At 67.3% G+C, this 57671-nt stretch carries 44 protein-coding genes and 2 pseudogenes (2 of these 46 cut by a window edge); 28 read left to right on the top strand and 18 right to left on the bottom strand.

From position 1 onward, the window contains the following. A protein-coding gene (locus ACFOPO_RS10035; RefSeq protein WP_386703063.1) for a DUF2950 domain-containing protein crosses the window boundary here: on the top strand, positions 1–836 show its 3' portion. It extends 49 nt beyond the left edge of the window; 836 of the gene's 885 nt are visible here — the last part of the coding sequence; the start codon falls outside the window, past its left edge; the stop codon is at positions 834–836. Between the two features lie 119 nt (positions 837–955). Here ACFOPO_RS10035 and ACFOPO_RS10030 read toward each other — a convergent pair whose 3' ends face one another. Beyond that, the gene (locus ACFOPO_RS10030) at positions 956–3352 is read right to left on the bottom strand and encodes a S9 family peptidase (protein ID WP_386703062.1); all 2397 of its coding nucleotides are present in this window, start codon (positions 3350–3352) and stop codon (positions 956–958) included. Between the two features lie 178 nt (positions 3353–3530). On the opposite strand from ACFOPO_RS10030, the gene ACFOPO_RS10025 reads away from it, so the two are divergent. The 4 genes from ACFOPO_RS10025 to ACFOPO_RS10010 all read left to right on the top strand — a co-directional run bounded on the left by ACFOPO_RS10025 (position 3531) and on the right by ACFOPO_RS10010 (position 9689). Then, on the top strand, positions 3531–4934 hold the full coding sequence (locus ACFOPO_RS10025; protein ID WP_386703061.1) for a cytochrome ubiquinol oxidase subunit I: 1404 nt from the start codon (positions 3531–3533) through the stop codon (positions 4932–4934). Further along, entirely contained in the window at positions 4934–5947 is a 1014-nt protein-coding gene (gene cydB, locus ACFOPO_RS10020; protein WP_386703060.1) for a cytochrome d ubiquinol oxidase subunit II, read from the top strand. Before ACFOPO_RS10025 ends, cydB begins: the two co-directional genes overlap by 1 nt. 159 nt (positions 5948–6106) lie before the next feature. Beyond that, positions 6107–6376, top strand: coding sequence for a YcgL domain-containing protein (locus tag ACFOPO_RS10015; protein WP_386703059.1), 270 nt, complete (start codon positions 6107–6109; stop codon positions 6374–6376). Further along, entirely contained in the window at positions 6369–9689 is a 3321-nt protein-coding gene (locus ACFOPO_RS10010) for an ankyrin repeat domain-containing protein (RefSeq protein ID WP_386703058.1), read from the top strand. Before ACFOPO_RS10015 ends, ACFOPO_RS10010 begins: the two co-directional genes overlap by 8 nt. 162 nt (positions 9690–9851) lie before the next feature. Here ACFOPO_RS10010 and ACFOPO_RS10005 read toward each other — a convergent pair whose 3' ends face one another. The 7 genes from ACFOPO_RS10005 to ACFOPO_RS09975 form a co-directional block, all read right to left on the bottom strand. Continuing rightward, positions 9852–11681, bottom strand: a complete 1830-nt coding sequence (locus ACFOPO_RS10005) for a monovalent cation:proton antiporter-2 (CPA2) family protein (RefSeq protein ID WP_386703057.1) — start codon at positions 11679–11681, stop codon at positions 9852–9854. 317 nt (positions 11682–11998) lie between these two features. Continuing rightward, positions 11999–12286, bottom strand: a complete 288-nt coding sequence (locus tag ACFOPO_RS10000) for a hypothetical protein (protein WP_386703056.1) — start codon at positions 12284–12286, stop codon at positions 11999–12001. Next, the gene (locus ACFOPO_RS09995) at positions 12274–12687 is read right to left on the bottom strand and encodes a hypothetical protein (protein ID WP_386703055.1); all 414 of its coding nucleotides are present in this window, start codon (positions 12685–12687) and stop codon (positions 12274–12276) included. Before ACFOPO_RS09995 ends, ACFOPO_RS10000 begins: the two co-directional genes overlap by 13 nt. 1017 nt (positions 12688–13704) lie before the next feature. After that, complete coding sequence (locus tag ACFOPO_RS09990) at positions 13705–14217, bottom strand: hypothetical protein (protein WP_386703054.1); 513 nt, start codon at positions 14215–14217, stop codon at positions 13705–13707. After that, entirely contained in the window at positions 14214–16472 is a 2259-nt protein-coding gene (locus tag ACFOPO_RS09985) for an RHS repeat domain-containing protein (protein ID WP_386703053.1), read from the bottom strand. Before ACFOPO_RS09985 ends, ACFOPO_RS09990 begins: the two co-directional genes overlap by 4 nt. Next, positions 16430–20032, bottom strand: coding sequence for a hypothetical protein (locus ACFOPO_RS09980; RefSeq protein WP_386703051.1), 3603 nt, complete (start codon positions 20030–20032; stop codon positions 16430–16432). The genes ACFOPO_RS09985 and ACFOPO_RS09980 overlap by 43 nt, the downstream gene beginning before the upstream one ends. After that, on the bottom strand, positions 20032–20931 hold the full coding sequence (locus tag ACFOPO_RS09975) for a Fic family protein (protein ID WP_386703050.1): 900 nt from the start codon (positions 20929–20931) through the stop codon (positions 20032–20034). Before ACFOPO_RS09975 ends, ACFOPO_RS09980 begins: the two co-directional genes overlap by 1 nt. Before the next feature lie 461 nt (positions 20932–21392). On the opposite strand from ACFOPO_RS09975, the gene ACFOPO_RS09970 reads away from it, so the two are divergent. Continuing rightward, on the top strand, positions 21393–22238 hold the full coding sequence (locus ACFOPO_RS09970; RefSeq protein ID WP_386703049.1) for an energy transducer TonB: 846 nt from the start codon (positions 21393–21395) through the stop codon (positions 22236–22238). 67 nt (positions 22239–22305) lie between these two features. On the opposite strand, the gene rho is transcribed toward ACFOPO_RS09970, so the two are convergent. Then, positions 22306–24081 carry a transcription termination factor Rho gene (gene rho / locus ACFOPO_RS09965; protein ID WP_386703048.1) on the bottom strand — a complete coding sequence of 592 codons (1776 nt, stop codon included), beginning with the start codon at positions 24079–24081 and terminating at the stop codon, positions 22306–22308. Positions 24082–24348: 267 nt separating this feature from the next. Continuing rightward, positions 24349–24675, bottom strand: a complete 327-nt coding sequence (gene trxA, locus ACFOPO_RS09960; protein WP_200607627.1) for a thioredoxin TrxA — start codon at positions 24673–24675, stop codon at positions 24349–24351. Positions 24676–24961: 286 nt separating this feature from the next. On the opposite strand from trxA, the gene rhlB reads away from it, so the two are divergent. The 7 genes and pseudogenes from rhlB to rpoH all read left to right on the top strand — a co-directional run bounded on the left by rhlB (position 24962) and on the right by rpoH (position 31122). Beyond that, positions 24962–26701 carry an ATP-dependent RNA helicase RhlB gene (gene rhlB, locus ACFOPO_RS09955; RefSeq protein WP_386703047.1) on the top strand — a complete coding sequence of 580 codons (1740 nt, stop codon included), beginning with the start codon at positions 24962–24964 and terminating at the stop codon, positions 26699–26701. Positions 26702–26892: 191 nt separating this feature from the next. Further along, on the top strand, positions 26893–27579 hold the full coding sequence (gene ftsE / locus ACFOPO_RS09950) for a cell division ATP-binding protein FtsE (protein WP_200607623.1): 687 nt from the start codon (positions 26893–26895) through the stop codon (positions 27577–27579). Then, positions 27576–28544, top strand: coding sequence for a permease-like cell division protein FtsX (gene ftsX / locus ACFOPO_RS09945; RefSeq protein WP_386703046.1), 969 nt, complete (start codon positions 27576–27578; stop codon positions 28542–28544). Before ftsE ends, ftsX begins: the two co-directional genes overlap by 4 nt. A gap of 11 nt (positions 28545–28555) precedes the next feature. After that, positions 28556–29063: pseudogene (locus ACFOPO_RS09940) on the top strand (response regulator); the annotation flags it as partial. Next, positions 29042–29398 (top strand): annotated as a pseudogene (locus ACFOPO_RS09935) (response regulator); the annotation flags it as partial. The pseudogenes ACFOPO_RS09940 and ACFOPO_RS09935, both read left to right, overlap by 22 nt. Continuing rightward, on the top strand, positions 29395–30117 hold the full coding sequence (gene ung / locus ACFOPO_RS09930) for a uracil-DNA glycosylase (protein ID WP_386703045.1): 723 nt from the start codon (positions 29395–29397) through the stop codon (positions 30115–30117). The pseudogene ACFOPO_RS09935 and the gene ung, both read left to right, overlap by 4 nt. A gap of 114 nt (positions 30118–30231) precedes the next feature. Next, positions 30232–31122 carry an RNA polymerase sigma factor RpoH gene (rpoH, locus tag ACFOPO_RS09925; protein WP_386703044.1) on the top strand — a complete coding sequence of 297 codons (891 nt, stop codon included), beginning with the start codon at positions 30232–30234 and terminating at the stop codon, positions 31120–31122. Between the two features lie 190 nt (positions 31123–31312). Here the strand turns inward: rpoH and ACFOPO_RS09920 are convergent, their stop codons facing one another. From ACFOPO_RS09920 to tal, 3 genes are all read right to left on the bottom strand, one after another. Next, entirely contained in the window at positions 31313–32596 is a 1284-nt protein-coding gene (locus ACFOPO_RS09920; RefSeq protein WP_386703042.1) for an NAD(P)/FAD-dependent oxidoreductase, read from the bottom strand. Continuing rightward, positions 32593–33921 (bottom strand): MFS transporter, encoded by a 1329-nt coding sequence (locus ACFOPO_RS09915; protein WP_386703040.1) that lies wholly within the window; start codon positions 33919–33921, stop codon positions 32593–32595. Before ACFOPO_RS09915 ends, ACFOPO_RS09920 begins: the two co-directional genes overlap by 4 nt. Positions 33922–34014: 93 nt before the next feature. Next, positions 34015–34965 carry a transaldolase gene (gene tal, locus ACFOPO_RS09910; RefSeq protein WP_386703039.1) on the bottom strand — a complete coding sequence of 317 codons (951 nt, stop codon included), beginning with the start codon at positions 34963–34965 and terminating at the stop codon, positions 34015–34017. A gap of 146 nt (positions 34966–35111) precedes the next feature. Here tal and ACFOPO_RS09905 point away from each other — a divergent pair, with 146 nt between their 5' ends. From ACFOPO_RS09905 to ACFOPO_RS09895, 3 genes are read left to right on the top strand one after another with little or no spacing between them, the layout of a single operon-like run. Next, positions 35112–35858, top strand: a complete 747-nt coding sequence (locus ACFOPO_RS09905) for an NYN domain-containing protein (RefSeq protein ID WP_386703038.1) — start codon at positions 35112–35114, stop codon at positions 35856–35858. 56 nt (positions 35859–35914) lie between these two features. Further along, the gene (locus tag ACFOPO_RS09900; protein WP_386703037.1) at positions 35915–36655 is read left to right on the top strand and encodes a protein-L-isoaspartate(D-aspartate) O-methyltransferase; all 741 of its coding nucleotides are present in this window, start codon (positions 35915–35917) and stop codon (positions 36653–36655) included. A 5-nt stretch (positions 36656–36660) separates the two neighbouring features. Beyond that, positions 36661–39129 (top strand): spermidine synthase, encoded by a 2469-nt coding sequence (locus ACFOPO_RS09895; protein ID WP_386703036.1) that lies wholly within the window; start codon positions 36661–36663, stop codon positions 39127–39129. On the opposite strand, the gene ACFOPO_RS09890 is transcribed toward ACFOPO_RS09895, so the two are convergent. Beyond that, positions 39123–41306 carry a primosomal protein N' gene (locus ACFOPO_RS09890; protein WP_386703035.1) on the bottom strand — a complete coding sequence of 728 codons (2184 nt, stop codon included), beginning with the start codon at positions 41304–41306 and terminating at the stop codon, positions 39123–39125. The genes ACFOPO_RS09895 and ACFOPO_RS09890 overlap by 7 nt on opposite strands. 460 nt (positions 41307–41766) lie before the next feature. Between ACFOPO_RS09890 and ACFOPO_RS09885 the strand changes: the two genes are divergently transcribed. Both ACFOPO_RS09885 and ACFOPO_RS09880 read left to right on the top strand, forming a co-directional pair. Then, positions 41767–42783: a sigma factor-like helix-turn-helix DNA-binding protein gene (locus tag ACFOPO_RS09885; protein ID WP_386703034.1), complete on the top strand. Its 1017-nt coding sequence runs from the start codon at positions 41767–41769 to the stop codon at positions 42781–42783. Beyond that, the gene (locus ACFOPO_RS09880; protein WP_386703032.1) at positions 42773–43399 is read left to right on the top strand and encodes a DUF3106 domain-containing protein; all 627 of its coding nucleotides are present in this window, start codon (positions 42773–42775) and stop codon (positions 43397–43399) included. The genes ACFOPO_RS09885 and ACFOPO_RS09880 overlap by 11 nt, the downstream gene beginning before the upstream one ends. A gap of 31 nt (positions 43400–43430) precedes the next feature. Here the strand turns inward: ACFOPO_RS09880 and ACFOPO_RS09875 are convergent, their stop codons facing one another. Next, the gene (locus tag ACFOPO_RS09875; protein WP_386703031.1) at positions 43431–44927 is read right to left on the bottom strand and encodes a DUF3667 domain-containing protein; all 1497 of its coding nucleotides are present in this window, start codon (positions 44925–44927) and stop codon (positions 43431–43433) included. Between the two features lie 157 nt (positions 44928–45084). Between ACFOPO_RS09875 and ACFOPO_RS09870 the strand changes: the two genes are divergently transcribed. After that, positions 45085–46467, top strand: a complete 1383-nt coding sequence (locus tag ACFOPO_RS09870; protein ID WP_386703030.1) for an MATE family efflux transporter — start codon at positions 45085–45087, stop codon at positions 46465–46467. A gap of 136 nt (positions 46468–46603) precedes the next feature. Continuing rightward, positions 46604–48487 carry a signal peptide peptidase SppA gene (gene sppA / locus ACFOPO_RS09865; RefSeq protein WP_386703029.1) on the top strand — a complete coding sequence of 628 codons (1884 nt, stop codon included), beginning with the start codon at positions 46604–46606 and terminating at the stop codon, positions 48485–48487. A gap of 67 nt (positions 48488–48554) precedes the next feature. Here the strand turns inward: sppA and ACFOPO_RS09860 are convergent, their stop codons facing one another. Next, complete coding sequence (locus tag ACFOPO_RS09860; RefSeq protein WP_386703028.1) at positions 48555–48782, bottom strand: hypothetical protein; 228 nt, start codon at positions 48780–48782, stop codon at positions 48555–48557. 104 nt (positions 48783–48886) lie between these two features. Here ACFOPO_RS09860 and ACFOPO_RS09855 point away from each other — a divergent pair, with 104 nt between their 5' ends. From ACFOPO_RS09855 to ACFOPO_RS09820, 8 genes are all read left to right on the top strand, one after another. After that, positions 48887–49663: an SDR family oxidoreductase gene (locus ACFOPO_RS09855; RefSeq protein WP_386703027.1), complete on the top strand. Its 777-nt coding sequence runs from the start codon at positions 48887–48889 to the stop codon at positions 49661–49663. Positions 49664–49876: 213 nt separating this feature from the next. Then, complete coding sequence (locus ACFOPO_RS09850) at positions 49877–51991, top strand: TonB-dependent siderophore receptor (RefSeq protein ID WP_386703026.1); 2115 nt, start codon at positions 49877–49879, stop codon at positions 51989–51991. 6 nt (positions 51992–51997) lie between these two features. Beyond that, positions 51998–52279: a hypothetical protein gene (locus tag ACFOPO_RS09845; RefSeq protein ID WP_386703025.1), complete on the top strand. Its 282-nt coding sequence runs from the start codon at positions 51998–52000 to the stop codon at positions 52277–52279. Further along, positions 52279–52542, top strand: a complete 264-nt coding sequence (locus ACFOPO_RS09840) for a hypothetical protein (protein ID WP_386703024.1) — start codon at positions 52279–52281, stop codon at positions 52540–52542. The genes ACFOPO_RS09845 and ACFOPO_RS09840 overlap by 1 nt, the downstream gene beginning before the upstream one ends. A 4-nt stretch (positions 52543–52546) precedes the next feature. Further along, positions 52547–54160, top strand: a complete 1614-nt coding sequence (locus ACFOPO_RS09835; protein ID WP_386703295.1) for a PepSY-associated TM helix domain-containing protein — start codon at positions 52547–52549, stop codon at positions 54158–54160. Between the two features lie 56 nt (positions 54161–54216). Further along, positions 54217–55218, top strand: a complete 1002-nt coding sequence (locus tag ACFOPO_RS09830; RefSeq protein WP_386703023.1) for a cupin-like domain-containing protein — start codon at positions 54217–54219, stop codon at positions 55216–55218. Beyond that, entirely contained in the window at positions 55215–56048 is an 834-nt protein-coding gene (locus tag ACFOPO_RS09825; protein WP_386703022.1) for a CPBP family intramembrane glutamic endopeptidase, read from the top strand. Before ACFOPO_RS09830 ends, ACFOPO_RS09825 begins: the two co-directional genes overlap by 4 nt. Beyond that, the gene (locus tag ACFOPO_RS09820) at positions 56045–56683 is read left to right on the top strand and encodes a glutathione S-transferase family protein (RefSeq protein ID WP_386703021.1); all 639 of its coding nucleotides are present in this window, start codon (positions 56045–56047) and stop codon (positions 56681–56683) included. The genes ACFOPO_RS09825 and ACFOPO_RS09820 overlap by 4 nt, the downstream gene beginning before the upstream one ends. Here the strand turns inward: ACFOPO_RS09820 and ACFOPO_RS09815 are convergent. Continuing rightward, positions 56680–56931, bottom strand: a complete 252-nt coding sequence (locus tag ACFOPO_RS09815; protein WP_386703020.1) for a hypothetical protein — start codon at positions 56929–56931, stop codon at positions 56680–56682. The genes ACFOPO_RS09820 and ACFOPO_RS09815 overlap by 4 nt on opposite strands. Positions 56932–56943: 12 nt before the next feature. Continuing rightward, positions 56944–57671, bottom strand: partial view of a pyridoxal phosphate-dependent decarboxylase family protein gene (locus ACFOPO_RS09810; RefSeq protein WP_386703019.1) — the 3' portion only. It continues 691 nt past the right edge of the window; 728 of the gene's 1419 nt are visible here — the last part of the coding sequence; its start codon lies beyond the right edge, outside the window; the stop codon is at positions 56944–56946.

Genomic DNA, 57671 nt, shown 5'->3' with positions numbered 1-57671 from the left:
AGCAAGCCTTCCCGACCCCCGATGCGGCCGCCGAGGCGTTCGTCGCCGCGCTGGGCACGCAGCGCGCCGACGCGCAGAAGCTCGAGGCCCTGCTCGGCAAGGATTGGCGCGAATACATCCCGATCGAAGGCATCGAGCGCGCCGACGTCGAGGCCTTCCTCAAGGGCTATCGCGAAAAGCACAGCATCCAGACCGCAAAGGACGGCACCGCCCGTCTGGCGGTAGGCAAGGATGCATGGACCCTGCCGATCCCGCTGACCAAGGGCAAGGCCGGCTGGGCCTTCGACACGCATGCGGCGACCGACGAGATCCGCGCGCGCCGCATCGGTCGCAACGAAGACGACACGATCGAGTCGGAGCTGGCCTATCACGACGCGCAGACCGAGTACGCGGAAGTCGATCGCGACGGCGATGGCGTGCTCGAGTACGCGCAGAAGGTGCTCAGCACCGACGGCAAGCACGATGGCCTGTACTGGGCCGATGACGACAGCGGCCAGGTCAGCCCGCTCGGGCCGCTGTTTGCCGATGCAGAGCCGGGCAGCGACTGGCACGGCTACCACTTCAAGATCCTCACCGCGCAGGGGCCGTCGGCACCGGGCGGCGCGTACAACTACATGCTCGGCAACAACATGAGCCGCGGCTTCGCGCTGATCGGCTGGCCGTCGAAGTACGGCGACACCGGCGTGATGAGCTTCATGATCAGCCACGAAGGCGAGGTGTTCGAGAAGGATCTCGGACCCGACAGCGAGAAGCTGGCCAAGGCGATGACGAAGTTCGATCCGGACAGCAGCTGGAAGGAAGTGAAGCCGCCTGCTGCGACGGCTGCGGCGCGCTGAGGCGCGCCGTCCCCTGAACCGTCATCCCCGCGAAGGCGGGGATCCATGGACGTTGCTTCCGCTCAACACACAAAAGCCAACGTCCTTGGGTTCCCGCCTTCGCGGGAACGACGAGCGGATTACTTCAACGTCCGCTCAAACAACTCATAAATCCGGCGGTACTCGTCATACCAGCTGTCCGGATGCGTGAAGCTGTGGCGCTCCATCGGGTACGGCGCGATTTCCCACTTGTCCTTGCGCAGCTCGATCAGCTTCTGGCTGAGCACCACCGAGTCCTTGAAGAACACGTTGTCGTCGATCATGCCGTGGGCGATCAGCAGGTTGTCCTGCAGGCCGTCGGCGAACTCGATCGGTGACGACACCTTGTACGCCTGCGGGTCGAGCTCGGGCGTGTTGAGGATGTTGCTGGTGTACTCGTGGTTGTACTGCGACCAGTCGGCCACCGGCCGCAGCGCGGCGCCAGCCTTGAACGTGCCCGGCGAGCGGAACAGCGCCATGAACGTCATGAAGCCGCCGTAGCTGCCGCCGTAGATGCCGGCGTGGTCCTTGTCGCCGCCCTTGTTGGCGACCAGCCAGTCCAGGCCGTCCAGGTAATCCTCGAGTTCCGGATGGCCCATCTGGCGGTAGATCGCCGTGCGCCAGTCGCGGCCGTAGCCCTCGCTGGCGCGGTAGTCCAGGTCGAGCACGATGTAACCCTGCTGCACCAGCAGGTTGTGGAACATCTGCTCGCGGAAGTAGTTCGGGTAGCGGTCCGACACGTTCTGCAGGTAGCCGGCGCCGTGCACGAACATCACGATCGGGTACTTGCGCGACGGGTCCGGATTCTTCGGGCCGTAGTACTTGCCCCAGACCACGCCGGCGCCGTGCTTGCTCGGCACCTGCACGTACTCGGGCTTGATCCACTCGCGCGCCTTGAACTCGGGCTTGCGCGTGTCGGTCAGCTGCACCAGGCCGTCACCGCTGGTGTTGACGACGGCCAGCTGCGGCGGCGTGTAGCTGTCGGAGTGGCGAACCAGCACCTTCGAACCGTCGGGCGACAGCGAGAAATCCTCGACGCCGTCGAGCGAGGTCACTTCGCGCACGTCGCCGCCGTTGCGGTCTACCGCGCACACTTCGTAGTCGCCCGGCCACTTGCGGTTGCAGACGAAGTAGAAGCTGCGGCCGTCGTTGGACAGCTGCGGCGCCGACACTTCCCACTTGCCCGAGGTCAGCGCGCGCGACTTGCTGCCGCCGTCGTTGACGTACAGGTGCGAGTAACCGCTGCGCTCGGACAGGAACCAGAGCGCGCCGTCGTTGGTCCAGCCGAAGTCATTGAAGCCCCAGTTGATCCAGGCCGCATCGGTGAGGCGGTCGCGCACGGCGAGCTTGGCGTCCGGGCCCGGCGTGATCGAAGCAATCCAGCGGTCCTTGTTGTCGATCGCGCGGATCAGCACCGCGGCCTGGCGGCCGTCGTCGCTCCAGTGGATCGCCGGGCCGGTGCCGTCGCCGTCGGTCTCGATGCGCACGGCGCGATCTCCCTTGAGCGGATCCTTCTTCGCGGCCTTTCGCATCGCCGCGAGCGGGTCGTCCTTGATGCCGGGCAGGGCGTCGAACTTCAGCTCGGTCGCCTTGGCGGCGTTGACGTCCACCAGCCACAGCTTGTGCGCCACCGGTGCGTTGCGGCCGACGCGCACGCGCACGTCCTCGAATTCCTCGTAACCCGACTCGGTCACGTACTTGGGCATCTTGCCGGCCTTGCCTTCGTCGGCGTCCTTGGCCGAGGTCACCACCAGCAACCACTTCGCATCGGGCGACAGCGCGCTGTCGACGATCTTGACGTCGTCGCCCAGGTAGGTCGGCGCGGCGGCGCGGGTCGGATCGGCCTGGCGCCACTGCTCGCTCTGCGCGCGTGCGGCGTCCTTCTGTGCGCGGTCGTTCTTGAGCGTGCTGATCATGTCGAGCTGGCGCGTGCGCAGGTCGTCGGCCTTCGGTGCCGCGGCCGGATCCTTCTCGGCCTTGACGATCGCCGCCTGCGACGTGCCCTGGCCGGCGCGCCACTGGTACCAGTCGTTGCCGCTGCGGAACACGAGGTTGCCGTCGCTGCTCCACTGCGGCGTGGCTTCGTCGTCGTTGCTGCGCGTGACCTGGGTCAGCGCGCCGTTGCGCAGGTCGCGCACGAACACGTCGCCGTTGCGCACGAATGCCATGCGCGCGCGCTGGGCATCGAGCACCGGCTGGGCGGCGTCGAGGTCGGCGCGGGCGGCGCCGTCCAGGCGCGCGGCGGCCATGCCGCCGCCAATGCCCTGCTGCCAGGTGTCGCGGATCGTCGCGCCTTCGCGGCGCAACTGGTACTGCACGCGCTGGCCGTCCCAGGCCCACCAGGCCTGTTCGACCGGCGGCCCGATCCAGTCCGGATCGGCCATGGTCTGGGCCAGGGTCAGCGGGGCGGTCGGCGGGCTGGCAGGCGTCTGCGCGTGGGCGGCGGACAGCAGCAGCGTCGACAGGGTCAGGGCGGTGGCAAGCGGCGTGAGGCGCATCGGGTCGGGACCGGTCGGATGGACAAGGCAGGTGGGCAAAAAACTGCCGCAGCGTAACAGTCCGCGGGTTTGCCGGATCGGGTCATGCGTCATGGGAAACACTGACGTGACCCGGACGAGCGTGACAGCCCCGATGACGCGGCGCACAATCATGTGCAAGAAGTCACGGAGTAACGCCGTGGACGCACTGCTCTTGTCGCGCATCCAGTTCGGCTTTGTCATTTCGTTCCACATCCTGTTCCCGGCGTTCACCATCGGCCTGGCGAGCTGGCTGGCCTTCGTCGAGTGGCGCTGGCTGCGCACCCGCGACACGCTCTGGCGGGACCTGTTTTTCTTCTGGACCAAGATCTTCGCCCTGTCGTTCGGCATGGGCGTGGTGTCCGGCATCGTCATGAGTTTCCAGTTCGGCACCAACTGGGCCACGCTCAGCGAACAGGCCGGCAACATCCTCGGTCCGCTGCTCAGCTACGAAGTGCTGACGGCGTTCTTCCTGGAAGCGACCTTCCTCGGCGTGATGCTGTTCGGCTGGGGGCGCGTCAACGAGCGCATGCATTTCCTGGCGACCTGCATGGTCGCGCTGGGCACGCTGATCTCCACGTTCTGGATCATCTCGGCCAACAGCTGGATGCAGACGCCGACGGGTTATCGCATCGTCGACGGTGTGTTCGAGCCGGTCAGCTGGCTGAAGATCGTCTTCAATCCTTCATTCCCGCTTCGCCTGGCGCACATGGTGCTGGCGGCGTTCATCACCACCTGTTTCGTGATCGGCGGCGTCGGCGCGTCCTACCTGCTGCGCGGCGTCCACGTCGAAGCGGGCAAGCGCATGCTCAAGGCCGCGGTGATCTTCGCCGCGATCACGGTGCCGGCGCAGGTGATCGTCGGCGACCAGCATGGCCTGGTCGCATTGGAGCACCAGCCGATCAAGGTCGCGGCGATGGAAGGCCACTGGGACCACTATCCCAAGGGCGAGGGCGTGCCGCTGGTGCTGTTCGCCGTGCCCAACGAAAAGGCCGAGCGCAACGACTACGAAGTCGCGATCCCGAAGATCGGCAGCGTGATCCTGACCCACACGCTCGACGGCGAGATCCAGCCGCTGAAGTCGGTGCCGGCCAGCGAGCGTCCGCCGGTGAAGCCGGTGTTCTACGCGTTCCGGGTGATGGTGGGCCTGGGCACGCTGATGCTGCTGCTGGCGATGGCATCGCTGTGGATGCTGTGGCGCGGCCGACTGTACGAATCGCGGATCGTGCTGCTGGGCTGGAAGGCGATGATGCTGGCCGGCTTCGTCTGCATCCTCGCCGGCTGGTACGTGGTCGAAATCGGTCGCCAGCCCTACGTCGTGTATGGTCTGTTGCGCACGGCCGATGCGGTCAGCCCGATCCTCGCCGCGGCGAGCGTGATGACCTCGCTGATCGTGTATGCGCTGGTGTACGCCATCGTCTTCGGCGCCGGCATCTGGTACCTGCGCAAGCAGGTGCTCAAGGGCCCGCTGCCGCACGAACCGCCACAGCACACCGAAGGCGGCGACAAGACGCCGGCGCGGCCGCTGTCGGCGGCAGGCGACAACCTGGAGGAGGGTGCGTGATGGATCTTGCGACCGTGCTTCCTGTCGTGTGGTTCGGCGTGATTGGCTTCGGCGTGCTGATGTACGTCGTGCTCGACGGTTTCGTGCTCGGCCTGGGCATCCTCGCGCCGTTCGCCGAAGACGAGCACCAGCTCGACCACATGATGAACACCGCCGCTCCGATCTGGGACGGCAACGAAACCTGGCTGGTGCTCGGCGGCGCCGGCCTGCTGGCGGCATTCCCCAAGGCCTACGCGGTGGTGCTGTCGGCGCTGTACCTGCCGGTGCTGCTGATGCTGATCGCGCTGGTGTTCCGCGGCGTCGCCTTCGAGTTCCGCTTCAAGGCGCATCGCAGCAAGCCGGCCTGGGGCGCGGCGTTCGCACTGGGTTCGATGCTGGCCGCGTTCGCCCAGGGCGTGATCCTCGGCGCGCTCGTCGAAGGCATGCCGCTGCAGGGCGGCAAGTACCTGGGCGGCGTGTTCGGCTGGTTCAGCCCGTTCTCGATGCTGACCGGCGTGGCGGTGCTGTTCGGCTACGCGCTGTTGGGCTCGACCTGGCTGATCCTCAAGACCGAGGGGCGCATGCAGCTGGTCGCGCGCAACCTGACCCGGCCGCTGGTGCTGGTGGTGGTCGCCTTCATGGGGCTGGTCAGCGCGTGGCTGCCGTTCCTCGACTCGCGGATCATGGCGCGCTGGTTCGACGGCCCGAACTTCTGGTGGCTGGCGCCGGTGCCGCTGCTGGCCCTGCTCAACGCCTTCGCCCTGTGGCGCGCGGCCATGCGCCAGGGCCGCGACGCGGCGCCGTTCGTGCTGACCCTGTGCTTCTTCGCGCTCGGCTTCGCCGGGCTGGTGCTGGGCATCTGGCCCAACATCGTGCCGCCGGCCCTGACCATCTGGGATGCGGCCTCGCCGCCGTCTTCGCAGGGTTTCGTGCTGGTCGGGCTGATCGTGCTGCTGCCGGCGATCCTGGGCTACACCTACTGGTCGTACAGCGTGTTCAGGGGCAAGGTCGCGGCCGACGCCGGGTACCACTGAGGTTCGTGGCCCCGGGGGACCGCCGGCCCGGATGCTCAAAACCGGGCGGATGCAGGGCAAAAACATGAACCTGTCGTTGTGCGCGCGCGCCACAACGACAGGTATGCTGTGTCCAACATCACGTTGCGGCCGTATTTGCCGCTGCTTTCGTCCGGACCGATGCAAGCCTACGTCTACAAGAGCCTCCGCAAGGCCGACACCTACTTGTACCTCGCCAAGCGCGACGACTTCGCACGCCTGCCCGAACCGCTGCGCAGCCAACTGGGGTCGCTGCAGTTCGTCCTCGAAGTGGCGCTGACGCCCGAGCGCAAGCTCGCCCGCGAGGACGTGGCCGTGGTCCGCGAGAACCTGTCCGCGCGTGGTTTCCACCTCCAGTTCCCGCCCACCCTGGCAGATCCGATGACGGAGGACTGGGGTACCGATGCCTGAGCACGCGCCGCTGAAACTTCCGTCTTCGACTCTGTCATTGCGCCTGGGCGGCCTGCTCGCTGGCGCGGTCGCGCTGGGCCTGCTCGCCGGCCTCGGCGGCGTCATTGCAGTGATTTCCGGCGTGCTCGCGCAACCGCTCGCCGCACTGGCGGTGCGCGGCTGGCGTGACGGCGCACTGCCGACACGCCCCGAAGCCCTGCGCGAAGCCGGCGTGCTGGCGCTGCTGTGGGCCGCCACCGTGGCCGTGCTGGCGGCGGTCATCGCCTGGCCGCTGTCCTCACTGCTGCAGACCGGTTCGATCACCTCCGTGCTCGGCCTCAGCGCGATGGTTGGCGTGGCCCTGCTCGGCCTGTGGCGGCTATGGCCGCTGTGGCTCGGGATGGAACGCGAGGGCGGTCCGCTGGGCGAGCACTGGCAGTCGCTGGCCGAACTCGAGCTCAGCGCCTGGCGCGGTCTTGGCGTCGCCGCGATCGTGCTGGCGCTGTCGGCCGTGGTGCTGCTGCTGGCCTGGCCGGGCCTGCTGGCGAGTACGGGCGCGCGCTGGTCGATCGCCGTGGCATTCGCCCTGGCCGCACCAGCACTGCATTTCCTGTTGCAACAGATCGATCCGGCCGACCCGCTGCCCGGCTTCGCCTACGCCGATGACGACGAGGAAGAAGACGAACCGGTCGCGCTGGTCGATGGCGAACCGCTGGCGCCCGCGCTGTACGCCGCGGCCCGCAGTGGCCGCGTCGAACGCGCGCTGGAACTGATCGACCTCGGCGCCGACGTCACCGCGCCGCCGCCGTCCGACGAGCGCGACCAGCGCAGCCTGGCGGTGCTGGCCGCCGTGCTGCCGGACCTGCGCCTGCTGCGCACGCTGATCGCCCACGGCATCGACCTCAACGCCACCCATGCCGGCATGAACCCGCTGCTGGCCGCCACCCGCGACAGCTGGCACGGCCGACCCGATGCGGTCATGACCCTGCTCGCCAACGGCGCCGACCCGCGCCTGACCGACGCCGAAGGCAACACCCCGCTGCACCACGCCGCGCGCAGTTCCGACCCGGGCGTGGCGGCGCTGCTGCGCGATGCCGCGGCCGAACTCGATCCGCTCAACCACGACGGCCTGTCGCCGCTCGGCGTCGCCTGCGCCAGCGGCAACTGGCGCCTGGCCAAGTTCCTGCTCGAGCGCGGTGCGCGTCCCGAGCCGGCCGGTGGCCAGCCGGTGCTGCTCGCCGCCGCCGGTGGCGACGAGGACGACGTCGCCGGTGTCGGCCTGCTGCTCAAGCACAAGGCGCGCGTGGATGCGCGTGACCGCCGCGGCCGCAGCGCCCTGCACGAGGCCGCGTTCGCCGGCCATCTCGACATCACCGCGGCGCTGCTCGCGGCCGGTGGCGATGCCGATGCACGCGACCTCGAAGGCCGCAGCCCGTTGCTGGAGGCCGCCCGCGGCGCCCACCTCGAACTGCTCGAACGCCTATTGGCGCAGCTGCCACGCGGCGGCGCCGAGGCCGCGCTTGCCGTTGACGCCCGCGGTCGCAACGCGCTCGTACTGGCCTGCATGGCGGAATCGCCGTCGCCGGCACTGGTGCAACGACTGCTGGACCTCGGCGTGGATGCCGAACAGCGTGACGCCGACGGCAAGCGCGCCATCGATCGCGCCGCCGAAGCCGGGCGCTGGTCGCTGGTGGCCGCGCTGGACCGCGCTTACCCGATGCCGTCGGCGCTCAGCGAAGACGGCGACGACGATGCACCGCTGCCCGACCGCGCCCCGACCGTGCTGCTGCGCGATGGCCTGCGCGACGGCCGTTCCGGCGAACTCGGTGGCCTGGCGCAGCTGCTCAGCGCCAGCGAGCGCGGCGCACTGCTGCACGACGAAGAATCGGCGACCTCGGCGCAACGCGTGCACTGGCTGCTCGACCAGGGCGCCGATGCGGAAGCGCGCAATGCCGCCGGCGACACGCCCATGCACGCCTTGATGGCGCGCGGCCGCGATGCCGTGCCGTCGCTGCGGGTGCTGCTGCAACGCGCTGCGTCGCCTGCCGGCGCCGGTGGCCTGGCGCGCTTCCTCGCCGCCTGCCACGGCAACGATGGCGATGACGCAAGCCTCGAATCGCTGGCGCTGGAACTGATAGACCGCGGTGCCGACCCGTTCGCCCGCTCGCCTGCCGGCGACCCCGCGCTGGCCCTGGCCGTGCGCCTGGGCTGGACGCGCCTAGTCGAGCGCCTGCTCGCGATGGGCATCGACCTCAACGCCCGCGACAGCCATGGCATGAGCGCCTTGCACCTGGCCGCCGCACTGGGCCGCGACGACATGCTCAAGCGCCTGGTGGCGCAGGGCGCCGCCCCCGACCTTCTTGCGGCCGACGGACAGACTCCGCTCGGCGTCGCCCTGGCCTCGGGCCGCCGCGACCTCGCCGACTGGCTCGACTGGCGCGGCTGGCCGTTGCCGCGCCGTCCGCTGCAGCCGCAGGACGTACCCGCCGCCGCGATCATGGGCGATTCCGACGCAGTGCGTCGCCTGCTCGACCTCGGCCTGCCGGTCGATGCGGTCGACGCGCAGGGCTGCACCGCACTGCTGCGCGCCGCCGGTGGCGGTCATCGCGCCGTGGTCGACCTGCTGCTCGCGCGCGGCGCCGATCCCAAGGCCACGGCCAACTCCGGCGCGACGCCGCTGTCGGCCGCGGTGAGCATGCGCCACGCCGAAATCGTCGACCGCCTGATCGCGGCCGGCGCACCGCTGGAACAGCGACTGCCAGGCGAGCTGACCGTGTTGATGGTCGCCTGCGCGCTAGGCCTGACCGACCTGGCCGCGCGCCTGCTCGCCGCCGGCGCCGACGTCCAGGCCTGCGACGCGCAAGGCCGGCAGGCGCTGCATTGCGCGGCGATGTACGGCTTCAACGCACGTGAACGTTCGCGCCTGGTGGCGCTGTTCGACACGCTGCTGCTGGCCGGCGTCGATGCCGACCACCCGGCCGCCGGTGCGACGCCGCTGCTGTTGCTGCTGGGCGCGCGCGCCGAGCCGGGCACCGGTGCCGACGAAGACGTGCTGATCGCCGGCATGCAGCTGCTGATCGACCACGAAGCCGCGCTCGACGCCAAGGACCCGCGTGGCTTCGGCCCGCTGCACCTGGCGGCCCTGCACGGCCTGCTGCGCGTGGTGCAGTTCCTGATGCGCGCCGGTGCCGATCCCGACCTGCGCGACGCACTCAACCGCACCCCGCGCGAGATCGCGGTGATGCGCGGCTTCATCGACATCGCGGCCGAGTTCGCCCCGCCGGCTTCTGGCCAGAACGTGTCGATGGCGCGATTCCTCCGCGAGCCGCGCTGAAGCCGTCGTCCCGGCGAACGCCGGGACCCAGGCACTCACCCCATCCGCCCTATCACCGTCATCCCGGCGAAAGCCGGGACCCATCTTGATCCTGCAGTTGCCGCTCACGAACCAACGTCAAAGTGGATCCCGGCATGCGCCGGGATGACGGCAAGGTCCCACTCACTCCTCGTCCAGCACATTCTCTTCATTGCGCGTCGCATCGGCGATCTTGCCGAGCACGCCCTCGCCGAAGTCGGCGTTGAACAGTTCCTCCAGCTCGCGGCGCGCATCCTGCGTCGACTGCAGCAGCGCATCCTCGTCGTCGCGGATCAGGTACTGCGCACGCAGCAGCCGCTGGTCGTGCTCACGGAATCTTTCGGCATGATCGCGCGCCACGTCTTCGGGCAGGCCCAGCTCGACCAGCACTTTCTCGCCCATGCGCAGGCTGCTGTAGAACGTCTCGCGCAGCGCCCGAGCGCCCAGGTCCATCAACTCCCAGGCATGGCGACGATCGCGTGCCCGCGCGAACACCGTCGCCTCCGGGTACAGGCGGCGGATGGTGCTGACGGTGTGCAGGTTCTCCTCGACGCCGTCGATGGCCACCACGAACACCTTCACGTGGGCCGCACCCGCTGACCGCAACAGCTCGGCCTTGGCCGGATCGCCGTAGTACACCGGGTTGCCGAAGCGGCGCACGAAGTCGACCTGGTCCGCGCTGTGTTCGATGCCGATGAACGGAATCTTCTGCGCGACCAGCAGGCGCGCGACGATCTGCCCGAAGCGGCCGAAGCCGGCGATCAGCACCTGCGGCGCGCCGTCCTCGGGAAGGGTGTCGAACTTGCGTTCCTTGCGCCGTATCGGGTTGGACGCGAGCAGGCGCGAAATCGCGATCAGCAGCAGCGGCGTCAACGCCATCGACACACCGACCGCGGCGGCGAGCCGGTCGCGCATCGGGTCGTCGATCAGGCCCGACTTCACGCCTTCGTTGAACAGCACGAAGGCGAATTCGCCGCCCAGCGCCAGCACGCCGCCCAGTTGCAGCGCCGCGCGTGGATCGAGCCCGCCCGGGCGTCGCCCGATCAGGTAGAGGATGGCGAACTTCACCACCATCAGCACCACCACCAGCCCGGTGATCAACCACGGCTCGGACAACACCCGCTGCAGGTCGATGCTCATGCCGACGGCGATGAAGAACAGGCCCAGCAGCAAGCCCTTGAACGGATCGATCTGCGCTTCGAGTTCGTGGCGGAATTCCGAATCGGCCAGCAGCACGCCGGCGATGAAGGCGCCCAGGCCGGCCGAAAGACCGGCGATCTGCATGATCCAGGCGCTGCCCAGCACGGTCAGCAACGCCGCGCCGGTAAACACCTCCGGCATCTGCGCGCGCGCGACCACGCGGAACACGTGCCGCAGCACGAAGCGACCGCCGATTACCAACGCCAGCACCGCGCCCACGGCCTTGAGCACATCGTCCCAGCCGAACTCGGCGGCGCCGGCGCGACCGAGCAACGGAATGGCAGCCAGCAACGGGATCGCGGCAAGGTCCTGGAACAGCAGCACGCCGAACGCCACGCGGCCGTGGTCGGTGGTCAGCTCCTTGCGCTCGGACAACAACTGCAGCCCGACCGCGGTCGACGACAGCGTCAGGCCAAGGCCGATCAGCAGCGATGCCTGCCAGCTCAGTCCGGCCACCATCGCCAGGCCACCCAGGGCCAGGCCGCACAGCAGCACCTGCAGGCCACCAACCACGAAGACCGGCTTGCGCATCACCCGCAGGCGCGCCGCCGACAGCTCCAGGCCGATCACGAACAGCAGCATCACCACGCCGATCTCGGCGGCTGTGAGCACGCGCTCGGCCTCGGTGACGACACGCAGGCCGTAGGGACCGAGCACCACGCCGGCGGTCAGGTATCCCAGCACCGCGCCCAGGCCGAAGCGACGGAATATCGGGACCGCGATCACGGCCGCCAACAGGAATACCAGAGCCAGTTCCAGACCACCGCTGTGCATGAGCACCTCCTGGTCCGGAGTATAAGTGCCGGCCGTTGCCGGAGACCCGCGGCGCCTTCACTTGGACGTGGCCGGGAGGAGTCCGGCTAGCCAGAAGTGCTCTCGAATCCGCCAGGAAGGCCAATCGTCCTAATGAAACCGCTTCCGGTTGAGGCCACTCTTCAGGCGCAACTCCAGTGATGTGATCCTGGAAATCAGAAAAGCTGCCCGCATCGGCTCTGAGGAGGGGGCGTCGTTCTGCTCCCGTGCCGTCTGCTCGATCTTCAAACGCCGCAAACGGATGCGGGACATCTGCCGCCAGACCTTCGTCCCGAAGCTTAGCGAGCTCTCAGAAGTCGATCGCTCTCAAGAGTGTAGTGCCCCTCTTCAACGTAGCCGACCTGACCGCCGACATCGACCTCAATCAGGTAATCAGTCTTGTCCGGATAGACGATTCTGATGATTGGCATCGGATTGTCGGTTCGCGCGAGGGCACGCTTCGCACTCTCATCCGAATAGACGGAAATATGGTTTTTCGGGACAAGCGTCCGCTGCGGCATATCGGTGCGCCCTGAAACTAGTGCAGGTGCCAAAGCTGGCATCTCAACCCGCTTCAAGAATCGCATCTCACTTCTAGCATAACTACTGGATCGGTGAAGCAAATCACGTCCACTATTTCCTCGCCGATACGCACAATGAAATGTTGTGCATTGGCCATGTCTCTGGTTCCCAGCGCCTCAGCATCAAGCCAAGCAAGGAGTTCGCTGGCGGTGTCCTTCACAATAGACCCGACGATGCCTCCCAGAGCTTGCAATGAGCGTAGTCGCGTACCTTCCTCGGAAATACTCACAGAAAGTGGGTCCTCAAAACGTACTTCGGCAATCACAGAATCGTGTCTATCGCAGCCTGCAATTCGCAATGCGCCGTCGTCGTAGGTAATCCGCGAACTGCAGACTGCTTGAAATGGTGCATGGACAACTTGATATCTAGTTCCCATAACGAATCTTGATCCTTGTTCTGCCGCCATACTGGATCTCGATTGTTGGCCTGCCATCGCTGGAAGGCCGAAACAATTACGGTGCTGCCGCTGCTCGAAGCTGGTTCTGGCCAGATTCTACGCAGCTCTCTTGGGCAACTTTGCTACCAAGCTAAAGATGACGGCGACAACAAGTCCGATAAGGGCTCCAACCGGGATCGTGTGCGTAAGGGGCGGAGGGCGAATGCTCAACTGCCAGTAGCAGGCCCATACGGCAGAGCAAACAACCGTAGCACCGACGCAAACAAACACCCAAGTCAACCTGCCTCTTGAACGAAGCCAGAACAGGTACGGCAGACCAAGCAACAACATGGCACCGTAGGCAATGGGCAGTCCGAACAAGAAAATAAGCAGCATGGTCGCAGGCAAATCCCGAAGCCCCGATAGCCCGGAATTCGATACTGCCTCCCAAGTTGACGCAAGGGTAATTGAAAGCGGTACGCCAATTGGGGCGACAAGTGCCCCTTTCCAAATAGATGACCTGTCTACAGTCATGGCTGGCATGCTGGCGCGCTGCACCATTCCCATCCACCCATGTTGCCAATGACAGGGATATCGCCACCGAAGACGGGCAATGGCCCCCATCCATCCGTAGCGCCGCAGCTGCTAAAGACGGCGTTGTGAAATTCTGAAAGACTCTTAGCGCTCACTATCGCCGTATTCTCTAGCAGACCAATGGGGTCCAATTGCAATGGCGGCCGATAGCGGAATCGTAGTCGCGATGGCCGTTCTGCCAAGACCTGTCAATGTCGTCGCGCCGCGGTCCTCGAAGTTCGTGATTCAAGGTATTCCTCTTAGCCACTCGAAGACGCCGCCTCGTCGTTCATTGAATAGAATCGAACCCTGTCCGCTTCTATGTCGATTAGCTCTTCCACGACTATCGCCTCCTTTCGCATGGGTATACGTTCATGGGTATACGTTTATGCACGCCGCCGCCTGGAGTTTGGACATCCCAGTGCGGCCACCATGAGCGATGTTGCACGGTCCGCATTAGCCCAAACATCAATCCTAGCAGGCATGCTCTGGGTTGAAGCCGCTTCCCAGTCGCCGCTCAAGTAGTGTCACACCTAGATTGAGAATGTCGCCAATGAGTTGGAAATCAACAGGTTCCTCTGACTTGTCAAGCAACCAGCCCGCATTGGTTCTGGAAAAGAGGGCGTCGTACTGCTGTTTTGCCCCGGGCGCTTCGCGCGCGAATGGAAAAACCGGTTCTGCGGTCGACGCGTTTGACAGGTCGGTGAAGAGATTCCACAGCGTGATCAGTTCTTCGTAGTCTGCTGTGCCATTCTCCAAAGATCGCAAAAGCTCATCGACATCCAGTCGCAAGACTTCTTCTGTGGCTGAGACTGGTTTCCAGCCACCCATTCCAATCAGATAGTTCGACAAGCTCCGTTCAGAGTTCGTCCACACCAACGCTCCGTTGGCTTCAACGAACCTGTCGTGCCCGGTCGCATCTGAGTACCAAGCCAGCCAGTGCTCACTGAATCTCAGAGTGAGGCACACGGGATACGTTTCGGTCATATGGAGTCAGGCTCGGGGATTTCAAAGTAGAGTGGACCAAACGGGTCGCCGACTCCAATCATCGGCTTGCCATCAGGAGCAAAATGCGTCTCTGCGTACTTCTTCATCCTGCTGTGGTCAGAACCAGGACCGCGTTTTCCAGAAGGACAAACGCGGTCCGCGAAGTCTTTAGGGGTTTCTCCATTCTTCGGAGACTCCCCTCGGTACTGTGATGGGATGTCATTCTTTGGTTTGCCTCCTCGCGGAGCGATCCGTCGTTGGGGCAACTCATTCCACGGAGTTCTTCCAGCAGAACCGATCTCCGACGGCCCACGCAGCCTTGCTGGCGGCCGGGCGAAAACGCACGCGGGGCATAGACCTGACGGATCGGCAAAGCTGACTGGATTTCCCTCAACGTAGGCATATGTATTAATCCCCCCAACCAAACCGACGGGATCTGATTGCAGGTAGCGACCAATGTCGGAATCGTAGTCGCGATGTCCGTTCTGCCACAGCCCTGTCTCGGAGTCGTAATACTGACCCGGGAATCCGATGTTGAGGCCGCCGATGCTATTGGCGATGACCGTGCGGTTGTATGCGCCATTGTTGGCGCGCCATACCGCCTGCCTGACGCTATTGCTCACGACCTCGGGTCGTCCCAGGTGGTCGTTGTGTACGAACAGCATATTGCTGTCGGGCTTGACCAATCCGACCAGCTCATTGCCGAGCCAGACATAGTTGGTCCAGCCGCCCGGTCCGTGCTCGGCCATGAGCAGGTTCTGGCCGGTGTAAGTGAAACGCGTGGCTCCGCCCGAGCTGGACTTTGCTACGCGCTGATCCAACGCATCGACGGTGTAACTGGTCGCAACACCATTGACGGTTGCTTTGCGTAAACGGTTGAATCCATCGTAGTCATAAACGGCGGACACGTCCGGTGCCGATTCGCTGGTGCGGTTGCCCAATGCGTCGTAGCCGTAACTGCGCGTTCCGGAACGAAAGTTGACACTGATAACGCGATTGCTGAGCGGGTCGATCACGCTGGGCGACTGCCCGTCGGCATTCACTTGCCTAGTGATGTTGCCGTTGGCGTCGTAGTCCCATTGAATGCCGGAGGCTGTGTCGGCTACCAGCCGCCCCAGTGCGTCGTATCGGTAGTTGCGGTTCTGGCCTGCGTCTATGGCGTTGCTGATCGCAGTGATCTCATCGGCGTCGTTAAGGCCGTGCGTCAAACTCTGCACCAGCGTCTGGGCGGTGCCAGCGCTGGAGCTCAGGCCCGTGGTGCGTCCGTCGCGGTCGAAGTTGTACAGCCGCTCCAGGCCGTTGCCGTAGCTCCACCCTTCGATTGGGCCGGTCGGTCTATAGGTCAGGTTTGCCACCACCGTTTGGGTCTGGCCGTTGACCGTGGCGGTGACCAGCCGCAACGCACCATCGGCATATGCGTAGCCAACTCCCATTCCATTGGGGTACGCGATGCCGGTCAGCCTTCCCTGCCCATCGTAGGCATATGCGGTCGCATCGATGGCGCCCGCCTGGGCATTGCTGCGCTGGCTGAGCCAGCCCTGCGGTGTGTACGCGAAATCCGTTCGTACCAGGGTCTGACCGGCTTCGCTCACCTCGGCCTGGCACAGACGTCCCTTGCCACCGGCGCAACTGTCGTAACCAAAGCGGCGCACCGCCGAACCTGCGGTTACCGCGATTGGGCGACCGGCGTCGTCATAGGTGTAGGTTGTGTTGGCGCCATTGTTGCGGGTCATGGCGTTGGGCAGGCCGGCCGCATCGTACTGGAAGCGGGTGGTCCCCGTGTCCGGACTCACCTGCGACCACAACTGACCAAAACCATCATAGGTGTAGAGCGTGCGTAAGCCGCGTGGGTCTTTGACCTCTGTCACGCGGTCACCAGCATCATAAGCATAGGTGGTGGTCTGCTGTGCCGGATCCTTTGAGCTAACGATCCGGCCGAGTGCATCGTGAGTCACCTCGGTTCTGCGCCCGACTCCATCGGTGACACTGACGAGGTTGCCGATGGCGTCGTAGCTGTACGCCATGACGACCTGATTGCCAGAGTTGCGCTCGCGGATCACCCGACCCAGTTCGTCGTATTCGAAGCTGCGTTCGTAAGTGACATCGGCTTGGGCGGTCCCCGCCAAAGCTGCGAGGATGGCCAGCGTCAAAACTTTTGCTGCGGTCATGGTCCGGTCCTTCGGAGGAAGAGGGGCAGTCGCTATGTCAGGGCTCATGGCTCGGAGCAGTTCCTGCACCCCGGCGGTGGCTTCCATGCCGGAGGTTCCGGCGGCGGCTGGGTGGTCGGGTTGCCGCGCACATCGACCGTGGCCAGAGTCAGACCGTCCTTCTTCAGATGGAATCGATTTCCGGACGCCGCGATCCACGGCGCCGATGCCGAACCGTTCTGCGTGTTGCCATGGAATAGCTGCGCGCCATTGTTGTTGAGGTCGGTCACCCAGACCTCGGCGCCGGCATGGCTGGCACCCCAACTGATCGACACCGTGCAGGTGCTGCGGCCCCAAGGAATGGTGCAAGGGTTCGGTGATGAACTGATCCAGCCGTTCATCACCGTCACCTGGACGTACGGCGTCGTGTCGCCGAACCAGGTCACGCCCTCTTGCACCATTTGCCATTCGAAGTTGTGGATCCCCGGCTGATCTGGCGCACGCACCCAGAAGTGGAAGGCGCCGTCCTGTTGACTGCCCCAGTTTCCGGGAACACCTACGCGGCTCATGCCCCAGCGGGTGTTGTCATGCGGCCACCGCGAACCCAGGTTGAAGCCCGTGGTGGTGTTCCAGGTTGCGCCACCGGTATTGCGCATGCCAACCCAGGCTTCATACCACTGGCCTGCGACCATCCTGTTGGGCACCGATTGCCATAAGAAGCGTGACGCCCGCGACTCGAGTTGGCCCCGCACATCCACCGTCGCCAAGGTGAAGCCGCTGCGCTTGAGGTGAAAACGCTTGCCTTGAGCAGGGATCCATGGCGCCGAAGCACTGCCGTTCTGCGTGTTGCCATGGAACAATTGCAATCCTGAGCCGTCCAGGTTTGTGACCCAGACTTCGGCGCCGCCATGGCTGGTGCTCCAGTTCACTGTGCTCGTGCACGTGGAGCCGCCGCCGGGAATAGTACACGGGCTCGGGGAGGCGCTGATTGCACCGGACAGCGTGGTGACCGCGACGCTTGGCGTGGAATCACCAAACCAGATCACACCATCGCGCACCATTCGCCATTGGAACGCATGGCTGCCGGCTGCCGGGGCAACCACATTGAAGGTGAACGTGGCCGTATCACCAGGCGCAACTGTACCGTGCACCGCCACGCGGCCGATGCCCCAGCGATTGTTGTCGCCTGGATTCTGGGATCCAAGGCGATAACCTTTCGTGTCGGTCCAACTGACGTTGCCGGTGTTCTTGAGCTGCACGGACACCGCGTAACTCTGGCCTACCGCCATTGCCGACGGCACCGATTGTCCGACGAACTGCGCGCCGTAGCGGATCGGGTCGATCGTGACTGGCACGGACGTGGCGCTGCAGCCACCGTCGTTGCAGGCGCGCACGCGGTAGGCGTACGGCAGGGATGTGGTCTTGCTGGACAAAGTCGCGCTGGTTGCGGCCCCATCGTGCACTGACGTCCAGGCGCCGCCATTTGCGCTTTCCTCCAGGCGGTAGGTGGTCGCGGAGGTTGCGGCACTCCATTGCACCGTGTAGCTGCCTGTCTCGTTAACCGCCGGCAGGGACAGGCCCTGCGGCGTAGCGGGGATGGCTACAGGTGGCTTGACTGGCGGCGGTAGCTCTTCGACTTTGGTCGTGCGCTCGGTGACTATGCTGGTCACCTGAGAGTTGGCGTTATAGCTGTAGCGCGTCAGCGCGTGTGTGCCCCCTCCCTCGGGGCGCCACTGTCGCAACAGGCGCCCAGCCGCGTCATAGGCATAGGTGGTCGTCACGCCGTCCGGCTTGCGTTCGCTGATCAGTCGCCCGGCCTTGTCGTACACGAGGTTTGTTACGCTGGCGACGCCGTTGACGATCGTGGTGTACGTGGTGACACGTCCGCGGGCGTCGTAACCGTATTCGGTGATGTCGCCATTTGGCCCGGTGATCCGGCCTGGCAAGCCAAGGCCGTTGTGATTGCTGTAGACAGTGGTGTGGCCGAGGCCGTCCGTGACAGACAGCAGATTGCCGCTGGCGCTGTAGGAGGTGGTTGCCGTGTCTTTGCCCAAGGGGCCATCGACTGCAATCGTCGCCAGCACGCCGCTGGCATGCTTCGTGTAGGCATAGGTTGTACGACGTGTCTGTCCGATGGCTCCAGCACGGGAGAGGTTTCGGACCGTCTGCGTCGCAAGGCGATGGTCGGGCGTATAGGTGTACTCGATTTCATGGTCGCCAACCGTGGTCACCCGTGTCAGGCGGTTGTTCGCCTCGTCCCAGCCGTAGGTCGTGCTGCGCGCGACAGAGGTGCCGGCGCCGACGACCTTCTTCTGGAGATGGCCGTGCTCGTCGTAGTCGTAGTCAGTGACCACGCCGGCGAAATCGCGCACCTTGTCGTCGTGGCCGTGGACGTCGTAAGTCATCTCACTGATCGCGCCCCCACAGTTCGCGCTCGGGTGGCCGGTCGCGCGTAGAAGCTTGCCGGCAGCAAACTCGTAAGTGGTTTGACGTCCCAGCGGATTTGTCTCAACTACTGTGGATACCGCGCCTTGCTCGTCCAAGGTGTAGGCGAAGCTCGAACGCTCGACGCCGCCGGCATGCTCGCTGCGTACTGGCAGCGTCCAGCCATTGACTTTTCCGTAGGTAAAAGTTGAGTAGCGCACACCGTTGTACGACTTGCCGGCCAGCGCAGGGAGTTGGCCGGCAGGTGTTTCATAGTGGTACTGGACAGTGCCCCCATCGGGGTAGGAGACGGAGGCAAGCTGTCGGCTGGTGTCGCTGGAAAAGCTGTATCGATACACACCGCCGGCGGGGTCGGTTACCGTCAATACATTGCCGGTCCACTGAAACCCCATCCGCTTGCCCGACGAATGGGTCACAGAGGCAAGGCTCCCATCGCTGCGGTACGCGAACTGCCAAGCGATGCCTTGGCGATTACTGATGGACTTGATCCGGTTCTCTTGCCAGTGCCCGCGTGGCTCGAAGCGCTCGACCCAGCCGTTCTCCGTGTGGTGCGAAAGCACACCGTCGGCGCCCAGAGTCACATACGCCGGGCTGCTACCGTTGCGCCATACGCCATCGGAATCCTTTTGGTATGCCAGCTGGCGCCCGTCAGGCAGAAATAACTCGATGCGCCGATCGTTCGAATCGCGGAACAGGAAGTAGTCGATACTGCTATTCCAGTTCCAGCTGCCGTTGAGAATCGTGCCAGCGTTGGAGCCCGCGTTGCGGTTGTAGACCAGTGCGAAACTCAGGGGCATCTCGGCGTCCGCTGAGTAGAAGCCAAACTCGCGCTCTATCTTGTTCGCGTTGGAGATGATGATCGGGTTCGAACGCGCGTACTCGCATTTGGCCGTCGCGTCGGACTGGGATCCCGGCGATGGCCCGGTGCCTTCGGCGGCATAGAACACATCATCGACAGATTGCGAGTCGTTGGCTCGATAGATGCTGACGCCGCGGCGCGCGAATGCATTGAAACCGGGCTGCCGCGGGGCGAAGCTGATTGGTCCGAACTGCGGTCGGTCTGCAGCGTGAACTACCAGGCCATCGTCATCGCGCGTGGGTAGTTCGTAGGCGGTCACCGGGGCGGCTGCAGCCAGGACTGTCAGCATCGAGCCCAACGCGTACTTGAGTTGCGTCCTGCCGCGAGCGCTAAGCTCGCAGCCTATGTCCTTGGAAAACCCCATTACTGCTCCTTTTTGACGCGGGACTGAACGTGACTGGCCAGCGCGTTGGCCTCGGCAAGTAGCGAGGCAATCGAGAGTTGACCGGCGGGAACGGACCTGACCCAAGGGTCTTCACCGCTGAGCGTGATCCGATCCGTGAAGCCGCCGAGCTTGCGGTCCGACATGCCGAAGCGATCTTTTATGGTCGCCAAGGAGATCCGGCCTTCGGCGTAGATGTCGGCCAGGCACGCCTCAAAGGGCGCACTGGCCGGAGAGAGGCTTTTGAAGTGCCCGTTGATGCGGACAGCGGCCGCGTGCAGTCGCCTTTCGTGCAGCTGCATCCTCGTTTCGGTGGCGAACACCCGAGCGCCGTCAAGGTAGGTTTGGAGGCCGTGCAACCGCATCTTCGGCCAGACGTGTTCGCACAAGTGATCCCGCGCGCACTGCAGATACACCGATGCCAAGGCCGAGGATTCCCAATCCCCGGTGAGGGAACCCGAGGCCAGCGCCAACAGCCGGGACCAACGGCCGTTGCCGTCAAGGAACGGGTGCGTATGCGCGCCATAGAATCCAATCATGGCTGCGACCTCGAGGGGGTTCCGGTCGGCGTAAGCCGCCTGGGGAACCCTGTCGAGTTCCGCCATCAATTCTGGCAACGCCGCATGCGGTGGGAACAGATGCGCTGCGTCGCCGGCAGTTCGGCCGCCGGTGAAGACGTTCTCCTCGCGGAATCCAGTGATGCCTGGGACGATGGAGCCAACCAGTTGCAGGTGGTCTGTCGACGTCGCATAGCGCTGCTGGCGCAGTAGTCCCAACGCAAAGCGTCTCGCTTGCGCTTGATCGGCCAGCTCACCGCCGGCAACCCGCGCCAGCACCAAGTACCCCAGCACGTGCTCCCTGCTCGCTATGGGGGCTTCCATCCGCGGGCTACAGCGCCGGATCAGGTCGGTCAGCTGGGCCGGAATGAAGTACCGGAGCATTGCGCCTGTGAGAGTTGAGGGTACCGCCAGGTAACGCCCCGTTGGTTGCGCTTCCATTGCTATGCAGGTCAGGAGCAATGTCGCGGGTCCCGCTTAGTGCTACCCGATGCAGATCCCCGGCGCCGGTTTGCACCGCCACGACCCATGCTGTCCTTCACAGGCACTCCCCTTTCGTTCCGTCGCGTCCAGCCGCGGCCGAAGCTACCAGCGGCCCAATCCGGGAGCTATCAGAAATGTCTGAAAGGGAGGGTTGCCAGTGTCTTGCTGTAGCTGCACCACGTGGCAAGGGGCCTTGGCCATGTTGCCGTCTGTGACGAATGCCGAAGTTCCCTGACGCACACTCGTGGCCTTTAAGAATTACTATCGGCGCGGTGAATCTTGACCTTGCACAGGGACGCGCAATGAACGTCTTGAGATCAATCGCAGCACTGGCCCTGATGGCGTGCTTCGGCACGGCCGTCGCCGCAGGCCCCGCCGCAGTGCGCAAGCAGGTCGAGTCGACGCTGCTGGTGAAGGGCACGGTCGACATCGAACCCGATGGTCGCGTCAGCGGCTACGTGCTCGACCGCGCCGACGAGCTGCCGCCGGTGGTGACCAGCATTCTCGACAAGGCCGCTGCGACCTGGAAGTTCGAACCGATCCTGGTGGCAGGCAAGCCGGTGCCGGCACGCACCGCGATGAGTATCCGGCTGGCCGCAAAGCGCACCGAAGACGGCAAGGCATTCGAGGTCAGGATCGCCTCCGGCAACTTCGGCAAGCCCAATGCGGAAGGCGACCTCAGCAGCCGCTCGCTCAAGCCACCGCGCTATCCGATGGACGCCGCGCGCGCGGGCGTTGCCGGCACCGTTTTCGTCATGGTGCGCGTCGGCAGGGACGGCCTCGTGCAGGACGCCATCGCCGAACAGGTGAACCTGAAAGTGATCGACAGCGAGGCCGGCATGAACCGTTGGCGCCGCGCGCTCGGCGAGGCTGCAGTGCGCGGTGCCGCCGAGTGGTCGTTCAATCCGCCCAGCCGCGGCGAGGACGTCGACGAGCCGTTCTGGCTCGTGCGCGTACCGGTCGATTTTTTCCTGGACCCGGTCAAGCCCGTCAAGTACGGACAGTGGGACAGCTACGTGCCAGGCCCGCGCCAGAGCGCGCCCTGGCTGGGCGCGATCGACACGTCCCTGGGCGCCGACGCCGTGGCCGAAGGCACGATCCAGCCGCTCGGTACCGGACCGAAACTGCTGACGCCGATCGGCGGCTGATTCCTCCGCCGGCACCAACAAAAACGCCCCGCATTGCGGGGCGTTTTGGTTGCATCAGGCGTAAAACTCAGCGCTTCATCGAGCTGAAGAACTCGTCGTTCGACTTGCTGGTCTTCATCTTGTCCAGCAGGAACTCCATCGCGCCGATCTCGTCCATGCCGTGCAGCAGCTTGCGCAGGATCCAGATCTTCTGCAGCAGCTCCGGCTCGATCAGCAGGTCTTCGCGGCGGGTGCCCGAGCGGTTGATGTTGATCGCCGGGTAGACGCGCTTCTCGGCGATGCGACGGTCCAGGTGCACTTCCGAGTTGCCGGTGCCCTTGAACTCTTCGTAGATCACCTCGTCCATCTTGCTGCCGGTGTCGATCAGCGCGGTGGCGATGATGGTCAGCGAACCGCCTTCCTCGACGTTGCGCGCGGCACCGAAGAAACGCTTCGGGCGGTGCAGGGCGTTGGCGTCGACACCACCGGTCAGGACCTTGCCCGACGACGGCACGACGTTGTTGTACGCGCGGGCGAGGCGGGTGATCGAGTCGAGCAGGATGACCACGTCGCGCTTGTGTTCGACCAGGCGCTTGGCGCGCTCGATCACCATTTCGGCGACCTGCACGTGGCGCGCTGCCGGCTCGTCGAACGTCGAGGAGACCACTTCGCCGCGCACGGTGCGCTGCATTTCGGTCACTTCTTCCGGACGCTCGTCCACCAGCAGCACGATCAGGTGCACGTCCGGGTGGTTGTGCGTGATGGCCGTGGCCACCTGCTGCATCATCATCGTCTTGCCGGCCTTCGGCGGCGAGACGATCAGGGCGCGCTGGCCTTTGCCCTGCGGCGCCATCAGGTCGAGGATGCGGCCGGTGATGTCTTCCGTCGAACCGTCGCCACGCTCCAGGCGGAACTTGCGACGCGGGAACAGCGGCGTCAGGTTCTCGAACAGGACCTTGTTCTTGCTCGCTTCCAGCGGCTCGCCGTTGATCGTGTCGACCACGGCCAGGGCGAAGTAGCGCTCGCCGTCCTTCGGCCAGCGGATGCGGCCGGACAGATGGTCGCCGGTGCGCAGGTTGAAGCGGCGGATCTGGCTGGGCGAGATGTACGTGTCGTCCGGGCCGGCCAGGTAGCTGGCTTCATGCGAGCGCAGGAAGCCGAAGCCGTCGGGCAGGATCTCCAGCACGCCGTCGGCGGCGACGCCTTCGCCATGGCGGGTCAGGACCTTGAGCAGGGCGAAGATGACGTCCTGCTTGCGGGCACGGGCGACGCCTTCCTGGATCTGCAGCGTGTCGGCGAGGTCGAGCAGCTTGTTCGCCGGCATCCGCTTGAGGTCGCCCAGCGAGTACTGCGGGAAGCCCTCGGGCACCTGCGGGTGCGGACGCGGCACGAACTGCTCGCCGTTGCCGCCGTCGTCCTCCATGCCACCCTGGAAGCGGTCGCGCTGGCGGTCACGGCGGTTGCGGAAACGGTCGCGGCGGTTGTTGCGGCCGCCTTCGTCGCCACCCTGGCCCTGGCCTTGCTGCTGGCCTTGCTGGCCGCCGCCCTGGCCCTGGTTGCGGTTCTGGTTCTGGCCGCCCTGGCCCTGGCCCTGGTGCTGGCCACCCTGGCCACGCTGGCCTTGGCCGCCTTCGCCCTGCTGGGCGGGGGCGCCATCGGCGCGGGGTTCGGAGGGAGCGGCGGCCGGAGCGGGCGCGCTGGGGGCCGGGGCTGCCGGCGGCGGAGCTTCCGCACGCGGCGCCGGGGCGCTGGGCATTTCGAGTTGGGTCTGTGCGGCGGCGGCGTTGTCGGCGGCCTTGCTCACACGCGGCTTGCGCACGCGCTTTTCGGCGGTGTCGCCAGCGTCGGGGGTGTTATCGGACAAGCAGGGATTCCTCGCTAAGGCGAGCGCTCGCAGACGGCGAGCGGGACGTCAGGGACGATGGGTTATCAGAGGGGGTGCGGCGCCGCGACTGGTCACGCGACAGGTCTACATAACGCCGGGTGACACGAAACTAGCACTGCCAAAGCGTGGCGGCAAGCGTCCGGACAGGGGGCGTTCACATCGCCGGAGAGGCCGGCGGAGCTGCGCCCGGAGGGCGGGCGCAGCGGGGGGGCTCAACAGAAGGGGCGTTCGGGCCGGAGCCCGGCCTCAGAGCGCCTTGTCGATCATCTGGCTCAGCTGGGCCTTGCCCACCGCGCCGATCTGGGTGGCCTGGACCTGGCCGTTCTTGAACAGCAGCAGCATCGGGATCGAGCGCACGTGGTACTTCATCGCCGTGTTGCGGTTGTGGTCGACGTTGACCTTGGCGATCTTGACCTTGCCCTCATAGGCAGCGGCCAGCTCGTCCAGGGCCGGGGCGATCATCTTGCACGGGCCGCACCATTCCGCCCAGAAGTCCACCAGGACGGGCTCGGACGACTGCAGCACGGCGGCATCGAAATCGGCATCGCCGACGTGCAAAATTTTCTCGCTCACGGGGTTCTCCTGCGGGTTGGATCGACGGCCGGGCAGCGGCACGGGCCGCCGGCCCGGCTGGGGCCGGCCCGGGACCGGCGGTGCCGGATCGGGCGTTACGGTAAACTGGGGCGTTTCGCGGCGACTTCAAGCCCGCCGCCGACACCGAACCGAGCCGGCCCTAGTGGGAATGACCCTCTCAGGGACCGGCCCCGGCAGTCTGCGATGCGGACGCCACCCACGCAAGCGCACCGGTGCAAAACTGCAATCCGCAGATAGCACGGTCCCGCGGACAGACTGAAAGCTGATGAGCGACAAGCCCCTAACCGATATTTCCTTTTCCTCCTTCGACATACATCCGAGCCTGCTGGCCGGACTGGAAGCCGCTGGATTCACCCGCTGCACGCCGATCCAGGCACTGACGCTGCCGATCGCACTCACCGGCCGTGACGTCGCCGGCCAGGCGCAGACCGGCACCGGCAAGACGCTGGCGTTCCTGGTCGCGGTGATCAACCGCCTGCTGACGCGCCCGGCGCTGGCCGAGCGCAAGCCCGAGGACCCGCGCGCGCTGATCCTCGCGCCGACGCGCGAACTGGCGATCCAGATTCACAAGGACGCGGTCAAGTTCGGCAGCGACCTCGGCCTGAAGTTCGCCCTGGTCTATGGCGGCGTCGACTACGACAAGCAGCGCGAGCTGCTGCAGAAGGGCGCCGACGTCATCATCGCCACGCCCGGCCGCCTGATCGATTACGTCAAGCAGCACAAGGTCGTTTCGCTGCACGCCTGCGAAGTCTGCGTGCTCGACGAAGCCGACCGCATGTTCGACCTGGGCTTCATCAAGGACATCCGCTTCCTCCTGCGCCGCATGCCGATCCGCACCGAGCGGCAGACGCTGCTGTTCTCGGCCACGCTCAGCCACCGCGTGCTGGAGCTGGCGTACGAGCACATGAACGAGCCCGAGAAGGTGGTCGTCGAGACCGAGTTCATCACCGCCGCCAAGGTCCGCCAGAAGGTCTACTTCCCGGCCGACGAGGAAAAGATCCCGCTGCTGCTGGGCCTGCTGTCGCGCAGCGAGGGCGCGCGCACGATGGTGTTCGTCAATACCAAGGCGTTCGTCGAACGCGTTGCCCGTGCGCTCGAGCGCGGCGGCTACCGCGTCGGCGTGCTGTCGGGCGACGTGCCGCAGAAGAAGCGCGAGTCGCTGCTCAACAAGTTCCAGAAGGGCCAGCTCGAGATCCTCGTCGCCACCGACGTGGCCGCGCGCGGCCTGCACATCGACGGCGTCTCGCACGTCTACAACTACGACCTGCCGTTCGATGCCGAGGACTACGTCCACCGCATCGGCCGCACCGCCCGCCTGGGCGCGGAAGGTGACGCGATCAGCTTCGCCTGCGAGCGCTATGCGATGTCGCTGCCGGACATCGAGGCCTACATCGAGCAGAAGCTGCCGGTGGTGGCGGTCGAACCCGACCTGCTGGTCGCGCTGCCGCGTACCCCGCGCGAAGTGCCGGCCGGCGAGCCGGGCGAGGAAGAAGAAAGCATCGGCGCGATCTTCAAGGAAGCACGCGAACAGCGTGCGGCCGATGAAGAGCGTCGTGGTGGCGGCAAGGGTGGTCGCAGTGGCAGTGGTGCCGGCGGTCCGCGTCGCAGCAGCGGCGGTCGTAGCGAGGGTCGTCCTGGCGAGCGTCGTGAAGGCGGCGCACCGCGTGGCGAGCGCAAGCCGCGTGCCGCTGCAGCCGTGGCCGAGGCGGGTGCTTCGGTCGTGGCCGCTCCGGCCGCAGCCGCTGCCACCGCGCCGACGCCGGGCCTGGCCGATGCCGAGCGCGCGCCGCGCAAGCGTCGTCGTCGTCGTGGCGGCAAGCGCGTCGAGGGCAACGGTGAAGCCGCCGTCGCCGCCGCACCGGCACAGCAGGGCGGCAAGGCCACCCAGGTCCACGCGCAGAAGCCGCCGAAGGCCGCCGTGTCGGGCGAGAAGCCGGGCCTGCTCAACCGCATCGGCCGCAGCCTCAAGTCGCTGATCACGCGCGCACCGCGCAGCCAGCACTGACGCCACAAAGCCCCTCTCCCGCTTGCGGGAGAGGGGTTGGGGTGAGGGCTACCCTCATCCGCCCTCCGGGCACCTTCTCCCGCGAGCGGGAGAAGGGACTTTCACGATCTCTGTCGCGGTTTTATTTCCGCCGCTGGCCTTCCTCGCCCGCGCCACCGATACTTGGCGGCATGAGCCAGCACCGGTGAGCGATGAGCGTCCTGCGCTTCGACAATGTCAGCAAGCGGTACAGCGGCGGCCACGACGCGCTGAGCGAAGTCAGCTTTGAAGTGGCGCCGGGCGAAATGCTGTTCGTGACCGGCCATTCCGGTGCCGGCAAGAGCACCCTGCTCAAACTCATCCATCTGTCCGAGCGGCCCAGCCGCGGCGCCGTGCTGTTCGGCGATCGCAACCTGCTCAAGGTGCGCGGCCGTCGCATCGCCCTGCACCGTCGCGATGTCGGCGTGGTCTTCCAGGATCACCGCCTGCTCGCCGACCGCAGCGTTGCCGACAACGTCGCCCTGCCGCTGATCCTGCGCGGCCTGCGCCGCGGCGACATCGGCAAGCGCGTGCGCAGCGTGCTCGACAAGGTCGGCCTGGGCGCGCGCGCCGAAGCACTGCCGACGCAGTTGTCGGCCGGCGAACAGCAGCGCGTCGGCATCGCCCGCGCCATCGTCGGCGAACCGCGCCTGCTGGTCGCGGACGAGCCCACCGGCAATCTCGACCCGACCCTGTCGGCCGAAATCATGGCGCTGTTCGAGTCGCTGCCCGAGCGCGGCACCAGCGTGCTCGTCGCCAGCCACGACCTGGCGCTGGTCAAGCGCATGAAGAAGCGCGTGCTGGTGCTCAACCAGGGCCGCCTGGTCGACGACATCTCGCCGCAGGACCTGGCCCAGTGAGCGCGCCGTCGACGGAAGCGAGCAAGCCCGCGGCCAAGGCGCGCCCGCAGCCGCCGCGTTCGCGCCTGGGCACCTGGTTCGACCACCATCTCTACAGCCTGGTCGCCAGCCTCGGCCGCATGTTCCACAAGCCCTGGGCGACCGCGCTGACCATCGGCGTGATGGCGGTGGCGATCACGCTGCCGCTGGGCCTGTGGGCGGCGCTGGGCAACATCGAGCGGTTCACTGGCTCGGTGCAGCAGGCGCGCCAGATCAGTCTGTTCCTCAAGCCGGACGTTGCGCTCGACCGCGCCCGTGCGCTCGCCGACGAGCTGCGTGGCCGCGCCGACGTCGCCGCGCTCGAACTGCGCACGCCCGAGCAGGGCATGCAGGAGCTGCGCGAACGCAGCGGACTGGGCGAAGCCATCTCCGCCGTTGAAGGAAATCCCCTGCCGAGCGTCCTCATCGTCAGCCCGAAGGGCGACGAGGCCCTGCTCGCCACTTCGCTGGGCACGCTGCCCGAGGTCGACGTCGTCCAGCACGACGCCGGCTGGCGCCAGCGCCTGGACAGCTGGCTGCGCTTCGGCGTGCGCCTGGCCTGGGTGCTGGCCGCGCTGCTAGGCCTGGGCGCACTGCTGGTGGTCGGCAACACGGTGCGCCTGGACATCCAGTCGCGTCGCGAGGAGATCGCCGTGCTGCAGCAGCTCGGCGCCACCGACGGCTTCACTCGTCGCCCGTTCCTGTACCTGGGCCTGAGCTACGGCCTGGTCGCAGGCGCGATTGCGCTGGCGCTGCTGACCGCGGCCGACCAGGCACTGCGCGCTCCGCTGGCCGACCTCGCCCACAGCTATGGCAGCGGCTTCACCCTGCAAGGCTTCGACCTGCGCCAGGCGGCGGCGATTGTTTTCGGGTCCGGCCTGCTCGGCTGGATCGGCGCCGGTCTCGTGACCGGTCATTACCTGCGCCAGACCCGGCCCATTTCGTAAGCAGTGAACGCATGACCTCCCACGATCTTCGCCACCTCGCCAGCACCGCGCCGCGGATCATGGTGGTGGACGGTTCCAAGCTGGTGCGCAAGCTCATAGGCGACGTGCTGACGCGCGAACTTGCCGATGCGGTGGTGGTGCCCTGTGCCGGCATCGCCGAGGCACGCGCCGCGCTCGAAGCCGGCGCGGTTGACCTGGTCACCACCTCGCTGTCGCTGCCCGACGGCGACGGCATCGCCCTGGCACGCGCGGTTCGCGAGTCGGCTGGCCAGGCCTATGTGCCGGTGATCGTGGTGTCCGGTGATGCGCAGTCGCACCTGGAATCGCGCAGCTTCACCGAAGACGTGACCGACTATTTCGACAAGGCGCTGGGTCACACTGCGCTGGCGGCGTTCATCCGCGGCTACGTGCAACCGCAACCGATCCCGGGCGCGCGCGTGCTCTACGTCGAGGACAGCAAGGTGGTCGCGCTGGCGACCAAGCGCATGCTCGAACGCGCCGGCCTGAGCGTGCTGCACTTCATCGGTGTGGAGGAAGCGCTGGAATTCCTCGAGACGCGCCGCGGCCAGGACGACATCGGCGCCGACCTCGTGCTGACCGACGTCTATCTGAAGGGCGCGCTCAGCGGCAACGACCTGCTCGAGCGCCTGCGCCAGGACTTTGGCCACGGCAAGCGCCGCCTGCCAGTGCTGGTGATGACCGGCGACGCTAACGCCCACAACCAGAGCGCGCTGCTGCGTGCCGGCGCCAATGACCTGGTGCTCAAGCCGATCGAAGAGCGCCTGCTGATCACCAAGACGCTGTTCCAGCTGCGACTGTCGCGCCTGCCGGAGCAGGCGACACTGGACGCATGAACGACAGTGGTGAACGAGGGGGGCACAGGATCGCCCTGGAGCCCTCCTGGAAGGAGCGGGTAGGCGACTACCTGCAGCGCCCGGACATGCAAGCACTGTCGACCTTCCTGCGCGAGCGCAAGGCCGCCGGCGTCCATGTCTACCCGCCCGGCCCGAACATCTTTGCCGCCTTCGACGCCACGCCGTTCGACGCGGCCAAGGTCGTCATCCTCGGCCAGGACCCGTACCACGGCCACGGCCAGGCCCATGGCCTGTGCTTCTCGGTGCTGCCCGGCGTGCCGGTGCCGCCGTCGCTGCTCAACATCTACAAGGAAATCGAGCGCGACCTGGGCATCGCCCGGCCCGACCACGGTTGCCTGCTGCCGTGGGCGCAGCGCGGCGTGCTGCTGCTCAATGCCGTGCTGACGGTCGAGGAAGGCCGCGCCGGCGCCCACCAGGGCAAGGGCTGGGAGGGATTCACCGACCACGTCGTCGACACCCTCAACCGCGAACGCGAGGGTTTGGTGTTCCTGCTCTGGGGCAGCTACGCCCAGGCCAAGGGCAAGGTCATCGATACGCGCCGCCACCGGGTCCTGCGGGCGCCGCACCCCTCGCCGCTGTCGGCCCACCGCGGGTTCCTCGGCTGTGGCCATTTCTCGGCCGCCAACGAGTACCTGCAGCGGCGCGGGCAAGACGGAATCGACTGGTCGCTCCCGCCTAGGGCCGACCTGTCCATCTGACTACGCCTGCGGCTCGGTCCCGAACCTGAACAGTCCCATTGTTCTGTCACCGCAACAGTGCGGAACTTCCAGGCCCTTTAGCAGTCCTACAACCCGACTGCTAAGATGCCTGCCATGACCACGAACAGCCTTACCAATAGCGGCCTGTCCACTGCGCTGGTCGCCAACAACATCCCCGTACCGAGCGCGCTCGGTTCGCTGGACGCCTACGTCAACGCGGTGCACCGCATCCCGGTGCTGACCGTCGAGGACGAGCAGGCGCTGGCCCGTCGCTTCCGCGAAGAAGAAGACCTCGATGCCGCCCGTGAGCTGGTGCACTCGCACCTGCGATTCGTCGTGCACGTGGCCCGTGGCTACAACGGCTACGGCCTGCAGATCGGCGACCTCATCCAGGAAGGCAACATCGGCCTGATGAAGGCGGTGAAGCGTTTCGACCCCGACCAGGGCGTGCGCCTGGTGTCGTTCGCCGTGCACTGGATCCGTGCCGAGATGCACGAGTTCATCCTCAAGAACTGGCGCATCGTCAAGGTCGCCACGACCAAGGCGCAGCGCAAGCTGTTCTTCAACCTGCGCAAGTCCAAGACCCGCCTGGGCTGGATGAACGCCGAGGAAGTGCGCGCGGTCGCCAAGGACCTCAACGTCTCCGAGCGCGAAGTGCTGGAGATGGAATCGCGCCTGTCGGGCCGTGACATCGGCTTCGATGCGCCGGACGAAGACGACGATGGCGCACCGCCGTCGCCGGTCGCGTACCTGCGCGCCGACGGCGAGGATCCCTCGCAGACCTACGAGCGCGAAGACGAAGAAGACGGCCACCTGGCGCTGCTGCGCGAAGGCCTGTCGGAACTCGATGCGCGTTCGCGCGACATCATCAAGCGCCGCTGGCTCGACGACGAAAGCAAGATCACGCTGCAGGAGCTGGCCGACGAGTACGGCGTCAGCGCCGAGCGCATCCGCCAGATCGAGGCGAACGCGCTCAAGAAGATGCGCGCGCTGTTCGCGGCGTAAGCATCAGCGATGCGATCTGCGAAACGGCCCGGGAAACCGGGCCGTTTTGTTTTGCAGCCATCTTCACGCCGCCACCCCGTCACCGTCATCCCGGCGAAGGCCGGGATCCAGTGTCGGAGCATCAAGGTTGCGGAGTCACGGCCTCGTCGAAGGCTGAGGGCCTGGATCCCGGCGTTCGCCGGGATGACGATCAAGATGGATCCCGGCCTTCGCCGGGATGACCATCTGGCTTGTCCTGCCCCAGGATGATCCGCGCGTGCCGCTGGTAGCTCCAGTACGCCCATGCCCAGTTGATCAGCACGATGATCCGGTTGCGGAAGCCGATCAGGAAGAACACGTGCGCAGCCAGCCAGAACCACCACGCCAGCAGCCCTGACAGCTTGAACCCGTGCAGGTCGACCACCGCGGCCATGCGCCCGATCGTTGCCAGGTTGCCGAAGTCGCGATAGCGGAACTCCGGTGCCGCCTTGCCGGCCAGACGCGCGCGGATCGCCGTGGCCACGTGCGCTCCCATCTGCTTGGCCGCCGGTGCCACGCCGGGCACGGGCTTGCCGTCCTGCACGACGCTGGCGAGGTCGCCGGCGATGAAGATCTCCAGATGCCCGGGCACGCTCAGGTCAGGCGCCACCGGCACGCGTCCGGCGCGATCGCGTTCGACCCCCAGCAGGGCGCCCAGCGGCGAGGCGGCGACACCGGCGGCCCACAGCACGGTGCGCGCCGGCACGAACTGGTCGCCGAGGGTGAAGCCACGCGCATCGATCGCGCTGACCGGCGTGCCAGTCACGACTTCGACGCCAAGTTTCTCCAGCTGCCGCTGCGCCTTGGCCGACAACGACTCCGGGAACGACGCCAGCACGCGAGGACCTGCTTCGATCAGCCGCACGCGCGCCTGCGACGGATCGATGTTGCGGAACTCGCGCTTGAGCGTGTGCCGTGCGATCTCGGCCAGCGTGCCGGCCAGTTCGACGCCGGTCGGGCCGCCGCCGACGACGGCGAAGCTCAGCCATGCGGCGCGCTCGTCGGGATCGTCGCACGCCTCCGCGCGCTCGAATGCCAGCAGCAGCCGGCGGCGTATCGCCAGCGCATCGTCGAGCGTCTTCAGCCCGGGCGCGTCGCCACTCCATTCGTCGTGGCCGAAGTACGCGTGCGTGGCGCCGCTGGCGAGCAGCAGGTAGTCGTACGGAAGCTGCTCGCCATCTGCGAGCGAGACCGCGCGCGCCTGCGTGTCGATGCCCGTGACTTCGCCCAGGCGTACCTCGACATTGCGCTGGTTGCGCAGGATGTGGCGCAGCGGCGCGGCGATATCGGGCGAGGACAGGCCGGCGGTGGCGACCTGGTAGAGCAGCGGCTGGAACAGATGATGGTTGCGACGGTCGATCAGGGTGATGTCGACATCGTCACCGGACAATGCGCGCGTCGCCCAGAGGCCACCAAAGCCACCACCGACGACCACGATGCGCGGACGCGAACTCATGCCTTGGCTGCTCCTTGCTGGACATCGTCCTGGTCGCGGTCGATGCGCGAATGGTGCTTGGTGTCGCGCATGAACACATACACCGACAGCGACACCGCGACGCATGCCGTCACGTACCAGTAGAAATACGACTCATGACCGATCTTCTTGAACCACAGCGCCAGCAACTCGGCCGTGCCACCGAACACCGACACGGTCAGCGCATACGGCAGCCCGACGCCGAGCGCGCGGATGTGCGCCGGGAACAACTCGGCTTTCACCACCGCATTGATCGACGTGTAGCCGCTGACGATCACCAGCCCGGTCATCACCCAGGCGAACGCGCTCCAGACGCTGCTGGCCGCCGCGATGCCGCTGAGGATGGTGTAGGTGCACAACGTGCCGAGCACGCCGAAGGCGATCAGGATCGGGCGCCGGCCGATGCGGTCGGACAGCGCGCCAACCACCGGCTGCAGCAGCATGAACACCAGCAGCGACGCCGCCGAGATCAGGGTGGCATCGGCCTTGCTGAAACCGCCGGTGTTGACCAGGAACTTCTGCGGATAGGTGGTGAACGTATAAAACGAGAGCGTACCGCCCAGCGTCAGGCCGACCACGGTCAGCACTTCGCGCGGGTGTTGCAGCAGCACCCGCAGGCTGCCGCGACGCTTCACGTCATGGCTGCGCGCAGCGACGAACGACTCGGTCTCCTGCATCCCGCGCCGCAGGTACAACGCGGTGACCGCGCACAGCGCGCCGACCACGAACGGGATCCGCCAGCCCCAGTCGTGCAGTTGCTGCTCGGTCAACAGCAGCCGCTGCAGCAGCACCAGCAGCCCTAGCGCGAGCAACTGCCCCATCACCAGCGTCACGTACTGGAAGCTCGACCAGAAACCGCGTCGGCGAGCGTCGGCCATCTCGCTCAGGTAGGTCGCCGACGTGCCGTACTCGCCGCCGACGCTGAGACCCTGCAGCAGCCGCGCAAACACCAGCAAGGCCGGAGCCGCCAGGCCGATGCTGTCATGGCCGGGCGCCACGGCGATCAGCAGCGAGCCGGCGCACATCAGCAGCACCGACAGCATCAGTGCCGCCTTGCGGCCGTGGCGGTCGGCGTAGATTCCCATCAGCCAGCCGCCGACCGGACGCATCAGGAAGCCGACCGCGAACACCGCCGCGGTGTCGAGCAGCTGCGCGGTGCTGTCGCCCTTGGGGAAGAAATGCGGCGCGAAGTAGATCGCGAACGCGGAGTAGGCGTACCAGTCGTACCACTCCACCAGGTTGCCGACCGAACCGCTGAAGATGCTGCGCAGGCGGTGGGCGGGAGTGATCCGGGTCGTCGCATCCATGCGCACAGTTTGCCTCAAGCCGATGGGGGCGGCTTCAGCCGCGCCCATCCGAGGTTGGCACGTCGCGGCCGAAGCCGCGACGCCGGAGGGCGATCAGCGCAGCCGATCGGCCAGCAAAGCCTCGAGCTTGCGCTGGTCGGCGGCGAAGCGACGGATGCCGTCGGCAAGCTTGTCGTTGGCCATCGCATCCTCGTTGTGCTGCCAGCGGAAGGCGGCTTCGTCCAGCGCGGCCGGTGCCGGTGCGCGGTCACCCGTGTCATTCAATGCGCGTGGCACGCCACCTTCGCTGGCGGCCAGTTCGGCCAGCAGTTCCGGCGAGATGGTCAGGCGATCACAACCGGCCAGCGCCAGCACCTGCCCGGTGTTGCGGAAGCTCGCACCCATCACCACGGTGTTGAAGCCGTGGCGCTTGTAGTGGTGCCAGATGCGCGTGACCGACTGCACGCCCGGATCGTCCTGCGGCGTCGCCGGCTTCTCGCCGCCGTTGGCCAGGTGCCAGTCGAGGATGCGACCGACGAAGGGCGAGATCAGGAACACGCCGGCCTCGGCGCAGGCCACGGCCTGGGCGAACGAGAACAGCAGCGTCAGGTTGCAGTTGATGCCTTCGCGCTCGAGCTGCTCGGCGGCGCGGATGCCTTCCCAGGTCGAGGCGGTCTTGATCAGCAGGCGCTCGCGGCCGATGCCGGCCTTCTCGTACAGCGCGACCAGCTTGCGTGCCTTGGCCAGCGTGGCGTCGGTATCGAAGCTCAGGCGCGCATCGACCTCGGTCGAGACGCGGCCCGGGATCAGCTTGAGGATTTCGGTGCCGATGGTGACGGCCAGGACGTCGGACGCGTCGGCGACGCGCTCGGCCAGGTCGGAGCCGCGCGCCTGCGCCAGCGCCGAGTCGATCAGCGGCGAATAGGCCGGGATCGAGGCGGCTTTGAGCAGCAGCGAGGGATTGGTGGTGGCGTCGAGCGGATGGAAGCGGGCGATCGCCTCGATGTCGCCGGTGTCGGCGACGACGGCGGACAGGGTGCGCAGTTGTTCGAGCTGGCTGGTCATGGTGTCGGTGGCTTCGGTGTCGGGTCCATTGTCTCCGATTAGATCATGGTAGCGCTAACATTCGTGCGCCTGGCCAGGTCATGCCGTCGTTGCCGCCGTGGGGTAGGCTCGCCCAAACCTCCGAGCCTCCCGCCAGGAAGCGTGTCATGGCCGAACCCGAGCGCCGCATTGCCCTGCTGATCGACGCCGACAACGCACCGGCGGCCAAGATCGACGTGATCCTGGCCGAGGTGGCGCGCCATGGCGTGGCCAACGTCCGCCGCGCCTACGGCAACTGGAAGAGCCCGCACCTCAAGAGTTGGGAGGCGACGCTGCACGAGTACGCGATCCGGCCGATCCAGCAGTTCGCCTACAGCAGCGGCAAGAACGCCTCCGACATGGCGATGGTCATCGACGCGATGGACCTGCTGTACGCGCGCAACCTCGACGGCTTCGCGATTGTCTCCAGCGATGCCGACTTCACCCCTTTGGTGATGCGGCTGCTTACCGACGGCGTGAAGGTTTATGGCTTCGGCGAGAAGAAGACGCCGCTGCCGTTCGTCAACGCGTGCTCGAAGTTCACCTATCTGGAAGCACTGGTGCAGCCGAGCACCGAGGCCACGGCAGTCACCAACAAGCCACGCACGGCCAAGGAACTGCGCGACGACACCCGCCTGCTGCAGATGCTGCGCAGCGCGGTGGAGTCGGCCAGCGGCGATGACGGCTGGGCGCACCTGGGGCAGGTCGGCCACCAGATCAGCAACCAGGCCTCGTTCGATCCGCGCAATTACGGCTTCCGCAAACTCAGCGACCTGATCGAGGCGACGGGCCTGTTCGAGGTCAATCGCGAGAACCAGATCCTGTGGATCCGGCCCAGGCAGCGGGCCAAAACCAAGGCCGCCAAGAAGGGCTGAGGCCTTCACGCGTCCCTTGCCGAAAGGGTAACGCGGCAACTCCTAGACTCGCCGCCATGCAGGGCGGTGCCACCTTCGTCGGAATCGCGCGCATGGCCGTGCTGGTCGCGGCGCTGTGCGGCACGCCAGCGCACGCACGGCAGGGCGACGCGTACGCGCAGCCGCGGCGGGAGCTGATCGCCGAACTCGAAGTGCAGGCCCGTGCCGATGCCGGCACGACTGCGCGCATCGACCGCGACGTGCTCGATGTGCTCGCCCGCGTGCCACGCCACGACTACGTGCCGGCAAACGAACGCGACCACGCTTACGAGAACCGCCCGCTCGCGATCGGCCACGGCCAGACCATCTCGCAGCCGTACATCGTCGCCCTGATGACCACGCTGGCACGGCCGCGCGCGGGGCAGAAGATCCTCGAGATCGGCACCGGTTCGGGCTACCAGGCGGCGGTGCTGGCGGAGTTCGACGTGCAGGTGTACTCGATCGAGATCATCGCGCCTCTGGCGGAGCAGGCGGCGAAGCGGCTCAAGCGCCATCCCAACGTCACCACGCGCAAGGGCGACGGTTACTACGGCTGGAAGGAGCATGGGCCGTTCGACTCCATCGTCGTGACCGCGGCCGCGTCGTCGATACCACCGCCGCTGCTGGCACAGCTCAAGCCCGGCGGGCGCATGGTCATTCCGGTCGGCAGCAGCTTCTTCACCCAGACACTGATGCTGGTTGAGAAGGATGCGCAGGGGCGCGCACGGACACGGCAGGTGTTGCCGGTGCGGTTCGTGCCGCTGACCGGCGGGCACTGACCCACGTGGCCGGCCGCGTTGCCGTTCCCGATGAAGCCGGCCGGCGATTGCCATTCGCGATCGCGCTGATCTCCGCGGCCGCGCTCGCCTACCAGTTGCTGCTGATGCGCTGGCTCGCGATCGAACACTGGCATCCGTTCGCGGTGATGATCATCAGCCTTGCCCTGCTCGGCCACGGCGCGAGTGGCACCTGGCTTGCGGTGTGGTTGCGCGGGCGCGGCAGCGAGTACCTGGCGCCGCGATTCGAAGGCGTGTTCGTGGCCTGCTCGCTGCTGTTCGCGGTGACTGCGGCATTGGCACTGCTGGCCGCGCGCGCGATTCCGTTCAACGGCCTCGAACTGGTCTGGGATCCGCGCCAGTTGCTGTGGCTGGGTGCGCTCTACCTGGTGCTGGCGGTGCCCTTCTCCTTCGCGGCCAGCTGTTTCGGCCTGGCATTCGCGCGGCATGGCGCGCGCATACCGGCGCTGTACGGCGCCGACCTGATCGGCGCGGGCGTCGGCGCGCTGGTGGCGTTGGCGCTGGCGTGGCTGCCAACCGGGCGCGGCCTCGTGCTGGCGGCACTGGGCGGGGTCTGGGCGGCGTTCCTGGTCTCGCGGGTCAACTGGCGGCGGATCGTGGCGCTGCTGGTGGCGGTCCTTCTGGTGGCATTGATCCCCGCCAAAGTGCTGCTGCCGCAACCCAACCCGTACAAAGGACTGAGCAAGGCGCTGCTGCTGCCGCAGGCGCATGTGGCCGCGCAACGCTGGGGACCGTATGGCTGGATGGCGGTGCTCGACAGCCCGCAGGTGCCACTGCGCTATGCGCCCGGGATGAGCCTGGTCTTCGCGGGGGAGCCGCCGGCCCAGCGCGGTCTGTTCACCGATGGCGATGGCTTGTCGGTGATCACCCACCGCACCGGTGCGCCGCCGCGCGAATGGCTCGATTCGATGACGTCGGCCTTGCCGTACCACGCTCGACAGCCGCGGTCGGTGCTGGTGCTGGGCGCCGGCGGCGGCATGGACGTACTGCAGGCGCTGGCGTTGGGTGCCGGCCGCGTCGATGCGGTCGAGTTGTCCGCGCAACGGCTGGCAATGGTGCGGGACGACGAAGCCCACTACTCCGGACAGCTCTATCGCGATCCGCGCGTGCGAACCGTCGTGGCCGAACCGCGTGCCCATGTGCGCGCTGACCGGAGGCAACACGATCTCATCGTGCTGGCCGGCGGCGAATCGTTCGCCAGCGGCGGCGCAGGCGTGCAGTCGGCGAGCGAGCAGTACGCGCTGACCGTCGAAGCGATGGGCGACTACCTCGCGCGACTGTCGCCAACGGGAACGATCGTCATCACGCGCTGGAGCAAGCAGCCACCGCGCGATGAACTCAAGCTGGTGGCGACGATGGCCAGGGCGCTGCGTTTGCAGGGCGTCGCCATGCCGTCCCAGTACATCGCCGCGATCCGCAACTGGGATGCGAGCACCTGGCTGCTGTCGCGGCGACCTTTCACGCTGGCCGAAGTCGCGGCGATGGCGAAGTTCGCGGAGGCACGCGGATTCGATGCAGTGCAGCTCCCTGGCGTCCGGATCGATCCGGCGAACAATCTTCACGTCCTCGATCCACCGTACCTGTTCGATGGCACACATGCCTTGCTGTCGCCGCGCGCGGAGCAGTACATCGACGACTACAAGTTCATGATCGAGCCTGCCAGCGACGACCGCCCGTACTTCGGTCACTACTTCCGCTGGCGCAGCCTGCCGGAGCTGTGGAAGCTGCGCGGGGAGGGCAGTGCGGTGCTGCTCGATTCGGGCTATCTGCTGCTGGTGGCGGCGCTGCTGCAGGCACTGCCGTTGGCCTTGCTGCTGGTGCTGCTGCCGCTGCGGGTGCTGGCGCGTGGCGTCACCTCGCAACCCGTTGCACTCTCGCGCACCCGTGCCGCGGCCTACTTCACCGCGCTGGGCCTGGCATTCCTGCTGATCGAGATCGCGACGCTGTCGCGGTTGACGTTGCTGGTGGGGCATCCGTTGCTGGCGGCCACCGCGGGGCTCGCTGGCGTGCTGTTGTTCGCCGGAGCGGGCAGCCTGCAGGCGCAGCAATGGCTCGCGCGGCATGACGCGTCGCCGCAGGCCATCGCACTGCGCATACGCTGGGCGGTTCGCGCGATTGCCCTGGGGCTGCTGTGGCAGCTGGCGATGTTCGCCATCACCATGGAGTTCGCTGCGTCATGGCCGCCGGCGGCGCGCACGCTGCTCGGACTCGTCGGCATCGCGCCGATGGCGTTCGCGATGGGGATGCCGTTCCCGCTGGGGCTGGCGCGGCTGGCACGCTCGGCGCCCGGGTTCGTGCCGTGGGCCTGGGGGCTCAACGGTTGTGCTTCGGTATTGGCGGCGATCCTGGCGCTGTTGCTGGCAATGGCGTTCGGCCTGCGCGCGACGTTGCTGGTGGCGCTGGTGCTCTATGTGTTCGCGGCGTGGGTCTGGCCGGTGAAGGCGAGCGATCAGTAGAGATCGACCGGGTCGACGTCCAGCGACCAGCGCACCTTGCGTGCATCGGGCAATGCATGGATTGCCGGCATCGCGGCATCCAGCGCCGAATGCAGGGTGCGGCGATCCGCAGCCGACAGCAGCAACTGCGCGCGCTGGTAGCCGGCGCGACGCGGCATCGGCGCCGGCAGCGGACCGTGCAGGTCGAGTGCGGCGCCGGTGTCGTGCAGGATCGCGCGCGCTGCACGCAGGAAGGCTTCGCAGGCTTCGGTCTGCTTGGCTTCGGCGCGAATCATCGCCAGGTGCGCGAACGGCGGGAATCCGGCGGCCTCGCGCTGCGCCAGTTCTTCCTCGGCGAATGCGGAATAGCCACCGGTCAGCAGCGTCGCCAGCAACGGATGCCCGGGATGGTGCGTCTGCAGCAGCACTTCGCCGCGGCGTTCGGCGCGGCCGGCGCGGCCGGCGACCTGGATCAGCAACTGCGCGAGCTTTTCAGGTGCGCGGAAGTCGGCGGAGAACAACCCCTCGTCGATGCCGACCACGGCCACCAGCGTCAGCTGCGGCAGGTCATGGCCCTTGGCCAGCATCTGCGTCCCGACCAGGATGCCGCGCTGCGTGCCGAATCGCGCCAGGTGCTGTTCCAGCGCGTCGCGATGCTGGGTGGTGCCGCGATCGATGCGCAGCACAGGGACGTCCGGGAAACGCGCGGCCAAGGCTTCTTCGATGCGTTCGGTGCCTGCGCCCTGTGCCTGCAGCGCCAAGCCGCCACAGTCCGGGCAGGCATTGGGCACCGGCCGGCGTGCGCCGCAGTGATGGCACTGCAAACGCCGGCCGCCGGCGTGCACGGTCATGGGCGAATCACATCGCTGGCACTGCGCGCTCCAGCCGCAGTCGTGGCAGAGCAGCACGGGTGCATAGCCGCGGCGGTTCTTGAACACCAACACCTGGCCGTCGGCATCGAGCGCACGGCCGATCGTGTCCAGCAGTTCCTGCGACAGGCCTGCTTCCAGCGGGCGCTTGCGCACGTCGCACACGCGCACGCTGGGTGGCTGCGCATCGCCGGCGCGCTCGCGCAGGCGCAGGTGCGTGTAGCGACCGGTCTGGGCGTTGCGCAGGGTTTCCAGCGACGGCGTCGCGCTGCCCATCAACACCGGAATGCCGAGGGTCTTGCCGCGCACCAGGGCGAAATCGCGGGCGTGGTAACGGATGCCGTCGAGCTGCTTGAAGCTGCCGTCGTGTTCTTCGTCGATGACGATGAGGCCGGCGTCGGGCATCGGCAGGAACACCGCCGAGCGCGTGCCGACCACCACCCGCGCCTCGCCGCGGGCGAAGGCGGCCCAGGTGCGGGCGCGCTCGGCGTCGCCCAGCCCCGAGTGCAGGGCGTGCACCGGCACGCCGAGGCGGGCGCGGAACCGCGCCAGGGTCTGCGGCGTCAGGCCGATCTCGGGCACCAGCACCAGCGCCTGGCGCCCGCGCGCGAGGCAATCGGCGATGGCGTGCAGGTAGACCTCGGTCTTGCCGCTGCCGGTGACGCCGTCGAGCAGCAGGGCGGCGAATCCGTCGCGGCTGGCGAGCACGGCATCGACCGCTGCCTGCTGTTCGCCATTGAGCGTGGGGCCCGGCCGCGGCACCGGCGCCTTCGACGTCACCGGTATGGCGATGCGTTCGGCGAGCTCGCGCTTGGCGAGTGCCCGGGCGGCGCTGCGCCAGTCACCGAGCTCGTCGTCGAGGGTGTCTTCGTCGCAGGCACCGTCCTGCAGCCGGTCCGCCAGGCGTCGTGGCTTGCCGGCGCGCAGGCGCTCGCGCGCCGTCTGCCCGGCCTCGGTCAGCTGCCAGGCCCAGGCGTGGGTATCGGGCAACGCCTCGCCGCGACGCAGGGTGGCCGGCAACGCGGTCGCCAGTACCTCGCCCAGCGGGGCATGGGTGTAACGCGCCAGCCAGCGCAGCGATTCGAGCAGCTCGCCGTGGAACACCGGTTGTGGATCCAGGCGGGCCAGGGCGTGCTTGAGCTGCGGCGCGTCGTCGCCCGCGGCGCCGACGTCGGCAATGACGCCGACCAGCTCGCGGCTGCCGAACGGCACCCGCACCCGGCTGCCGACGTCGCCCGCGCCCGCCGCCTCGCCCGCGGGTGGCAGGTAGTCGAACAGGCGGGGCAGGGGCAGCGGCAGGGCCAGTCGCCAGACTGGCGAATCAGGCATCGGGGCATCGGGCATCGGCGCAGTCTACCGAGGGCGAGGGCGCCCATGGCAGGTCGGGAAAGTTGCGCGGCATTGCTCGCCGCTCTGTGACAAAAGTCACGCAAGTGATGGATGTAAAAGGCAATTGGGCCTTATCCACATCGCCTGTGGATAAATCTGTGCATGGTGTGTCGGCAGATTGGTCCGACTACACAAAAATAAGCCTTGCGGCCACGTTGGTGAAAAAAGTGCCAACGCGGTTATTCTGTTTTGAATCAATCGGTTAACTGTGAAACATCGCTGTCATGCGGTCCCGGGGCGGGGTCGGGCGTCCCGGCGTGACGATTCCATTACTGCTGTGCACAACCGCTTTTCGGGTGCAGGCCGCGTCCTGCTTCGCGGAGCACGTGTTAGCGCGTTGTCAAGCAGTTTTGTGGCATGTCGGCATCGCTATGATGCGGGGCATGGTGATGCAGTCCCGATGAGCGTTTCTTCCCCCTCCCACAACCCGTCTCCGCCCCCCGCACTGTCCGCGTTCCTGCGCGGCGTGGAGCGCCGTGGCGCGGTCCTGGCCGAACTCCAGGCCGGCGATGCCGGCCTCGGCGATGCCGCGCTGGCGGCGGCGATGCGCCAGTTCCGCGACGAGGCCGAGTCGCTGGCGATGCCGGCCTGGCCGACCCGGTTCTGGAGCCTGCTGCTGGCCCAGCCGCAGCTACGCAACCGCACCGCGGTGGCCTTGCCGATCGACGTCACCGATCGCCTCGGCGAGCTCGGCAGCGGCCCGCGTGCGGCGTTGCTGCTGCGGGTCGCCGCCGGGCTGTCGGAAGAGGAGGGCGCCGCCGTGCTGGGCGTGTCCCAGCCCAGCTTCCGCCTGGCGCTGCAGCGGGCCTTGCCGCACCACGAGGACGGCCGTGCCGACCCGGAGGCGTGGCAGCGGCTGCGCGAACAGATCCATCGCCGCATCAAGACCCTGCCGGCCGACCGCCTGGTGCGGCTCAGCGCTGCCCGCGACGCGGTGATGCGCGGCCCGGCATCGGCATCGGCCTCGTCGTCCGACGTGGCGGCTGCGGCGCGACCACGCCGGCGCTGGCTGATGGCCTCGCTCTGGGGCTTGCTGGCGGCGTGCGTGCTGGCCCTGGTGGCGAGCTTCATCTGGCCCGACCTGCTCACGCCCTGGCAGCGCGCGCTTGGCCTGGAGCCGGGCGTGAAACGCGTCCGCGTGGAACCCTTGCCGGAAGGCGACGAGCCCGCCGCGCGCTACTCCGCCGACACCGCCCTGATTGCCCACCGCGACTTCGACCTGCTGGCCGATCCCCAGGCGCAGGCCGATGCCCGCGATCTCGAGTTCCACAGCTGGTTCGCCGCGCAGCAGGCCGCCGGCGTGACCGTGCCGACGCCGCCCAGCGACGTGCCGCCGGCCGACTCGATTCCACCGACAGCGACCGCCGCCCCGCAGGCCGACAGCGAGACCGAGACGGAGTCGTCCGATGCGCCGTAATCGCGGTTTGATTTCCCTGGCGTCGCTATTGTTCGTGGCCTCGGCCGCGGCGACCCCGCCCGACCTGCGCGATGCCATGGCGAAGCTGCCACCGGCGGCGCACGCACAACTGCAGCGGCAATCGCAGCAATGGGAAGCGTGGTCGCCGCAGCAGCGGCAGGACTACGCCCGCCGCGTCGCGCAATGGGATGCGTTGCCGCGCAGTGAACGCGATGCGATCCGCGAGCGCTACCAGGCCTGGCGCGCGCTACCGGCGCAGGAGCAGGTCCGCATCCAGGCCGCCGCCACGCAGCTGGCGACGATGCCGGTCGAGCAGCAGCGGGCCTGGCGGGCGCAGTTCGACGCGCTCGATCGCAGCGAGCGCCGCGGCTGGTTGCTCGGGCCGACGATGGGCGGCGACTACGCGATGCTGCAGCCGCTGCTGGCGCAGGTGCCGGAGCAGGAACACGCAGCGCTGATGCAGGCGCTGCGGGCGATGACGGCACAGCAGCGCAAGGACCTGGGCGTGCTGGCCCAGCGCACCCCGCCGACCCGGCGCGACGCGCTGCGCCGCGGCCTGCTGGCCGCCGGTGCCGACGGACGCGGCGACTGGCTGTGGCAGCAGATGCAGCACTGAGGCATCAGTGCTGCACTGACGGCGTCGAACCTTACATCCGCACCAGGCTCGCCAGCGCGAGGAACGTCGCGGCGAAGGCGAGTAGCACGAAGTACAGGTTGCCAATCACCAGGTAGCGCAGCACGGTCACCGGCCAGCCGTTGCGGTACACGCGCTTCTGCATCAGCAGCAGGTAGACCGGCAGCCACATCCACAGCAGCGTGATGAGGATGCCGCTGATCCAGCCGTAGCCGTCCCAATGGGGCGAGATCGCATTGTCCAGCGCGATCAGGATGAAGAACGCCAGCATCGTCAGGCACATGTAGGCGTGGCTGTAGAGCGCGATGACCAGGTGTTCCAGGTACAGCCGGCCCGAGCCCAGGTAAGCGAGCTTGAGCAGCAACGCGAACACCGGCACCAGCAGGAACAGCGCCGACGGCACCGCGGCCAGCAGCGCGCGCACCCACAGCCCCGGATCCTTCTGCGCGCGCGAGACGTTCTCGCGGCCGTGCGCGATCTGGCGGTTGATCCAGTGGTTGAAGAACGCCGGCGCCCAGCTGAAGGTCAGTGGGTTGGTTTCCTCGTCCCAGGGTTCCTCGCTGCCAAACAGGGTCAGGCGGTCGTAGCAGTCGGGGTCGCCGTAGATGCGCGCGTCCTCGGATTCCTTGCGCACGCGGTCGCCTTCGGTGCTGGTCGCGTCGGCGATCTGCAGCTGCGCGGCGCGACAGCCGGCGGCGATGTTGATCTCGCGGATCTCGTTGAGCTCATGGCGACGCGCGGCCGCGGCCGAGGCCGGCAAGGACGCCAGCTTGACGTGGTGCGGCGCCAGGCGCTCGTCGCGCAGGCGCTGCAGTGTCGTCAGGTCGGCGGCCTTCTCGAGGGTCTGCTTGGCCGTTTCCATCGCGGCGGCGGCGCGTTGTGCGCCGTCGGCCTTGGCGGCGGCGATCTGTTCGCCGCTCATGCCCCTCTCGCGGCCGATGGCGTCGATGCGGCGGTCGGCGGCGCGGTTGACGTCCTCGGCGGCAACATCGATCGCCTTGCGCGCGTGCAGCAGCACCGCCGGGATCGCCTCGCGCGCCTCGGCCAGGTCGGCCAGGTTCTTGCGACGGATCTGTTCGACGTCGGCGATGCTGCCGGCCTTGGCGAAGGCTTTGGACTGCTTGGCGGCGTTCTTGTCGTTGCTCTGGACGCCGTCCTCGAGCTGCACCATCGGGTTGGCCTTGTCGTTGTTGTCGACATGGATGACCAGTTGCGCGAAGAAGAACGTCACCACGCTCAGCACCAGGAACAGGCGCAGCGGCGCGACGTAGCGCGCGCGTTGTCCGGCGAGGTAGTTGTTGGCGACGCGGCCGGGGAAGATCAGGTCGCGCAGCGTGCGGAAGATGCGGCCGTCGAGGTGCCAGAACGACTCGAACACTTCCTCCAGCGCATGCCCGGCATCGCGCACCGGATTGACCACCGACTGCCCGCAGTCATGGCAGTAATGGCCCTCGAGCTGCGCATTGCAGTTCTCGCAATGGCTGGGAATGTCGTGTCCTGTTGCGCTCATCAGATGCTTCCCTCTCCCCTGGGTGCCACGGCATGTGCAGGCCATGGCAACGAGCTGTTCAGATCAAGCCGCTAAGATAGCGGCCCGCCGCGACCCGGCGCCAGCGCCCGACATCGGATTCGGTCGCGCGGCCGCAGTCGTGCGTCTGGTTGTAACGATGTCCCCGCCTTCTTCCCTCGCCATTCCCGCCCGCAAGGGGCTGCTCGGCGAAGTCCGCACCACCGCCATCCTTGCCGCGCCGCTGGTGGGCGGGCACCTGTCGACGGGCCTGATCGCGTTTGTCGACAACGTCCTGGCCGGCCACCACGGCACCACCACGCTGGCCTCGGTCACGATTGGTACTGCTCTGTGGTGGCTGCCGATGATGGTGCCGATCGGCACGCTGCTGTCGGTGCCGCCGTCGGTGTCGCAGCTCGACGGTGCCGGCCAGCGCGAGCAGATCGGCGCGCTGTTCCGCCAGGCGCTGTGGCTGGCGCTCGGGCTGGGGCTGGTGCTGTTCGCGTTCCTGACCTTCATCCCGCACGCACTGGGGCCGATGGGCATCACCGCCGAGATCATCCCCGGCGCCACGGCCTTCCTGCATGGCATCCGCTGGGGCGTGGTGGCGCTGACGCTGTTCTTCTGCATGCGCTACCTCAGCGAAGGCCTGCACTGGACCTTGCCGACCCTGGTGCTCAGTGCCGGCGGCCTGCTGGTGCTGCTGCCGGTGGGCTATGTGCTCACCTTCGGCAAGTTCGGCTTCCCGGAGATGGGCGCGGGCGGCCTCGGCGTGGCGTCGGCGATGATGCTGTGGATGCAGGCGATTGGTTTCGCCATCGTGCTGTGGCGGTCGAAGCGTTTCGCCGACCTCAAGCTGTTCGAGCGCTTCGACCTGCCCGAGTGGTCGATCATCCGCGGCCTGCTCGCCACCGGCCTGCCGATTGGCGTGACGGTGCTGATGGAGGGTGGGCTGTTCATCGCCACCGCGCTGCTGATGGGACGCCTGGGCGAAGTTCCGGCGGCCGCGCACCAGATCGCGATCAACCTGGCGTCGTTGTGCTTCATGGTGCCGATGGGCCTGGCCGAGGCCACCACCGTGCGCGTCGGCCACGCGCTGGGCCGTGGCGATTTCGCCGGCGTGCGCCGTGCCGCCTACGCCGGCTACGCGATCGTGATCGGCACGCAGCTGTTCTCCGGCCTGGTGTTGCTGACCGGCAACGACCTGCTGGTCAGCTTCTATACCGCCGATGCGGCGGTGGCGACGCTGGCCGCCTCGCTGCTGCTGTACGCGGCGGCGTTCCAGTTCCCCGACGGCGTGCAGGTCCTGTCGGCCGGCGCATTGCGCGGGCTCAAGGACACGCGCGTGCCGATGCTGCTTGCGGCGATGGCCTACTGGGGCATCGGCATGCCGCTCGGCGCCGGCCTCGGGCTCGGACTGGGCTGGGGCCCGAAGGGCATGTGGATCGGCCTGATCGCTGGCCTGACCGTCGCCGCGCTGCTGCTGTGCAGCCGCTTCCTGCGCTCGAGCCAGCCCGACCGGCTGGTCATGCGCGGCCCGTGAACCCGCGGCGACCGGCCGCGGTCACGCCTCACCTACACCCGCATCACGCCGATGGCCGTCAGGGCGTGTTACGAATGGCGGGTGATTTCCATGCCACCCGCGTTTAGGCTGGAAACGTAAGCCAGGAGCCTTTGCAATGAACGATACGTCCCGTCGTGGCCCGATCGCCCGTTTCTTCGTCGGGTTGTGGGATGCGATGAATTTCACCCGCCGGTTGGTCCTCAACCTGGTGTTCTTCTTCCTGCTGTTCCTCTTCCTCGCGATCATGCTGTCGGGCCCGCGGGTCAAGCCGATGCTCGACCGCACCACGCTGGTCATCGCGCCGGAAGGCACCCTCGTCGAGCAGTACAGCAGCGATCCGCTGACGCGCGCGCTGGGCAAGGCGGTGGGCGAGCGCGGCGGTGAAGTGCAGCTGCGTGACCTGGTGCGCGCACTCGATGCCGCCCGCGAGGACAAGCGCATTGAGCGCGTCGTGCTCGACCTGGACAAGCTCGAGGCCGGCGGCTTCGCCTCGCTGCGCGAAGTCGCGCAGGCCGTGGCGCGGGTCAAGGCCAGTGGCAAGCAGGTCGTCGCGTTCGCCGAGATGATGGACCAGAAGCAGTACCTGCTGGCCGCGCAGGCCAACGAGGTCTACCTCGACCCGATGGGCGGGATGCTGCTGGAAGGCCTCGGCCGCTATCGCACCTATTACCGCCAGGGCCTGCAGGACAAGCTCGGCGTCGACGTGCACCTGTTCAAGGTCGGCGAGTACAAGTCGGCGGCGGAACCTTACGTGCTCGATGCGGCGTCGCCGGAGGCGAAGGAAGCCGACCTGTTCTGGATGAACGACGTATGGCAGCGCTACCTCGGCGACGTCGCCAAGGCGCGCAAGCTGGATGTCGCGCAGCTGTCGCAGGGCATCGAGCAGATGCCGGTCGGCATCGCCAGCGCCCAGGGCGACCTGGCCAAGTTCGCTTTGCAGACCAAGCTGGTCGACGGCCTGAAGACGCGCGAGGAGGTCGACGACCTGCTGGTGCAGCGTGGCGTTGCCGACGACGATGCCGAAGGCGGTTTCCGCCAGGCCTCGCTCGACGAATACCTGGTGCAGCTCGACAGCGGCCTGGGCGCGGTCGACCTGCGTCGCCCGCAGGTTGCCGTGATCGTCGCCGAAGGCGAGATCCAGGGTGGCGAGCAGCCGCCGGGCACCGTCGGCGGCGTGTCCACCGCGGCCCTGCTGCGCGAAGCACGCGACGACGACAACGTGAAGGCCGTGGTGCTGCGTGTCGACTCGCCGGGCGGTGAAGTGTTCGCCTCCGAGCAGATCCGCCGCGAAGTGGTCGGGCTGAAGAAGGCCGGCAAGCCGGTGTCGGTGTCGATGGGCGACCTGGCCGCTTCGGGCGGCTACTGGATCTCGATGGACGCCGACCGCATCTATGCCGATGCCTCGACGATCACTGGTTCGATCGGCATCTTCGGCCTGATCCCGACCATCCCGCGTGCACTCGACAAGATCGGCGTGCATTCCGACGGCGTCGGCACCACGCGCTTCGCCGGTGCCTTCGACATCACCCGTCCGCTGCAGCCGGAAGTCGGCGAAGTGATCCAGTCGGTGATCAACAAGGGTTACCGCGACTTCACCGGCCGCGTCGCCACGGCCCGCGGCAAGCCGGTCGAACAGGTCGACGCGATCGCCCGCGGTCGCGTCTGGAGCGGCGAGCAGGCCAAGGAACGCGGCCTGGTCGACGAGCTCGGCGGCCTGCAGCAGGCAATCGAGTTCGCCGCCAGCAAGGCCAAGCTCGAGAAGGACAGCTACCACGTGCGCTACATCGAGAAGGCGGCGACGCCGTTCGAGCGCTTCTTCACCGGCTTCATCGGCAGCCGTGCCGGCGCGGCGTGGGTGCGCGAGTCCGACCTCGCCCGCAGCCTGCTGGCCAAGGCTTCGCCGCAGACCGCGGCCGACCTGCGCTTCCTCGAGGGCGCGATCCAGCCGACGCGGGGCGTGCCGGTGAAGGCGCTGGCGTACTGCTTCTGCGGGTTGTAAGCAGGCCTGACGCAGAACGCCCGGCCGAAGCCGGGCGTTTCTGTTTCTGGAGTTCCCGGCGCTACGGTCAGTCGCCGTTGCCCGACTCTGCCGCGTCGATCGCCGCCCGCTGCTGATCGGCCGCCTTCCTGGCGTTTTCATCGGCCGCGCGTGCCTTGTCCAGCGGCGCCTGGATGGCGTCGCGCAACTGCGTCGCCTGCGGTTCCGGCGGGCGGTCCTTTTCCGGCGGCTTCGGCTTGGAGCACCCGGCCAGCAAGGCCAACGCCATCAACGCGCACAGCAGCGATCGCGACATCCGGGCACCCTCGATTGGTCTGGCGGCTATGCTACAGCGGCCGTCGCGCGCGGAGACGTGTCCAACCGCGACCACCTTCACGCAGTGCGATACCGGAGAGCGGCATGGACCCGAAGCGTTGGCGCCTGGACGGACAACTGGCCCTGGTCACCGGCGGCAGTGCCGGCATCGGCCGCGCGATCGCACGCGAGCTGCTCGGCTTCGGTGCCGACGTGCTGCTCGCCGCGCGTGACTCGACTGCGCTGGATGCCGCGCGCGCCGAGCTGGTCGAGGATTTCCCCGAGCGCGACATCCAGGCCTTCGTTGCCGACGTAGCCGACGAGGAGCAGCGCCGCGAGCTGCTCGACTGGGTCGAGGATTTCGGCGAAGGCCTGCACATCCTGGTCAACAACGCCGGTGGCAACGTCAGCAAGGTCGCCACCGACTACACCGAGGACGAGTGGCGGCAGGTGTTCGAGGTGAACGTGTTTTCCGCGTTCGAGCTGTCGCGCTATGCGCATCCCCTGCTGACGCGGCATGCCGCTTCGAGCATCGTCAACGTCGGCAGCGTCTCGGGCATGACCCACGTGCGCACCGGCGCGCCCTACGGCATGAGCAAGGCGGCGATGCACCAGATGACGCGCAACCTCGCGGTGGAGTGGGCCGAGGACGGCATCCGCGTCAACGCGGTGGCGCCGTGGTACATCCGCACCCGCCGCACCTCCGACAAGCTGGCCGATCCGGATTACCTCGACGAGGTGCTGCTGCGCACGCCTCTGGGGCGCATCGGCGAGCCGGAGGAAGTGGCGGCGGCGGTGGCGTTCCTGTGCCTGCCGGCCGCGGGGTATGTCACCGGCGAGTGCATCGCGGTGGACGGCGGATTCCTGCGCTACGGGTTCTGAGGCACGTCGTTCCCGCGCAGGCGGGAACCCATGGACGTTGCGGTCCGCACTGCCACGTCTGCCAAAGCAGATCTACGTCCTTGGATTCCCGCCTGCGCGGGAATGACGAGCAGCCGTTTGCCCTTCGGCTGGTTCGGCCCTTAGAATGCGAATCATTCCCATTCTTGCCGAGCGGGCTGTCCACCGGTTTTCCCGGTGGCCACCGCAACCCACATGCCCCTTCCCCGCGCCGCCGCCGTCTCCCGCCATGCCCTCGCGCTGGCCCTCGCAACCGCCATGGCCGCGCCCGTCGTTGCTGCCGCCCAGGCGGCTTCGCCGTCGGCGACCGATCTCGATTCGGTCGAGGTGCACGCGCCGCTGGCACGCAGCAGCGGCAGCGCGACCAAGACCGATACGCCCCTTCGCGAGATCCCGGCCTCGGTGTCGGTGATCACCGACCAGCAACTGCGCGACCGCGCGGTGCACGGTGCCGAGGAAGCGGTGTGGTTCACCGCCGGCGCCCAGGGCGGCGGCTACGGCCCGGACCCCCGAAGCGACTGGATGCTGGTGCGTGGCTTCACCCCGGCGCGCTACCTCGACGGTCTCGCCCTGGCCGGTGGATCCAACACCGGCATCACCCGCATCGAGCCGTTCGGCCTGGAGCGCATCGAAGTGCTGAAGGGGCCGGCCTCGGTCACCTACGGCGCAATGCCGCCCGGCGGCCTCATCAACTACGTCAGCAAGCGCCCGGTGACCGAGGCGCTGCACGAAGTCGAGCTGCAGGTTGGCAGCTACGACATGGTGCAGGCCGCGTTCGATTTCGGCGGCGCCCTCGGCGGCAGCGGCGAGTGGTCGTACCGGCTCACCGGCGTGGCGCGCAACAGCGATGATGTCGTCGACTACGTCCATGACGACCGCTACTACATCGCGCCGGCGCTGACCTGGAAGCCGGACGAAGCCAACGCGCTGACCCTGTTCGCGCGCTACCAGCGCAACGACACCGTGGCCGGTGGCGGCTTCCTGCCGTCGCAAGGCACGCTGCTGCCGAACCCGAACGGCAAGATCCCGATCAACCGCTACACCGGTGAGCCGGGCTACAACAACTACGACAAGACCATGCAGTCGCTGGGCTGGGAGTACAGCCACGACTTCGGTGGCGGCACCGTGTTCAAGCAGAACGTGCGCTACGGCACCACCGACATCGACCCGGCCGTCACCGTCGGCGCGTTCGGCCTGCTTGCCGACCAGCGCACGCTGTTCCGTTACCTGTGGGCGACCGAGGAAGAAGAGAAGAACACCGGCGTCGACAACCAGCTGACCTTCGCGTTCAACACCGGTCGCGCCCAGCACACGCTGCTCGCCGGCCTGGATTACCGCGATTCGCGCAACGAGTACGCGCAGGCGTTCGCGTTCACCGCGCCGACGCTGGACATCTTCAACCCGGTCTACGGCAGTCCGATCGTCAAGCCCGACTACACCTCGCGCACCGTGCAGGACCAGGACCAGACTGGCCTGTACGTTCAGGACCAGATCAAGCTCGATCGCTGGGTCGTCACCCTCGGCGGTCGCCAGGACTGGGTCGGCACCGACACGCGCGAACTGATCGGTGGCGCCCGCAGCCACCAGAGCGACGACGAGTTCTCCGGTCGCGTCGGCATCAACTACCTGTTCGACAACGGCTTCGCGCCGTACGTGGGCTATTCGCAATCGTTCCAGCCGACCGTCGGCACCGATTTCAACGGCGATGCCTTCGTGCCGACCACCGGCGAGCAGATCGAGGCCGGCGTGAAGTACCAGCCGGCGCACAACCGCGTCCTCGCCACGCTGGCGGTGTACCGCCTGGTGCAGGAGAACACGCTCACCGTCGATCCCAACCACACGCTGTTCTCGGTCCAGCAGGGCGAGACCGAGGTCAATGGCATAGAACTGGAAGGCCGCTGGAACGTCGGCAACGGTTTCAGCGTCTACGGCGCCTACACCTACACCGACTCGGAAGTGACCCGCTCCAACGACCCGCTGTCGCTGGGCAAGGAAATCGCATTGCAGCCCGAGCAGGTCGCATCGCTGGGCGCTGACTACACGATCACCGCCGGTGCCCTCTCGGGCCTGGGCTTCGGTGGCGGCGTGCGTTACACCGGCGAGCATTACGGCGACGCCTACAATCTGTGGCAGACGCCGTCGTACACGCTGTTCGACGCCGCCGTGCACTACGACATTGGCCAATGGCGCCTGCAGCTCAACGCCAACAACCTGACCGACAAGGAATACATCAGCGCCTGCAACAGCGCGGCCTGGTGCTACTACGGCTACCCGCGCACGGTCACCGCGACTGCGCGCTTCCACTGGTAAGGACGCATGGAGACGGGACTGGCATTGTCGGCACTGATCAGCACGCTGCTGTCGGCGCTGGCGCTGTATGCCGGTTCGCGCAACTGCCGCTGGACGCCGCGGCCGAAGCACCCGCATCGCTCCACGCGGATTGGCCTGGCGCTGGCGGTGGTCGGGCTGGTGCTGTGGATGCGCCTGCTGGGCGGCGGCGCCGGTCTGTGCGCGATGCTCGGCACGTGGATGCTGGGGCTGATGGCCTTGCCGTACCTTGCCCTGCGCTCGTCGCCGCAAACCAAAGGGCCGCGCTGATGTGGGGCCGCGCCACCGCCGCAGCGATTCCCGGTTTCCTGCTGTCGGCGGGCGTGACCGGCCTGGTCTGCTGGTTGCTGCCCGGTCCGTGGCAGTCGACGCTGGTGCCTGGCGTCGTCGCCTTCTTCGCGGTGTGGATGGCGGCGATGGCGGTGGCCTTCCAGTTCCGCAATGGCAAGCGTGCATGGGCGTGGTTCGGCGGCGGTGCTGTGGCCAGCCTCGGCGCGCTGTGGCTGTTGCAGACACTGCAGTGGGTGCGCTGACGTGATCAAGCTGAAATCCAGCACCCTGCGCACCTTCACCAGCGTGCACACCTGGGTCGGCCTGGTCGCCGGCTTCGGGCTGTTCGTGGCGTTCTATGCCGGCGCGATCACGGTGTTCCACCACGACCTGCAGGCCTGGCAGACGCCGCACACGCCGCTGTCGGCGGAGCAGGGCCTGGCCAATGCGCAGCAGCTGCTCGACGAAACGCTGGCCCGCCATCCCAAGGCGCGCGAGCACGTCGGCATGGTGTTCCCCGGCGGCGAGTATCCGCAGGCGGCCAGCTACTGGCAGGACGAGGGCGGCACCTGGCGCTACGCCACGCTCGACAACCTCGACGGCAGCGACAAGATGCCCGGCGGCGCGTTGTCCGAGCTGGTGAATGAGCTGCACTACACGCTGGGCATTCCGGTCGCCGGCCGCTACCTGATGGGCATCGTCAGCCTGCTGTACGGCCTGGCACTGATCTCCGGCGTGATCATCCACCTGCCCAGGCTGGCCGACGATCTGTTCGCGCTGCGCCCGGGCCGCAACCTCAAGCGCTTCTGGCAGGACGCACACAACGTCATCGGCGTGCTCAGCCTGCCGATGCACGTGATGTTCGCCGTCACCGGCGCGCTGCTGAGCCTGGCGATGCTGGTGATGGTGGCGCTCAACCCGCTGGTGTTCCGCGGCGAACTGATGGCCGCCCTGGGCCCGGCGATGGACACCGCGCCGGTGGCCACGGCCGCCGGACGCGAGCAGCCGATGGGTTCGCTGGCGATGCTGCATGCGCGCTCGGTTGAAGTCGCGCGCGCGCAGGGCCTGGCGTCGTTCGAGCCTGCCTACTTCAAGCTCGCCCATGCCGGCGATGCCAGCGCCACGATCGAGATTTCCGGCGAATCGCCCGGATCGCTCGGCCCGGTCGGCTCGGTAGCACTCAACGCCAATACCGGCGCGGTGCTCGCAACGCAGCTGCCGGGCAGTCGCGACGCCAACCACGCCACCCTGGCCTCGGCCTACGCGCTGCACTTCGGTGAGTACGGCAACACCTGGGTGCGCGTGCTGTATTTCGTGCTCGGTATCGGCGGTGCGTTCCTGTTCTATTCCGGCAACCTGCTGTGGGTGGAGTCGCGACGCAAGCGGCGCCAGGCCGAGCAGGGCAGGGCGCAGGCCGGCATGGCCCGCGCCACGGTGGGCGTGTGCATCGGCGTGTGCGTGGCGATCTCGGTGGCGTTCATCGCCACGCAGCTGGCGCAGTGGCCGGCGCTGCGCATCGCTGGCGATCACGAGTTGACGGTCCGGGTCGCGTGCTTCGTCACCTGGGCGTTGTGCGCGCTGTGGGCAGCACTGCGGCCGCCGGTGCGGGGTGCACGGGAGCTGTTGTGGGCCGCGGCGATCACCACGGCATTGGTGCCGATCGCGCACGGCGCAGTGACCGGTGCCTGGCCGTGGCTGACGGCGCTGCAGGGGCAATGGTCGCTGTTCTCCATCGATGCCGGCGCGCTGGCGATGGCCTTCGGCTTCGCCTGGCTGGCGCGCGCCACCGCACGGCGCGCGCGCGACGGAGAACCCAACAGTGTCTGGGCCGACCCGCGCGCGCGGGCGGCACAGGTGGCCTCGACGCTGGTGACCGACTAGGCGGCCGTGCATTCCGATAGCATCGGCGTCCGTACACTGCGATCGCCCAACGCCTGATGCCCACCGCCATCGAGGAAATCCCGTCGACTGCCCCACTGCCCACCGCCGACGATCTCGTCGCTGGCGGCCGGCCGGTGGTGCTGCGCGGCCTCTGCCGGGACTGGCCGCTGGTCGCGCTTGGGCGGGAATCGGACACCGCGTTCGCCCAGGCGCTGCTCGGCTACGACAACGGCACGCCCGTCGACGTGCTGGTAATGCCGCCGGACGCGGGCGGCATCGTCGGTTACACCGAGAAGCTCGACGGCTTCAACTACAAGCGCTTCCGCGTCACCCTCACCCAGGTGCTGCAGCGGCTCGCGTTGTACAGCCGGCTGGACGACCAGACGCCGGGCGTGGCGATGCAGAGCGCGCTGATCGCCGACAGCCTGCCCGGCTTCCTTGACCAGCACACGCTGCCGCTGCTGGACGCGAACGCGCGCCCGCGCCTGTGGATGGGCAACCGCGTCACCACGCCGGCGCATTTCGACAGCTCCCACAACCTGGCCGTCGTCGTCTGCGGCCGACGACGCTTCACGCTGTTTCCGCCGGAGCAGGTGCGCAACCTGTACGTGGGGCCGCTCGACTTCGCGCCGACGGCGGCGGCGATCAGCCTGCCGCGACTGCAGGACGCTGCCGACGCGCGCTATCCGCGCCTGCACGAAGCGCTGGACCACGCCCTGGTGGCCGAGCTCGAGCCCGGCGATGCGATCTACATCCCGCCGGTGTGGTGGCACCACGTCGAATCGCTGGAACAGCTCAACGCGCTGGTGAACTACTGGTGGCGCCCGGAGGCCTACCCGGGGCATGTCGCCGAACCGGGGCTGGATGCGCTGGCGCACTGCATCCTCGCATTCAAGTCGTTGCCGGCGGCCGAACGCGCCGCATGGAAGTCGCTGCTCGACCATTACGTGTTCGACGACGAAGACCCGGCTGCGCATATTCCTGAAGCGCGACGCGGGATCCTCGGGCCGTTGACGCCAGAGGTGGTGGCGAAACTGAAGCAGTTGATCGGCCGATGAAGATGCCCTCGCGTAAAGATCTGCTGGCCGCGCTGGTCCGGCTGGTGCTGTCACTGGCGGCCTTCTCGTTGTCGGTGCTGCTGTACCGGTCGCTGTTGCTCCCTGCGCTGACGGCGCTGCTGCATCTGGATGAGCCGGCAATCGCCGTGTTCAGGCGCAGCGGAATCCTGTTGTTCGCCGTACTCGGCTACTGGCTCTATGTCCGGTTGCATGAAAAGCGCGCGGCCACGGAGCTGCGCATCGTTCCGCTGGGCATGGCCCTGGGCGCGCTGTCAGGCGCGCTGCTGATCTCGATCACGACGCTGTCGCTGTTCGCGCTGGGCAACTACGAGGTGGTCGCCGTTCGCGGGTTCCAGGACGTGCCGGCGATCGCCGGCGCGATCCTCGTGGCGGCGATGCTGGAGGAGATCATGTTTCGCGGCATCGTGTTCCGCACGCTCGAAGGCGCGCTGGGGACGGTCCCGGCGCTGCTGCTGCAGTCGCTGGTGTTCGCGATCATGCACTCGTCCAATGCCGGTGCCGACCTGGTGATGGTGTTGGCGTTGACGCTGATCGGCGCGTTCTGGACGTGCATCTTCATTGCCTCGCGCAACCTGTGGGTGGTGGGCCTGCACCACGCTGCCTGGAACTTCGCGATCTTCGCCACCGGCATCCCGCTGTCGGGCATTGAAGACTGGCGGGCGAAGGCGCCGCTGGAAAGCGTGTACCACGGCCCGGTTTGGCTCACGGGCGGCGAGTTCGGGCCGGAGACCTCCATAATCACGGCACTGGTGGTCTTGGCCAGCATCGTGGCGCTGGTGCGGTGGACCCGGAAGCGGAGCGCACCATGACCATCATCATCACCGCCTTTGAACGCTCGCCCGATGGCGGCAAGGGACTGGCCCGCGACACGCGCGTGCGCTGGGCGCTGGAGGAAGCGGAGCAGCCGTATGGCGTGCGCCTGGTGTCGATGGCCGCCATGAAAGAACCCGCGCACCTGCGCCTGCACCCCTTCGGCCAGATCCCGACCTACGAGGAAGGCGACCTGGTGCTGTTCGAAACCGGCGCGATCGTCTTCCATATCGCGCAGCACCATGCGGGGTTGTTGCCTGACGATGCGAACGCGCGGGCGCGCGCGATCACCTGGATGTTCGCCGCGCTCAACTCCGTGGAGCCGCCGATCCTCGAACTGGTGATCGCGAAGATCCTGGAGGGCGACAAGCCCTGGGCGCAGGAACGGCTGCCGCTGGTCAAGGACCGCGTCCGCGAGCGGCTGACGCAACTGTCCGCCCGCCTGGGCGATGCCGAGTGGCTCGACGGTGCCTTCAGCGCGGGCGACCTGATGATGGTGTCGGTGCTGCTCAGGCTGCGGCCCTCAGGCCTGCTCGATGAGTTCCCGAGCCTGGCCGCCTACGTCGCCCGTGGCGAAGCGCGTCCCGCCTACCAGCGGGCGTTCGCCGCGCAACTGGCCATCAACGCGGCCTAGCTGTACTTCAACGCCAGTTCCGGCACCTTCGGCTGCAGGGCGTAGAACAGGTCCTGGAATTCTTCCTCGGTGAGTTCATCCGGGGCGTAGACCGCTACCGGCTCGGACTCGTGGTCGGTCGCCACCGGCATGCGCGGACCGGCGCGAAGCGAGAACGGCCGGCCTTTGTAGTCGACCAGGTCGGGCGCGTCTTCCCAGTGCTCGATGGCCCAGTCGTCTTTACCCAGCAGCAGGATGATCTCGATCATGTCGATGCGTCCTCAGGTTGGCACGGCGTCGCGCAGCGAGCGGAACACGCGCACGATCGCGGCGACGCTGCGGCTGGCGTCGTCTTCGGTGGTCGCCCAGTTCGACACCGAGATCCGCATCGCCGCCTGGCCGTGCCAGTTGGTGCCGCCCAGCCAGCAGGTGCCGTCGCGCTGCACGCCGCTGATGACCGCGCGGGTGATGTCGTCATCGTCGTCGAAGCGGACCAGCACCTGGTTGAGCGCGACCTCGTTGAGGATGCGCACGCCCGGCTCTTGCGCGAGCAGGTCGGCCATCTGCCGCGCACGCGCGCAGGAGCGATCGACCAGGTCGGCGATGCCGTCGCGCCCCAGCGCGCGCAGCGTGGCGTAGACGGGCACGCCGCGCGCACGTCGCGAGAACTCGGGCACCCAGTCGACGGCATCGCGTTCCTCGCCCTGGGTCTGGATCAGGTAGGCCGCGGCCGAGGTCATCGCGGCGCGATGGTCCTGGGCATGACGGACCATCGCCACGCCGCTGTCGTAGGGAACGTTCAACCACTTGTGCGCATCGGTGGCCCACGAATCGGCCAGTTCGATGCCGTCGGCAAGCGGGCGCAGCGACTCGCTCGCACGCGCCCATAGGCCGAACGCGCCATCGACATGCAGCCACGCGCCGGCCTCGTTGGCGATGCGGCCGATCTCGCGCAGCGGGTCGCAGGAGCCGGTGTTCACGTTGCCGGCCTGCGCGCAGATGATGGTCG

The sequence above is a fragment of the Lysobacter sp. GCM10012299 genome, from assembly GCF_042649405.1.
In the GTDB taxonomy this organism is placed as follows: domain Bacteria; phylum Pseudomonadota; class Gammaproteobacteria; order Xanthomonadales; family Xanthomonadaceae; genus Lysobacter_J.
Note: the sequence above shows the minus strand (reverse complement) of the source record. Positions and strands in the feature narration are given on the sequence as shown.

Coding starts and splice junctions, on each gene's coding strand:
- ACFOPO_RS10030 (WP_386703062.1), bottom strand. CDS start 3,352: ATGCGCCTCACGCCGCTTGCCACCGCCCTGACCCTGTCGACGCTGCTG.
- cydB (WP_386703060.1), top strand. CDS start 4,934: ATGGATCTTGCGACCGTGCTTCCTGTCGTGTGGTTCGGCGTGATTGGC.
- ACFOPO_RS10015 (WP_386703059.1), top strand. CDS start 6,107: ATGCAAGCCTACGTCTACAAGAGCCTCCGCAAGGCCGACACCTACTTG.
- ACFOPO_RS10010 (WP_386703058.1), top strand. CDS start 6,369: ATGCCTGAGCACGCGCCGCTGAAACTTCCGTCTTCGACTCTGTCATTG.
- ACFOPO_RS10005 (WP_386703057.1), bottom strand. CDS start 11,681: ATGCACAGCGGTGGTCTGGAACTGGCTCTGGTATTCCTGTTGGCGGCC.
- ACFOPO_RS10000 (WP_386703056.1), bottom strand. CDS start 12,286: ATGCGATTCTTGAAGCGGGTTGAGATGCCAGCTTTGGCACCTGCACTA.
- ACFOPO_RS09995 (WP_386703055.1), bottom strand. CDS start 12,687: ATGGCGGCAGAACAAGGATCAAGATTCGTTATGGGAACTAGATATCAA.
- ACFOPO_RS09990 (WP_386703054.1), bottom strand. CDS start 14,217: ATGACCGAAACGTATCCCGTGTGCCTCACTCTGAGATTCAGTGAGCAC.
- ACFOPO_RS09985 (WP_386703053.1), bottom strand. CDS start 16,472: ATGGAAGCCACCGCCGGGGTGCAGGAACTGCTCCGAGCCATGAGCCCT.
- ACFOPO_RS09980 (WP_386703051.1), bottom strand. CDS start 20,032: ATGGGGTTTTCCAAGGACATAGGCTGCGAGCTTAGCGCTCGCGGCAGG.
- ACFOPO_RS09975 (WP_386703050.1), bottom strand. CDS start 20,931: ATGGAAGCCCCCATAGCGAGCAGGGAGCACGTGCTGGGGTACTTGGTG.
- ACFOPO_RS09970 (WP_386703049.1), top strand. CDS start 21,393: ATGAACGTCTTGAGATCAATCGCAGCACTGGCCCTGATGGCGTGCTTC.
- rhlB (WP_386703047.1), top strand. CDS start 24,962: ATGAGCGACAAGCCCCTAACCGATATTTCCTTTTCCTCCTTCGACATA.
- ftsE (WP_200607623.1), top strand. CDS start 26,893: ATGAGCGTCCTGCGCTTCGACAATGTCAGCAAGCGGTACAGCGGCGGC.
- ung (WP_386703045.1), top strand. CDS start 29,395: ATGAACGACAGTGGTGAACGAGGGGGGCACAGGATCGCCCTGGAGCCC.
- rpoH (WP_386703044.1), top strand. CDS start 30,232: ATGACCACGAACAGCCTTACCAATAGCGGCCTGTCCACTGCGCTGGTC.
- ACFOPO_RS09920 (WP_386703042.1), bottom strand. CDS start 32,596: ATGAGTTCGCGTCCGCGCATCGTGGTCGTCGGTGGTGGCTTTGGTGGC.
- ACFOPO_RS09915 (WP_386703040.1), bottom strand. CDS start 33,921: ATGGATGCGACGACCCGGATCACTCCCGCCCACCGCCTGCGCAGCATC.
- tal (WP_386703039.1), bottom strand. CDS start 34,965: ATGACCAGCCAGCTCGAACAACTGCGCACCCTGTCCGCCGTCGTCGCC.
- ACFOPO_RS09905 (WP_386703038.1), top strand. CDS start 35,112: ATGGCCGAACCCGAGCGCCGCATTGCCCTGCTGATCGACGCCGACAAC.
- ACFOPO_RS09900 (WP_386703037.1), top strand. CDS start 35,915: ATGCAGGGCGGTGCCACCTTCGTCGGAATCGCGCGCATGGCCGTGCTG.
- ACFOPO_RS09890 (WP_386703035.1), bottom strand. CDS start 41,306: ATGCCTGATTCGCCAGTCTGGCGACTGGCCCTGCCGCTGCCCCTGCCC.
- ACFOPO_RS09885 (WP_386703034.1), top strand. CDS start 41,767: ATGAGCGTTTCTTCCCCCTCCCACAACCCGTCTCCGCCCCCCGCACTG.
- ACFOPO_RS09880 (WP_386703032.1), top strand. CDS start 42,773: ATGCGCCGTAATCGCGGTTTGATTTCCCTGGCGTCGCTATTGTTCGTG.
- ACFOPO_RS09875 (WP_386703031.1), bottom strand. CDS start 44,927: ATGAGCGCAACAGGACACGACATTCCCAGCCATTGCGAGAACTGCAAT.
- ACFOPO_RS09870 (WP_386703030.1), top strand. CDS start 45,085: ATGTCCCCGCCTTCTTCCCTCGCCATTCCCGCCCGCAAGGGGCTGCTC.
- sppA (WP_386703029.1), top strand. CDS start 46,604: ATGAACGATACGTCCCGTCGTGGCCCGATCGCCCGTTTCTTCGTCGGG.
- ACFOPO_RS09860 (WP_386703028.1), bottom strand. CDS start 48,782: ATGTCGCGATCGCTGCTGTGCGCGTTGATGGCGTTGGCCTTGCTGGCC.
- ACFOPO_RS09855 (WP_386703027.1), top strand. CDS start 48,887: ATGGACCCGAAGCGTTGGCGCCTGGACGGACAACTGGCCCTGGTCACC.
- ACFOPO_RS09850 (WP_386703026.1), top strand. CDS start 49,877: ATGCCCCTTCCCCGCGCCGCCGCCGTCTCCCGCCATGCCCTCGCGCTG.
- ACFOPO_RS09845 (WP_386703025.1), top strand. CDS start 51,998: ATGGAGACGGGACTGGCATTGTCGGCACTGATCAGCACGCTGCTGTCG.
- ACFOPO_RS09840 (WP_386703024.1), top strand. CDS start 52,279: ATGTGGGGCCGCGCCACCGCCGCAGCGATTCCCGGTTTCCTGCTGTCG.
- ACFOPO_RS09830 (WP_386703023.1), top strand. CDS start 54,217: ATGCCCACCGCCATCGAGGAAATCCCGTCGACTGCCCCACTGCCCACC.
- ACFOPO_RS09825 (WP_386703022.1), top strand. CDS start 55,215: ATGAAGATGCCCTCGCGTAAAGATCTGCTGGCCGCGCTGGTCCGGCTG.
- ACFOPO_RS09820 (WP_386703021.1), top strand. CDS start 56,045: ATGACCATCATCATCACCGCCTTTGAACGCTCGCCCGATGGCGGCAAG.
- ACFOPO_RS09815 (WP_386703020.1), bottom strand. CDS start 56,931: ATGATCGAGATCATCCTGCTGCTGGGTAAAGACGACTGGGCCATCGAG.